General features: G+C 38.0%; 56 protein-coding genes and 1 riboswitch. Of the genes, 40 read left to right on the top strand and 16 right to left on the bottom strand.

Annotated features, from left to right (window positions below):
• The first annotated feature begins 117 nt into the window (after window positions 1–117).
• Both MLOOGBEN_RS27250 and MLOOGBEN_RS27255 read left to right on the top strand, forming a co-directional pair.
• Window positions 118–2259 (top strand): EAL domain-containing protein, encoded by a 2142-nt coding sequence (locus MLOOGBEN_RS27250; protein WP_179161395.1) that lies wholly within the window; start codon window positions 118–120, stop codon window positions 2257–2259.
• A 6-nt stretch (window positions 2260–2265) separates the two neighbouring features.
• Window positions 2266–2790, top strand: a complete 525-nt coding sequence (locus tag MLOOGBEN_RS27255) for a PAS domain-containing protein (protein WP_218781353.1) — start codon at window positions 2266–2268, stop codon at window positions 2788–2790.
• 101 nt (window positions 2791–2891) lie between these two features.
• Here MLOOGBEN_RS27255 and MLOOGBEN_RS27260 read toward each other — a convergent pair whose 3' ends face one another.
• The gene (locus tag MLOOGBEN_RS27260; protein ID WP_179161397.1) at window positions 2892–3479 is read right to left on the bottom strand and encodes a YdcF family protein; all 588 of its coding nucleotides are present in this window, start codon (window positions 3477–3479) and stop codon (window positions 2892–2894) included.
• Between the two features lie 146 nt (window positions 3480–3625).
• On the opposite strand from MLOOGBEN_RS27260, the gene MLOOGBEN_RS27265 reads away from it, so the two are divergent.
• The 6 genes from MLOOGBEN_RS27265 to MLOOGBEN_RS27290 are packed head-to-tail and all read left to right on the top strand — an operon-like array spanning window position 3626 to window position 8512.
• Window positions 3626–4729 (top strand): MFS transporter, encoded by a 1104-nt coding sequence (locus MLOOGBEN_RS27265; protein ID WP_179161398.1) that lies wholly within the window; start codon window positions 3626–3628, stop codon window positions 4727–4729.
• On the top strand, window positions 4730–6892 hold the full coding sequence (gene fdhF, locus MLOOGBEN_RS27270) for a formate dehydrogenase subunit alpha (protein ID WP_179161399.1): 2163 nt from the start codon (window positions 4730–4732) through the stop codon (window positions 6890–6892).
• Window positions 6885–7454 carry a 4Fe-4S dicluster domain-containing protein gene (locus tag MLOOGBEN_RS27275; protein WP_179161400.1) on the top strand — a complete coding sequence of 190 codons (570 nt, stop codon included), beginning with the start codon at window positions 6885–6887 and terminating at the stop codon, window positions 7452–7454. Before fdhF ends, MLOOGBEN_RS27275 begins: the two co-directional genes overlap by 8 nt.
• Window positions 7451–7954: a QcrA and Rieske domain-containing protein gene (locus MLOOGBEN_RS27280; RefSeq protein ID WP_179161401.1), complete on the top strand. Its 504-nt coding sequence runs from the start codon at window positions 7451–7453 to the stop codon at window positions 7952–7954. The genes MLOOGBEN_RS27275 and MLOOGBEN_RS27280 overlap by 4 nt, the downstream gene beginning before the upstream one ends.
• Window positions 7955–7966: 12 nt before the next feature.
• A complete protein-coding gene (locus MLOOGBEN_RS27285; protein ID WP_179161402.1) occupies window positions 7967–8161 on the top strand; it encodes a hypothetical protein in 195 nt (64 codons plus the stop codon).
• Window positions 8162–8182: 21 nt separating this feature from the next.
• A complete protein-coding gene (locus tag MLOOGBEN_RS27290; RefSeq protein WP_256989296.1) occupies window positions 8183–8512 on the top strand; it encodes a group I truncated hemoglobin in 330 nt (109 codons plus the stop codon).
• 37 nt (window positions 8513–8549) lie between these two features.
• On the opposite strand, the gene MLOOGBEN_RS27295 is transcribed toward MLOOGBEN_RS27290, so the two are convergent.
• Entirely contained in the window at window positions 8550–9287 is a 738-nt protein-coding gene (locus tag MLOOGBEN_RS27295; RefSeq protein ID WP_179161404.1) for an Mrp/NBP35 family ATP-binding protein, read from the bottom strand.
• Between the two features lie 208 nt (window positions 9288–9495).
• A complete protein-coding gene (locus tag MLOOGBEN_RS27300; RefSeq protein ID WP_179161405.1) occupies window positions 9496–9876 on the bottom strand; it encodes a hypothetical protein in 381 nt (126 codons plus the stop codon).
• 234 nt (window positions 9877–10110) lie between these two features.
• On the opposite strand from MLOOGBEN_RS27300, the gene argC reads away from it, so the two are divergent.
• The 13 genes from argC to MLOOGBEN_RS27365 all read left to right on the top strand — a co-directional run bounded on the left by argC (window position 10111) and on the right by MLOOGBEN_RS27365 (window position 26288).
• Window positions 10111–11148 carry an N-acetyl-gamma-glutamyl-phosphate reductase gene (gene argC / locus MLOOGBEN_RS27305; protein WP_179161406.1) on the top strand — a complete coding sequence of 346 codons (1038 nt, stop codon included), beginning with the start codon at window positions 10111–10113 and terminating at the stop codon, window positions 11146–11148.
• 88 nt (window positions 11149–11236) lie between these two features.
• Window positions 11237–12463, top strand: a complete 1227-nt coding sequence (gene argJ, locus MLOOGBEN_RS27310; RefSeq protein ID WP_179161442.1) for a bifunctional ornithine acetyltransferase/N-acetylglutamate synthase — start codon at window positions 11237–11239, stop codon at window positions 12461–12463.
• A gap of 14 nt (window positions 12464–12477) precedes the next feature.
• Window positions 12478–13272, top strand: coding sequence for an acetylglutamate kinase (argB, locus tag MLOOGBEN_RS27315; protein WP_179161407.1), 795 nt, complete (start codon window positions 12478–12480; stop codon window positions 13270–13272).
• The gene (locus MLOOGBEN_RS27320; RefSeq protein ID WP_179161408.1) at window positions 13272–14471 is read left to right on the top strand and encodes an acetylornithine transaminase; all 1200 of its coding nucleotides are present in this window, start codon (window positions 13272–13274) and stop codon (window positions 14469–14471) included. The genes argB and MLOOGBEN_RS27320 overlap by 1 nt, the downstream gene beginning before the upstream one ends.
• 5 nt (window positions 14472–14476) lie before the next feature.
• Window positions 14477–15553, top strand: coding sequence for a carbamoyl phosphate synthase small subunit (locus MLOOGBEN_RS27325; protein ID WP_179161443.1), 1077 nt, complete (start codon window positions 14477–14479; stop codon window positions 15551–15553).
• Window positions 15540–18776 (top strand): carbamoyl-phosphate synthase (glutamine-hydrolyzing) large subunit, encoded by a 3237-nt coding sequence (gene carB / locus MLOOGBEN_RS27330; protein WP_179161409.1) that lies wholly within the window; start codon window positions 15540–15542, stop codon window positions 18774–18776. Before MLOOGBEN_RS27325 ends, carB begins: the two co-directional genes overlap by 14 nt.
• Window positions 18760–19737, top strand: coding sequence for an ornithine carbamoyltransferase (gene argF, locus MLOOGBEN_RS27335; protein ID WP_179161410.1), 978 nt, complete (start codon window positions 18760–18762; stop codon window positions 19735–19737). Before carB ends, argF begins: the two co-directional genes overlap by 17 nt.
• 77 nt (window positions 19738–19814) lie before the next feature.
• On the top strand, window positions 19815–21026 hold the full coding sequence (locus MLOOGBEN_RS27340) for an argininosuccinate synthase (protein ID WP_179161411.1): 1212 nt from the start codon (window positions 19815–19817) through the stop codon (window positions 21024–21026).
• Window positions 21027–21089: 63 nt separating this feature from the next.
• Window positions 21090–22466 carry an argininosuccinate lyase gene (gene argH, locus MLOOGBEN_RS27345; protein WP_179161412.1) on the top strand — a complete coding sequence of 459 codons (1377 nt, stop codon included), beginning with the start codon at window positions 21090–21092 and terminating at the stop codon, window positions 22464–22466.
• Window positions 22467–22559: 93 nt separating this feature from the next.
• Window positions 22560–23417, top strand: coding sequence for a carbon-nitrogen hydrolase family protein (locus MLOOGBEN_RS27350; RefSeq protein WP_179161413.1), 858 nt, complete (start codon window positions 22560–22562; stop codon window positions 23415–23417).
• A 12-nt stretch (window positions 23418–23429) separates the two neighbouring features.
• Window positions 23430–24098 carry a GNAT family N-acetyltransferase gene (locus MLOOGBEN_RS27355; RefSeq protein ID WP_179161414.1) on the top strand — a complete coding sequence of 223 codons (669 nt, stop codon included), beginning with the start codon at window positions 23430–23432 and terminating at the stop codon, window positions 24096–24098.
• 15 nt (window positions 24099–24113) lie between these two features.
• Complete coding sequence (locus tag MLOOGBEN_RS27360; RefSeq protein WP_179161415.1) at window positions 24114–24785, top strand: GNAT family N-acetyltransferase; 672 nt, start codon at window positions 24114–24116, stop codon at window positions 24783–24785.
• Window positions 24786–24873: 88 nt separating this feature from the next.
• A riboswitch (SAM riboswitch) is annotated at window positions 24874–24984 on the top strand.
• Window positions 24985–25061: 77 nt separating this feature from the next.
• Window positions 25062–26288, top strand: coding sequence for a homoserine dehydrogenase (locus tag MLOOGBEN_RS27365; protein WP_179161416.1), 1227 nt, complete (start codon window positions 25062–25064; stop codon window positions 26286–26288).
• A 77-nt stretch (window positions 26289–26365) separates the two neighbouring features.
• On the opposite strand, the gene MLOOGBEN_RS27370 is transcribed toward MLOOGBEN_RS27365, so the two are convergent.
• The gene (locus MLOOGBEN_RS27370) at window positions 26366–26554 is read right to left on the bottom strand and encodes a YfhD family protein (RefSeq protein ID WP_095249181.1); all 189 of its coding nucleotides are present in this window, start codon (window positions 26552–26554) and stop codon (window positions 26366–26368) included.
• A gap of 219 nt (window positions 26555–26773) precedes the next feature.
• A complete protein-coding gene (locus tag MLOOGBEN_RS27375; protein WP_081825373.1) occupies window positions 26774–26908 on the bottom strand; it encodes a YfhE family protein in 135 nt (44 codons plus the stop codon).
• Between the two features lie 148 nt (window positions 26909–27056).
• On the opposite strand from MLOOGBEN_RS27375, the gene recX reads away from it, so the two are divergent.
• Entirely contained in the window at window positions 27057–27866 is an 810-nt protein-coding gene (recX, locus tag MLOOGBEN_RS27380) for a recombination regulator RecX (protein ID WP_179161417.1), read from the top strand.
• Between the two features lie 10 nt (window positions 27867–27876).
• Here recX and MLOOGBEN_RS27385 read toward each other — a convergent pair whose 3' ends face one another.
• Window positions 27877–28554: an SDR family NAD(P)-dependent oxidoreductase gene (locus MLOOGBEN_RS27385; RefSeq protein ID WP_179161418.1), complete on the bottom strand. Its 678-nt coding sequence runs from the start codon at window positions 28552–28554 to the stop codon at window positions 27877–27879.
• Window positions 28555–28639: 85 nt separating this feature from the next.
• Between MLOOGBEN_RS27385 and MLOOGBEN_RS27390 the strand changes: the two genes are divergently transcribed.
• Window positions 28640–28963 carry a YfhH family protein gene (locus MLOOGBEN_RS27390; protein ID WP_179161419.1) on the top strand — a complete coding sequence of 108 codons (324 nt, stop codon included), beginning with the start codon at window positions 28640–28642 and terminating at the stop codon, window positions 28961–28963.
• Between the two features lie 50 nt (window positions 28964–29013).
• On the opposite strand, the gene MLOOGBEN_RS27395 is transcribed toward MLOOGBEN_RS27390, so the two are convergent.
• Together MLOOGBEN_RS27395 and MLOOGBEN_RS27400 are read right to left on the bottom strand one after the other, a co-directional pair.
• Window positions 29014–29157, bottom strand: coding sequence for a YpzG family protein (locus MLOOGBEN_RS27395; protein ID WP_179161420.1), 144 nt, complete (start codon window positions 29155–29157; stop codon window positions 29014–29016).
• 19 nt (window positions 29158–29176) lie between these two features.
• Window positions 29177–29350 carry a small, acid-soluble spore protein K gene (locus tag MLOOGBEN_RS27400; RefSeq protein WP_179161444.1) on the bottom strand — a complete coding sequence of 58 codons (174 nt, stop codon included), beginning with the start codon at window positions 29348–29350 and terminating at the stop codon, window positions 29177–29179.
• A 137-nt stretch (window positions 29351–29487) separates the two neighbouring features.
• Between MLOOGBEN_RS27400 and MLOOGBEN_RS27405 the strand changes: the two genes are divergently transcribed.
• A complete protein-coding gene (locus MLOOGBEN_RS27405) occupies window positions 29488–29757 on the top strand; it encodes a YfhJ family protein (RefSeq protein ID WP_179161421.1) in 270 nt (89 codons plus the stop codon).
• A 36-nt stretch (window positions 29758–29793) separates the two neighbouring features.
• Here the strand turns inward: MLOOGBEN_RS27405 and MLOOGBEN_RS27410 are convergent, their stop codons facing one another.
• Window positions 29794–30774 carry a metal-dependent hydrolase gene (locus MLOOGBEN_RS27410; protein WP_179161422.1) on the bottom strand — a complete coding sequence of 327 codons (981 nt, stop codon included), beginning with the start codon at window positions 30772–30774 and terminating at the stop codon, window positions 29794–29796.
• 121 nt (window positions 30775–30895) lie between these two features.
• On the opposite strand from MLOOGBEN_RS27410, the gene mutY reads away from it, so the two are divergent.
• Complete coding sequence (mutY, locus tag MLOOGBEN_RS27415; protein ID WP_179161423.1) at window positions 30896–32005, top strand: A/G-specific adenine glycosylase; 1110 nt, start codon at window positions 30896–30898, stop codon at window positions 32003–32005.
• A 19-nt stretch (window positions 32006–32024) separates the two neighbouring features.
• On the opposite strand, the gene MLOOGBEN_RS27420 is transcribed toward mutY, so the two are convergent.
• Window positions 32025–32207 carry a hypothetical protein gene (locus MLOOGBEN_RS27420; RefSeq protein ID WP_179161424.1) on the bottom strand — a complete coding sequence of 61 codons (183 nt, stop codon included), beginning with the start codon at window positions 32205–32207 and terminating at the stop codon, window positions 32025–32027.
• A gap of 114 nt (window positions 32208–32321) precedes the next feature.
• Here MLOOGBEN_RS27420 and fabL point away from each other — a divergent pair, with 114 nt between their 5' ends.
• The 5 genes from fabL to MLOOGBEN_RS27445 all read left to right on the top strand — a co-directional run bounded on the left by fabL (window position 32322) and on the right by MLOOGBEN_RS27445 (window position 36479).
• Complete coding sequence (fabL, locus tag MLOOGBEN_RS27425) at window positions 32322–33071, top strand: enoyl-[acyl-carrier-protein] reductase FabL (RefSeq protein WP_179161425.1); 750 nt, start codon at window positions 32322–32324, stop codon at window positions 33069–33071.
• Between the two features lie 73 nt (window positions 33072–33144).
• Complete coding sequence (locus MLOOGBEN_RS27430; protein ID WP_179161426.1) at window positions 33145–33468, top strand: gamma-type small acid-soluble spore protein; 324 nt, start codon at window positions 33145–33147, stop codon at window positions 33466–33468.
• Between the two features lie 146 nt (window positions 33469–33614).
• Window positions 33615–33872: a YgaB family protein gene (locus MLOOGBEN_RS27435; RefSeq protein ID WP_090760403.1), complete on the top strand. Its 258-nt coding sequence runs from the start codon at window positions 33615–33617 to the stop codon at window positions 33870–33872.
• A 194-nt stretch (window positions 33873–34066) separates the two neighbouring features.
• Window positions 34067–34597 carry a nucleoside tri-diphosphate phosphatase gene (gene ntdP / locus MLOOGBEN_RS27440; RefSeq protein WP_179161427.1) on the top strand — a complete coding sequence of 177 codons (531 nt, stop codon included), beginning with the start codon at window positions 34067–34069 and terminating at the stop codon, window positions 34595–34597.
• Window positions 34598–34703: 106 nt separating this feature from the next.
• Window positions 34704–36479: an ABC transporter ATP-binding protein gene (locus tag MLOOGBEN_RS27445; RefSeq protein ID WP_179161428.1), complete on the top strand. Its 1776-nt coding sequence runs from the start codon at window positions 34704–34706 to the stop codon at window positions 36477–36479.
• A 427-nt stretch (window positions 36480–36906) separates the two neighbouring features.
• On the opposite strand, the gene MLOOGBEN_RS27450 is transcribed toward MLOOGBEN_RS27445, so the two are convergent.
• Window positions 36907–37065 (bottom strand): hypothetical protein, encoded by a 159-nt coding sequence (locus tag MLOOGBEN_RS27450; protein WP_179161429.1) that lies wholly within the window; start codon window positions 37063–37065, stop codon window positions 36907–36909.
• Between the two features lie 533 nt (window positions 37066–37598).
• Here MLOOGBEN_RS27450 and MLOOGBEN_RS27455 point away from each other — a divergent pair.
• From MLOOGBEN_RS27455 to MLOOGBEN_RS29525, 5 genes are all read left to right on the top strand, one after another.
• The gene (locus MLOOGBEN_RS27455; protein ID WP_179161430.1) at window positions 37599–38006 is read left to right on the top strand and encodes an acyltransferase family protein; all 408 of its coding nucleotides are present in this window, start codon (window positions 37599–37601) and stop codon (window positions 38004–38006) included.
• 688 nt (window positions 38007–38694) lie between these two features.
• Window positions 38695–39981, top strand: a complete 1287-nt coding sequence (locus MLOOGBEN_RS27460) for a hypothetical protein (RefSeq protein ID WP_218781355.1) — start codon at window positions 38695–38697, stop codon at window positions 39979–39981.
• Window positions 39982–40159: 178 nt separating this feature from the next.
• Entirely contained in the window at window positions 40160–41683 is a 1524-nt protein-coding gene (locus tag MLOOGBEN_RS27465) for a Na+/H+ antiporter NhaC family protein (RefSeq protein WP_179161432.1), read from the top strand.
• Window positions 41684–43012 (top strand): argininosuccinate lyase, encoded by a 1329-nt coding sequence (gene argH, locus MLOOGBEN_RS27470; RefSeq protein WP_179161433.1) that lies wholly within the window; start codon window positions 41684–41686, stop codon window positions 43010–43012. It begins immediately after the preceding gene.
• A gap of 320 nt (window positions 43013–43332) precedes the next feature.
• Window positions 43333–43461 (top strand): hypothetical protein, encoded by a 129-nt coding sequence (locus MLOOGBEN_RS29525; RefSeq protein ID WP_256989295.1) that lies wholly within the window; start codon window positions 43333–43335, stop codon window positions 43459–43461.
• Between the two features lie 191 nt (window positions 43462–43652).
• On the opposite strand, the gene MLOOGBEN_RS27475 is transcribed toward MLOOGBEN_RS29525, so the two are convergent.
• The 3 genes from MLOOGBEN_RS27475 to MLOOGBEN_RS27485 all read right to left on the bottom strand — a co-directional run bounded on the left by MLOOGBEN_RS27475 (window position 43653) and on the right by MLOOGBEN_RS27485 (window position 50980).
• On the bottom strand, window positions 43653–44726 hold the full coding sequence (locus MLOOGBEN_RS27475; protein ID WP_179161434.1) for an FUSC family protein: 1074 nt from the start codon (window positions 44724–44726) through the stop codon (window positions 43653–43655).
• Between the two features lie 188 nt (window positions 44727–44914).
• Window positions 44915–49384 carry a glutamate synthase-related protein gene (locus tag MLOOGBEN_RS27480; RefSeq protein ID WP_179161435.1) on the bottom strand — a complete coding sequence of 1490 codons (4470 nt, stop codon included), beginning with the start codon at window positions 49382–49384 and terminating at the stop codon, window positions 44915–44917.
• A 300-nt stretch (window positions 49385–49684) separates the two neighbouring features.
• Window positions 49685–50980, bottom strand: coding sequence for a glutamate-1-semialdehyde 2,1-aminomutase (locus tag MLOOGBEN_RS27485; RefSeq protein WP_179161436.1), 1296 nt, complete (start codon window positions 50978–50980; stop codon window positions 49685–49687).
• Between the two features lie 177 nt (window positions 50981–51157).
• On the opposite strand from MLOOGBEN_RS27485, the gene MLOOGBEN_RS27490 reads away from it, so the two are divergent.
• Window positions 51158–51559 (top strand): ion channel, encoded by a 402-nt coding sequence (locus MLOOGBEN_RS27490; protein WP_368737832.1) that lies wholly within the window; start codon window positions 51158–51160, stop codon window positions 51557–51559.
• Window positions 51560–51636: 77 nt separating this feature from the next.
• Complete coding sequence (gene bcp, locus MLOOGBEN_RS27495) at window positions 51637–52107, top strand: thioredoxin-dependent thiol peroxidase (RefSeq protein ID WP_179161437.1); 471 nt, start codon at window positions 51637–51639, stop codon at window positions 52105–52107.
• Window positions 52108–52196: 89 nt separating this feature from the next.
• Here bcp and MLOOGBEN_RS27500 read toward each other — a convergent pair whose 3' ends face one another.
• Complete coding sequence (locus MLOOGBEN_RS27500) at window positions 52197–52955, bottom strand: IclR family transcriptional regulator (RefSeq protein ID WP_179161438.1); 759 nt, start codon at window positions 52953–52955, stop codon at window positions 52197–52199.
• Window positions 52956–53338: 383 nt separating this feature from the next.
• Between MLOOGBEN_RS27500 and MLOOGBEN_RS27505 the strand changes: the two genes are divergently transcribed.
• Window positions 53339–53896 (top strand): cob(I)yrinic acid a,c-diamide adenosyltransferase, encoded by a 558-nt coding sequence (locus MLOOGBEN_RS27505; protein WP_179161439.1) that lies wholly within the window; start codon window positions 53339–53341, stop codon window positions 53894–53896.
• Between the two features lie 103 nt (window positions 53897–53999).
• The gene (gene perR / locus MLOOGBEN_RS27510; RefSeq protein WP_179161440.1) at window positions 54000–54437 is read left to right on the top strand and encodes a peroxide-responsive transcriptional repressor PerR; all 438 of its coding nucleotides are present in this window, start codon (window positions 54000–54002) and stop codon (window positions 54435–54437) included.
• A gap of 35 nt (window positions 54438–54472) precedes the next feature.
• Here the strand turns inward: perR and MLOOGBEN_RS27515 are convergent, their stop codons facing one another.
• On the bottom strand, window positions 54473–54826 hold the full coding sequence (locus MLOOGBEN_RS27515; protein WP_179161446.1) for a YgzB family protein: 354 nt from the start codon (window positions 54824–54826) through the stop codon (window positions 54473–54475).
• Window positions 54827–54973: 147 nt separating this feature from the next.
• On the opposite strand from MLOOGBEN_RS27515, the gene MLOOGBEN_RS27520 reads away from it, so the two are divergent.
• The gene (locus MLOOGBEN_RS27520) at window positions 54974–55849 is read left to right on the top strand and encodes a nucleotidyltransferase-like protein (protein WP_179161441.1); all 876 of its coding nucleotides are present in this window, start codon (window positions 54974–54976) and stop codon (window positions 55847–55849) included.
• The last annotated feature ends 254 nt before the right edge of the window (window positions 55850–56103 follow it).

The raw sequence follows: 56103 nt of genomic DNA on the forward strand, positions 1-56103 counted from the left end.
GATTAGTATGAATTGACCAATCAATTTTGTACATCTTTATTCAAGCATGATTGTACATATTTAAATTAGCATTTCTAGGATGGACATTATGTAGACCTACAGATTACCAATATTCCGATGTTCTCAAATGGGAAAATAGTAGGAGTCTACGGGATTGCGAAGGATATTACTGAATTAAAACTTACTGAGGCTAGGCTAAAGGAAAATGAAGTACAATTTCATCATATTTTTAATAGTCTCGATGTTGGTGTTTGGTCGTGGGACATTCGGCAGCATAAATTGCTTTACGTATCAAAAGCCATCGAAACGATTTCGGGTATGAATCCTCTAGATTTTAAAAAAGGGTTTCGAAATTGGAAAGAACTTATCCATCCTGAGGATAGAGCAGAGTTTAAGATGAACCAAATTGAGCTTAGAAATGGGATTCCATGTCAATATCAGTACAGGATAATGGATGTAATGGGGAATGTGAAGTGGATTGATGCAAGGACTTTCCCAGTCTTAAATTCTGAAGGGGAATTGGTGCGACTAGATGGATTAATTACTGATATAAGTAAAAAGAAACTAGAGGATGAAAAAATAAATTTTTACGCTTATCACGATTATTTAACGGGATTACCTAACAGGCGCAAGTTCGAGGAAGAATTGGAAAAAACAATCATTAACAAAAAAGAAAAAGCAGAAAAATTCGCTTTGCTATATTTAGACTTGGATCGCTTTAAGTTTGTTAATGATACTTTAGGGCATTCGGTGGGGGACGAGCTCCTTAAGAAAGTTTCAAATAGATTGAGCAAACGTCTTAGACCACATGACCATTTAGCGAGACTTGGCGGAGATGAATTTGCGATCATTCTAAACCAGCTCGGTGACGCTAATGAAACCATCACCATAGCCTCAAGCATTATAATAGATATTGAAAGATATTTTAAGGTAAATGAGTATGACCTGCATATTACAACCAGTATAGGAATAGGAATCTATCCGCAGGATGGTCAAACTGTTTCTGAATTATTAGCCAATACCGATGTGGCGCTTTATCGAGCAAAAGTGATGGGGAAGAACAATTCACAGTTGTACAGCCCATCTATGAATATTGAATCCTATAAACAATTTGTTTTGGAAAATGATTTACGGAGCGCCGTTTTTGATAAGGAGTTCATCCTCCATTATCAACCTAAGGTTGATCCCAAGACAAGACAAACCATTGGGGCAGAAGCCCTTATTCGTTGGAATCATCCAGAGTGGGGGATGCTTAGCCCAGCTGAATTTATACCTTTAGCAGAAGAAACAAATATAATATTTGAATTAGGAGATTGGGTTCTATCTACAGTGTGTAAGCAGATTAATCAGTGGAAAATAGAGGGGAAACCAATTGTTCCTGTTTCCATTAATATTAGTGCTAAGCGTTTCTTAAAGGATGATCTAGTTACAAAATTAGTAAAGATTCTTGATGAAACTAACGTAGAGACCAAATGGTTAGAATTTGAAATCACGGAGACATCTATCATTCAAAATGAGGAAAAGTCTTTGGCAATGATTAATTTATTGAAAGAAATAGGGATTACTATTTCTCTAGATGACTTCGGTACAGGATATTCTTCGATAAGTTATTTGAAAAAATTTAAAGTGGACTTCTTGAAAATTGATCGGTCGTTTATTAATGGCATCCAATCATGTTCAGACGATGAAGCCATAGTAAAATCAATTCTTCATTTAGCACACGATTTAAATATGAAGGTAGTAGCTGAAGGAGTAGAAACTGAAGAACAGCTCGCCTTTTTATTACAACATCAATGTGATGTTATTCAAGGGTTTTTGTTTAGCAAGCCTTTGGAAGCGGAAGGCTTTATGGAACTTCTCTCAAATGATCACATGCAAATAATAAGAAATATTGAAAAGCATAATAAAGTTCCGGAAAAAATGGAGACTTATAGGATTGATATACCAAAACCTATTAAAGCAAAAATGGTCATAACTCAAATTGATGGAGTTCCCATTCTTTTAGGAGATACATGTGTTGTAATTGAAAATATCGGAATTGGGGGTTTGCGGTTTTCGACTAAACTTCAACTTCCTGTATTAAAAAATCTAAAACTTACAATTGAAACGAATGCATTTCATCAGCCATTAAGTGTAGAAGGTAGAATTTTATGGAAAGATGAACTTAATGCTAATCGGTACCAGTATAGCTTAGAATTTGATCTCGATGAGGGAGAAAAAGCTTTGCTTACAACAGAGATAAGCGAATTGAAAGTATAATTGATTATGAAAGGGTTTAGTTTAATGGTTGAAAAATTCAATTTAGAGATGTTAAATAGGCTAGACCTGTTCTTTCAGTTGTTTAATAATATGACTGATCTAGTTTATTTGACAAAAGTAAATAGTGATAAAACGTTTAGCTACGTTCTTTTAAATAAACCCGCTAAAGATCTTTACGGATTAACAAATGAATCGTTTGGAAAGCCTATAGAAGTGGTTCTGCCAATAAATGCTTATCAAATTATTAAGGGAAAATATGAAGAGGCAATGGAGAAGAAAAAGCCAATCGTATATGAAGACAGGGTTAGTGTTTCAACACAATCCCAAAACGGTTCCGAAAATAAGGAAATCATTTATTGTGAATCGACGATAACACCAGTGTTCAATCATGACGGTGAGTGTACCCATTTGTTAGCAATTGTTCGTAATCTAACAGAACAAAGAGAGAAAGAAAAAGAAATACAAAGAATGAAAGGCACCGCAATTTCATTTTACAACCAATTTGACATAAAAGAAAAAAACACTATTTAAAAACACTGACCTTGCTTTATATGAAGCAAAGGAAAAGGGAAGAAATAAATTATCAAATTTATAATGACTAAAAAACCGGCTAATGTTGTATTGGCCGGTTTCTATTTTTTGAAGAATGTTACTAGATAATATTTAGTTATCGCGAGATACTCCCTAGCGTATGATTTTGGAATGGCTACGGTCGGAGTTTCAGCAGGAATCCCTTGTAAGCTCAATCCTTGGTCTTTTGCTATGGACTTGGAACGATAAAGATGAAAATCGTTGGTCACGAGCAATCCAGTTTCGAGATGATCCGGAATAAGCTTTTTTGAAAAAGTGATGTTTTCAACTGTGTCAGTTGATTTATCTTCTAGTAATATTCTATTACCATCTACCCCATGTTGAAGTAATCCTCTTTTAATCGCTTCTGCCTCTGTAATATCCTCTCCTGGTCCTTGTCCTCCCGATGCAATCGCAATGGTTTCTTTATTTTTCTTCATGTATTTTGCTGCAGCATCAATCCGATATTGAAGTGCCAGTGAAGGAATTTCACCTTTAACACGCGCCCCAAGAATAATGATATAGTCAGCATCCAAAGGTACATCACTATTTATGTGGTCCCTAATCTTAAAATGTAAGATAGCGAAGTAAAGTAATACACTGAGTGTAAGCACACCTATAACCATAAAAATTTTCTTTCTTTTCCCCATCTAATCCACGTCCCTCTATGTATAATCTTTTTACTTTTTATTCTACCATAGTCGAATTACCTTTCCCTTTATATGTTAAATTACTGGGAATTTTTTTACATACCCTTGGCATACTAAACAAGATAAAGAGTAAAGGAGTTTAGCATATGAACTTTTATCCATATGAAGAAGATTCACTGCTTTTTTCAAAGAAATCAGCACGAAATGTTTTTATTGTGTTAGTGATTGTATTTTTTTCTGTCTATATTGGATCAGAACAATTTGGATATTTCGATATGGCCTTATACGGATATTTATGGGCAACTGTTTTGTGCTTCGTGCTGCTGACAATCAGAATCACCTCGTGGACCTTACGTCCTCCAACTAGAAGGCTGTGGAAGCAAGGCTTCAAAATGATGTTTAGTGCTAAAGGGCTTGCATTTGTCTTTAAGACTTTGTACACCAATATCGGAGAACAAAGGTTTATAAGAAATCGGTCTGTCTATCGCTGGGCACAGCACATGTTCATTTCTTGGGGAGTCATATTCTCATTTGCGATTACCTTTTCCCTTGTACTTAATTGGCTTCATTTTGAATTAGTTGAGCCTAAAACCTATGCGGCAGTGGTTTTTGGGATTCCAATGTTTCGAATGGGGGTTGACTCACTTCTCGCTATTGCCATTTACCACGGTTTAAATTGGACAGGAATTGCTGTCATTATTGGCTGCGGTATGGCGCTGTATCGAAGAGTTACAGACGAGAAAAAGATCGTTGAACAATCAAAAGAATATGATTTCTTTCCACTCTTTCTACTAATAGCAATCTCAATAACTGGCTCTTTATTAACCGTGTCAGCCTTGTGGATGGAGGGGGCTTTCTACTTAGGAATTGCGATTGCGCACCAAGTTACCGTCATCGTTTTTCTTTTATATTTTCCTTTCAGCAAGTTCTGGCATTTACCACTTCGATTCTTAGCGGTAATGGTACCGATGTACCATGCGATGGGAGAACAAAAACAATGTGCTAGATGTGGAATAGAATATGCGACGGCTACACAAATCAAGGATGTTCAATTAGCTTTGGAAAAAAGACATTTGTCTGTTCCGATTGATCATACAACGCTTCATTTTTCAGACTTATGTTCACAGTGCCGGAGAGTTAGTCATAGATTGAGTGCCTATGGTGCTAAAGTTCATTTCCGTAAAGCGAACATCGTGTTAGAAAGTAATGAGAAAAACGGACTTCAATTAAAGAAGGGAGGAGATCAATAGATGGGTCATGCACAAAATAAAGACTACGCGCAAAGAGATTACGATGCGATTTTACGAGACGGCGAGGAACTGATTTCTACACATTGCTGCTTCTGCGGGATGCAATGCGGGATGAATATTCGCGTCAACAAAGAGGATCAATCGGTCCTCGGTGTGGAGCCTAGATATGATTTTCCAATGAATGGGGGCAGGCTTTGTCCAAAGGGAGTAAGTGCTTACCGGCAGGCAGAGCATGTGGAACGTCTTAAGCACCCGCTTATTCGAAAAAATGGAAAGCTAGAACAAGCTACATGGGATGAAGCAATGGATTTGATTGTATCGAAAATCCAAGAAATTCAAGGCAAGTATGGAAAAGATGCCTTTGGAATTTATAGCGGCTCCTCGATGACAAATGAAAAATGTTACTTAATGGGTAAGTTCGCACGGATTGGACTTGGAACAAAGAATATTGATTATAACGGACGCTATTGTATGTCATCGGCATCTGTCGGCTTCAACCAAAGTATCGGCATTGATAGAGGATCAACCAATCCTTGGTCTGACATAAAGTTTGCAGATGTATTGTTGATTGCAGGCTCTAACACAGCTGAGTGTCACCCGTTATCGATGCCATATATATGGGGTGCTAGAGACCGCGGAGCAAAATTAATTGTCGTCGACCCTAGACAAACGAAAACAGCACTTGTAGCAGATGTCCATCTAGATATTCGGCCAGGAACCGATGTGGCGATAGCGAATGGCTTACTGCATGTCATGATTGAAGAAGATTTAGTTGACCATGACTTTATTCAAAACCACACAACTGGTTATGAAGAATTAAAGGAACTAGTTAAGAAATATACACCTGCCCATGTTTCTCAGATTACAGGTGTTGCGGTTGACAAAATCATAACAGCTGCTCGACTATTCGGTCAGGCAAAAACCGGGATGACCATGTTCGCACGCGGGGTTGAGCAGCATGCAACAGGTACAGATTCCGTTTCAAACTATGTGAATCTTTGTTTAGTAACAGGGAAAATGGGTAAAAAGGGTTCTGGGGTTGCAACCTTCACAGGTCAGGGGAATGGACAAGGCGGCAGGGAACACGGACAAAAAACAGACCAGCTGCCTGGGTTCCGAAAAATCACCGACCCGAAAGCACGAGAATATATTTCTGGTGTGTGGGGTGTCGATGAATCCGAAATTCCAGGACCGGGATTATCGGCCTTTGAAATGCTTCAAGCACTAGGAAAAGAAATTAAGGGATTGTTATTAATCTGCAGCAATCCGATTGTATCCTCCCCAACAGTGGGTGATGTGGGTGAGTATCTAAAGAGTTTAGACTTTTTTGTTTGCATGGATTTCTTTTTATCGGAATCGGCAGAGCTAGCGGATGTTGTTCTTCCTTCGACCGTTTGGATTGAAGACAATGGAACCATGACGAATGTTGAAGGACGGGTATTACGAGTGAAAGGTATTGATCGTACACCTGGTGAAACAAAACGGGACTGGAAGGTAATTTGTGAAATTGCGGAACGACTTGGCAGGGGGCAATACTTCCAATTTAATTCACCAGAGGATATCTTTAATGAGCTTCGGGTTGCAAGTAAAGGCGGGACCGCAGATTATTACGGAATCACCTATGAAAAGCTTGATAAAATGCAGGGGGTTTTCTGGCCTTGTCCAACAGTGGAATCGGAAGGGTTACCAAGATTATTTGAGGATTTGAAATTTAATTTCCCTGATGGAAAAGCAAGAATCCTAGCATTTGAACATAAAGGTCCAAATGAGAAAACGAGTAAAGAATACCCAATCATTTTATCGACTGGACGAGTTGTATTTCACTATTTAAGTGGGAATCAAACAAGGAGGATTGAGGCTCTGCGTAATTTATGTCCAGATCCATATGTGGAAATTCACCCTAACTTAGCGAAAAAATATAACATCGAACATGGAGAACCCGTAAAGGTATCAAGCCCAAGGGGAAGTATCGAACTCCCAGCAAGAGTTACAAAAATAACGAGAGAGGACATGGTATTCGTTCCCTATCACTGGGGTAAATCCTTGGCAATCAATCATTTGACAAACCCCGCATTAGAACCGAAATCGAAAATACCAGAATTCAAGGTTTGCGCAGTCAAATTAGAAAAGATTGCACAGCAGGCAGGTGAAAAGCTTGGCTAAGGTTTTATATATTGATTACGAAAGATGTATTGGCTGCCGAGCTTGTGTCATTGGATGTGAAGAATGCAGCGGGCATGACCATTTATCGAGGATGTTTGTTGATGAGTTGAATCCAGGAGAAACGGTGGCAGCCTCGCCAACTCCCTGTATGCACTGTGTAACACCAGCATGCGCGGAATCTTGCCCTGTTCAAGCCATTGCAATTGCAGATGATGGAACGGTATTATCTGCCTCATTAGAAAAATGCATTGGCTGTAAAAACTGTACATACGCTTGTCCATTTGGAATTCCAAGAGTGGATGATGTGAAAAAAGTAATGTACAAGTGTGATATGTGTTATGACCGGACTTCTAAAGGAAGACCGCCAATGTGTGCCAGTGTTTGTCCGACAGATACGATTCGTTTTGTGGATGAACACGAAATTAAAGCAGAACCACCTAAGGAAGTTCAGTTTAAGTGGGATTTTGGCGGTACAGTGATTGAAACAAGGACTGTAATTGGAATGCCGGATACGGAAACAAATAGATATGGATTCAGAGAAGGCGATGGTGTTCAATCATGAAGAAAATAGAGGGATTTCTTCGAAAGTTGTCTTTTAATATCAGAAGAGATAAAGAATTAGAATTAAATAGAAGAGGTTTTATCGCCTCTTCCTTATCGTTTATGGGCGTATTATTTGTAAGTTCAACCCCTTTAATGGCATTATCGAAAAATCGCGAAGAAGAAGCCCATGATTCTGAGGTGTTTATTGTAAATGAAAAAGATATCGCTGTTGGACAGAGTGTTTCATTCTATTATCCTGATGAGAATGATTCTGCGATACTGGTTAGAATCTCTGAAAAGGAATATAGGGCATATAACAGTAAATGTACACATTTGATGTGTCCGGTTTATTGGGAAAAGGATACTGGGAAGTTAACCTGCCCGTGCCATAATGGCTTCTTTAATGTGGAGGATGGGTCCGTTCTAGCAGGACCGCCGCCGAGGGCGCTTCCGTCCATTAAGTTGAAATTTAAAGGTAAAAAAATCTACGCTGTTGGAATCACTCAGGCTCAGCATTAGGAGGCGGGTTTTATGAAAATGGCATGGTGGGTTTTTATGAGTCTGCTGACCGTGCAAATTATCCTTATTCAATACATGGTAGAGGAGTATCTAGCAGGTCATTACGACAATCTTTTCTATTATGTATTGGCCTTAGGCTTTATGTTTGTTTTGACACTGATAACGTATCTATTCTTTAGAAGAGTGGACAAAGTAATGGATCATTAAAGGAGGACGAAAGGGTTGCAAATGAATGATGAAAAAATAACATCTGTCGTAAAAGATTTCTTTCATAAAATTCATGCAGATGATTTGATGAGCAAATTTTTTAAGGATCATGATCAGGAGAGAATTCAGCATCACCCGCAGACATTTTTACAGCATGGATTGGGCGAAGGAAAATATAGCAATGAACAGATAGCAAACGCACATAAAGATATCCCAATCAATGATGAACATTTTGAAGCAATGGTCGGGAATTTCATCGCTACACTAGATGAGAATGGGTTTAGTGCAGATGACAAACAAAAGATACATGGAATATTACAAGGATATAAAGGCGATATTTTAGGTAAATAAAATAGTGGTGCCCCGTTATCGGGACACCACTATTTTTTTAGGCAATTGAATTCTGTACTGTATCAGCTAATTCGTTGTATTTATCAAATAGCAAGGAACCTCGTTTATAGATAGAAGGTTCATAATCATCTTCTTTTGGAGCTAATATGGGCAGCTGGGCAATGAGATTTGTCCCTAATTTTGATGCTAGCTGCTCCGAACCGCCTTTACCGAAAAGATAATACTTTTGTTCGAGATCTGGCGGCTGAAAATATGCCATATTTTCGACGATACCTAAGATATTATGATTATTGATTGCCGCCATTTTACCTGCACGTTCTGCAACATGTGAGGCTGTTGGATGTGGAGTTGTGACAACAATCTGATTGGAGCTTGGAATCAGGCGGTTCACGTCCATGGCAACATCACCTGTCCCAGGAGGCATATCGATTATGCAGTAATCCAGAGGACCCCAAATCACTTCATTAATAAATTGGTTGATGACTTTTCCGAGCATAGGACCACGCCAAACTACTGGATCATTATTTTTAACGATAAAACCCATTGACATGATTTTTACACCATGGGATTCAACAGGAATGATTTTATTATTCATCGATTTCGGACCAAAACTAATATTCATCATGTTCGGAATGCTGCTTCCATATATATCAAAATCAATTAATCCTACCGCTTTTCCCTGTCTTGCTAGGGATACTGCAAGATTCGTAGATACAGTAGACTTACCGACCCCGCCTTTACCCGAGATCACCGAAATAACTTTTCCAGATAACATACTCCCACCTCTATTTGTTTAATGCTGTTTTCGTAAAAATTGTTGTTAAAATCTTAAAGCCGATTTTAACGTGGAATAAGCTGTTTTGAGCTATAGAACTAAGTTTGAAGGCTCTTTTCTCAATAATTTAGGCTATTCACAATGAAATTCGGCCAAATAAATCGTTTTTACTTTTATAAAGCAACAACATTTGAGAAAAGAGCCTTGTTTAAAGACAATTTTTCATCGAGCTCTGAAGGTACTCGATCCAAGGCTCCCAATTTTTTATCATATATGCAGGTTCTCCATCAGACAAATAACCTAAAAAGCTCTTCGAATCATCGACGACCACATCATTTCCTTCTCGCAGTCGAGAGATTAAGTCATGAATAATGATATATTCCTCTAACAATAATTCACTTGAATACTCAAGCTTAACCCCGTTCTTGGCGATATGGACATCGCCTAGTGCCTTATCAGAATTGTCAAGATAGATTTCATAGTGGCTATCCGACCTCTTCTTTAGAAAAGGCAAGTCATATTTGGCAAAATCAACTTCTATATGAAAAGTTAATGTTGTAGTTAACAGTCGACATACCTCCTTACTCATCTCTAACAGTATTTACCATTAACTCTCATAAAAAACATCTTTTTCAAAGAAGTTGCGACATGAATAAACTATGCATAATATTTGTATATTCATACACAGTTGAATGAAAGCGTTTCCAAATATAAAAGTAAAAAAAGTTCAATAAAAACTGAAAATTAGGCAATTTATTTCTTGAATAAATATTACTAAGTATGTATAATAATTCATTATATAAGAGACTTAGGAGTGGGGAAAATGAGGGCTGCAATTATCGGTGGAACGGGATATGGGGCAATAGAGTTAATAAGGCTTATAAACAAGCATCCACATTTGACAGTTGGTTCAGTTGTTTCCAACTCTCAGGCTGGGAACGAAATTAGCGAATCCTACCCACACCTTACTGAAATAATAAATCAACCATTTGAAAGCTATGATCCGGTTAGATTAGCAAAAGAGAATGATATTGTATTTTTAGCTACACCGTCAGGCGTCAGTAGTAAGATGGCGCCGCAGCTTGTAGATAAGGGTATTAAAGTAATCGACCTTTCAGGAGATTTCCGGCTAAGGTCCCAAAATGAATATGAAACCTGGTATAAGCATTCAGCACCAGATGAGGAATACTTAAGTAAGGCAGTTTATGGATTGAGTGAGATTTATGAAGAAGAAATTAAACGTGCCACTTTCATTGCTAATCCGGGCTGCTACCCAACGGCAACCAGCCTCGGTTTGCTGCCAATTTTGAAAGCAAATCTTGCAGACTCAAATTCTATTATTATAGATGCAAAATCAGGGGTATCTGGTGCCGGCAGAGGTCTTTCTTTAACAGCACACTACGCTGAAATAAATGAAAATCTAAAAGCATATAAGCTCGGAGCACACCAACATATACCGGAAATTGAACAAGTTCTTAAAGATGAAAGTGACAGACTGGTAACGATTTCGTTTACAACTCATTTAGTTCCGATGTCTAGAGGAATTATGATAACAGCCTATGTTAATTTACTTGGGAAAATATCAACGAGTGAAGTGAATGCGTTGTATAAAGAGTTTTATGAAAATCATCCATTTGTCAGGATTAGGCCAGAGGGAATCTATCCTTCAACCAAAGAGGTTAGTGGCAGTAATTATTGTGACATCGGATTACATGTTGACCAGCGAACGAATCGTCTAACCGTGATTTCAGTAATTGACAATTTAGTTAAAGGTGCAGCAGGGCAGGCGATACAGAATGCAAATTTAATGAATGGCTGGGCTGTAAGTACAGGGCTTGAAGACATATCATTATATCCTTAATAAATTTATTGATTGAATAATAGATGGAAAGTTATATAGAGACTTGGGTTGACAAACAATGAAGACATTCAAGGGGGAAATTAAATTGATGCCAGCCATTTCAAATAAAGAGATTGTAGTTTTAGAAGAAGGAAGTGTCACTCTGCCGAAGGGGTTTGTGGCTGGGGGTATGCATTGCGGGATAAAAAGAAAACGTCTTGACCTTGGTTATATTGTATCAGAAGTTCCAGCAGCAGTTGCTGGCGTGTATACAACAAACATTTTCCAAGCAGCTCCCCTTTCGGTTACTCAAGAGAGTATAGCAAAAGAGAATAAAATTCAGGCTATCATCGTCAATTCCGGTAATGCCAACGCCTGCACAGGGGAACAGGGATTGTTAGACGCTTTTGAAATGCAAAAAGGATTTGCCAACGAGTTAGGCATCGAGGAACACCTTGTTGCAGTTACTTCAACCGGAGTTATTGGTGAACTATTACCGATGGATAAAGTAAATACAGGGATAAATCAAATTCTTCAGACAAAATATGCAACAGAAGAAAATTTCAAGAATGCAATATTAACAACTGACACGTGCATTAAGCAGGTTGCTGTCCAAATGAAAATAGACGGAAAGACAGTAAGCATTGGCGGTGCGGCTAAAGGATCTGGGATGATTCATCCAAATATGGCAACCATGCTCGGTTTCGTCACATCAGACGCCAATATAGCGCATGAGGATTTGCTTTCTGCCCTTAAAGAAATAACAAATCAGACCTTCAACATGATTACGGTTGATGGAGATACAAGTACGAATGACATGGTTTTAGTCATGGCAAACGGGTTAGCAGGGAATGACCAGCTAACAAAAGATCACCCAGATTGGGATTTATTCAAAGCAGGCTTAAAGCTCGTAAGTGAAGAGCTTGCGAAAAAAATTGCAAGAGATGGTGAAGGGGCTACTAAGCTTGTTGAAGTTCAGGTAAATGGTGCATACAGCCATGAAGCAGCAAGAGCTGTAGGGAAATCAATTATCTCTTCTAACCTTGTAAAAACAGCTATTTACGGCACTGACCCGAACTGGGGAAGAATTGTTACAGCCATAGGATATTCAGGAATTCCGGTTGAGCCTAATGCATTGAAAGTGGCAATTGGCCCTTACAAGGTATTTGAAAATGGCTTGCCTTGTTCATTTGTAGAAGAAGAAGTAAAAGAGTACTTAGAACTGGAAACCGTTAAAATTCTTGTTGAACTAAATCAAGGTGATGAAAGTGCAACAGCGTGGGGCTGCGATTTAACGTATGATTATGTGAAAATCAATGCTTCCTACCGCACCTAGTGGGAGGGTCTATGATGAACTATATAGTCATTAAGTGCGGCGGAAGTGTGTTAGAAAATCTCCCAAGGTCCTTTTATGAAGATGTGATTTCGCTTCATCAAATAGGGAAATGGACTCCGATTATTGTTCATGGCGGCGGTCCACTTATCAATAAATTATTAAAAAACTTAAACGTTGAAACCTCCTTTGTAAATGGACTTAGAGTAACCAATAATGAAGTGTTGGATATAGTAGAAATGGTGTTAAGCGGAACTGTGAATAAACAAGTTGTACGGAACATCATTGAAACAGGCGGAAGTTCATTCGGTGTCAGCGGGGTGGATGGGAGTTTATTAAAAGCCATTCCGACTTCAGATGAAAGTTTAGGTTTTGTAGGAGAAGTCGTTGAAGTGAATACTTCAGTTATCGAAGGTATCGTAAACCAAGGACATATACCTGTTGTTTCACCAATCGGGATTGGTGCAGATGGACAGCGTTATAATATAAACGGCGACGTTGCAGCAAGTGCGGTCGCCAAAGCACTGGGAGCGAATCTCTGTTTTATAAGTGATATTCCTGGTATCTTAGTCGAAAAAAATGGAGAAAAGTCTAAACTTGATAAGGTTACCAAAACAAAGGTGGAAGAACTGATTGAAGATAAAACTATCTACGGCGGGATGATCCCTAAGGTCAAAGCCGCAATCGATGGGTTAGTTCATAAAATTCCGATGGTCGGTATTATAGATGGATTTGAAAAAAATAGCCTGATAGATTACGTGAACGGCAAAAATATTGGAACAAAAATTGTTTTAGAAGAGGAGATTGAATAATGACCATTAACACTTCCGTTTCCCCTATTTCGTCAGTAATGGCTACGTATAGCCGCTTTCCTATTACGTTGGTTAAGGGGAAAGGAAGCTATGTATGGGACGATCAAGGGAAAAAGTATTTAGATTTTACTTCAGGCATTGCGACTTGCAACTTAGGCCATGTGCCGGATGTGGTTAAAGCAAAGCTTGAGGAGCAGCTGCAAAATCTTTGGCACTGTTCAAACCTTTACAACATTCCAAATCAGCAGGAGCTGGCGGCGCTGCTTACAGCCAATAGCTGTGGAGATCAGGTTTTCTTTTGCAATAGCGGAGCGGAAGCAAACGAGGCGGCCATTAAGCTGGCAAGAAGATACGCACAGAAAGTAAAGGAAACAGATTCTTTCGAAGTCATTACCTTTCAGCAATCCTTTCACGGCAGAACATTGGCAACATTATCGGCCACAGGGCAGGAAAAAATCCAACAGGGATTTTCTCCATTAGTCAAAGGCTTTAGTTATCTGCCATTTAATGATATAGAAGCACTTGATCAGTTAAAAACGCTCCAGCCTGCAGCCATTTTACTAGAACTTGTCCAAGGTGAAGGCGGAGTCATTCCGGCAAATCCGGAATGGGTAAAGAAAATTGCAGAAATCTGTAAGGAGAAAGACATCCTTTTAATGGTTGATGAAATTCAAACAGGGATCGGCAGGACCGGCACACTGTTTGCATACGAACAATACGGTATTGAGCCGGATGTAATTAGCGTAGCAAAAGGTCTTGGATCAGGATTTCCGATTGGGGCAATCATTGCGAAAGAAAAGGCTGCAAAAGCATTCGAACCTGGTACTCACGGAAGTACCTTTGGCGGCAACCCATTAGCTACAGCAGCAGGAGTCGCAACTCTTTCCCATATCATTGAAAGTAATTTACTAAATCATGTTAATGAAATTTCAGAGTACTTTGATGAACTCTTAATGAAGTTTAAAGAAAAGTACAATTATATAGAAGAAATTAGGGGAAAAGGTCTCCTAAAAGGAATCGTTGTCGGAAACAAGGCTCCGCAAATTGTTCAAAAAGCAATTGAAAATCAACTGTTGATCCTAACAGCGGGACCAAATGTAGTAAGATTGCTACCGCCATTAACGGCAACTAAAGAAGAAATGAATGAATTCACCCATGCATTGGAAAAAACATTCCAAGGTATAGAGAAAGGCGAGTGAGTGTTTTGGAACAAGGTTATCTTACTTTGGAAACAGGGGAAGTTTTTGAAGGAGTACTAATAGGTGCAAATAAGGATTCTATCGGAGAAGTTGTATTTAATACAAGTATGACTGGCTACCAGGAGATCATTACAGATCCTTCTTATGCAGGACAGCTCATAACATTCTGCTATCCAATTATCGGAAACTATGGAATCAATGCGATGGACGATGAATGTATTTCCCCTTCCTTAGCAGGAGTGGTGATTGGAGATTTATGTGAAACACCAAGCCATTACCAATCCATTAATAAATTCTCTGAAAAACTAGTGCAGGCAGGTGTTCCAGGGATTGCAGGCGTGGACACAAGATTACTTGTCAAAACGATCCGAAGCCGCGGAACGGTAAAAGGATATTTAAGTAAGTCTAAACAAGAAAATTTTGATGAAAACAAAACCATACCATTTTGGGTAGAGAAAGTTTCAACTGTAAACATGCAATTTTTCAAAAATGAAGGACCACACGTTGTCTTAATCGATTTTGGATATAAAAAGTCGATACTGAATGCATTGCTCGATGAAAATTGTTCCGTTACCATCGTCCCTTTTAATACCTCTTTTGAAAAAATCAATGCCTTACAGCCAGACGGTGTGTTATTAAGTAACGGGCCTGGAGATCCAATGGCCTTGAAACAATGGTTTCCAGAAATCAAAAAGATTACACAGCACTATCCAACTCTAGGTATCTGCCTAGGTCATCAGTTAATTGCTCTAGCTTATGGAGCAAAAACGGAAAAACTTGCCTACGGACATCGAGGCGGCAATCATCCAGTAAAAGAATTAGCAACGGGTAAGGTGAAAATTACAGCACAAAATCATGGGTATGTCGTCGTTGATGAGAGCATTGACGCTCAGGTTTTCCAAGTCACATACCGTAACGTTAATGACAAATCGATTGAAGGGTTAAAGCACCGACGCTTTCCGATTCAAACCGTTCAATTTCACCCGGAAGCACACCCAGGACCAAGTGACACCCAATACATTCTAGAAGAATTTGTTTATCAGATAAATTCCGTGGGAGATAAACGTTATGCCATTAAATAAAAACCTAAAAAAAGTATTAGTAATTGGATCAGGACCGATTGTAATCGGGCAGGCAGCAGAATTTGATTATGCGGGAACACAAGCCTGTATCGCTCTTAAAGAAGAGGGAATACAGGTAGTATTAATCAATAATAATCCAGCAACGATTATGACGGACGAAAGTGTTGCCGATAAAGTATATATCGAACCATTAAATGTAGAAACCATTGAAAAAATTATTCAAAAAGAAAAGCCTGATGGAATTATTGGAACTTTAGGCGGTCAAACGGGTTTAAATCTAACGGTAGAACTCTTTGAAAAAGGTATTCTTCAAAAATACAATGTAGAGTTGTTAGGAACCTCTGTAGAATCGATAAAAAATGGCGAGGACCGTGATCGGTTCCGCAGTTTAATGATAAAGATTGACGAACCAATCCCTGAATCTGCGATTATTCATACGTACGAAGAGGGCGTATCGTTCGTCAACGAAATAGGTTTTCCTGTTATTATCCGACCGGCTTATACACTTGGCGGACACGGCGGCGGCTTTGCTCATAATGAAGAAGAGCTTGAAAATGTTCTAAAAAAGGGTTTAGCAGCTAGCCCGATTCATCAAGTTCTTGTTGAGAGAAGCATTAAAGGCTGGAAGGAAATTGAATACGAAGTCATAAGAGACGCCAATGACACATGTATCATTGTTTGCAATATGGAAAATATGGACCCTGTTGGCGTTCATACAGGTGACTCCATTGTTGTTGCTCCATCGCAAACCTTGACGGATGTCCAGTACCAAATGTTACGGAATTCTTCTTTAAAAGTAATACGAGAATTAGAGATTATCGGCGGCTGCAATATCCAGTTTGCTCTTAATCCAGAGTCCAATCAATATTGCATTATTGAAGTAAATCCAAGGGTAAGCCGTTCATCTGCATTAGCGTCAAAGGCTACCGGTTATCCGATTGCTAGGATGGCAGCTAAATGTGCGGTTGGTTATCATTTAGATGAGATTGTGAACCCTATAACAGGAAACACCTTTGCATCCTTTGAACCAGCGATTGATTATATTGTTGTGAAGCTTCCACGTTTTCCATTTGATAAATTTCCAGAAGCAGACCGTACTTTAGGAACACAAATGAAGGCAACTGGAGAAGTAATGGCAATTGACCGTACCTTTGAAGGGGCACTAAATAAAGCAATCCGTTCAATGGAATTAAATATATATGGACTTTGTCTGGAATCAAATAAAAATGTAGACACTGAGGTCTTATTTGAAAAGCTTGAAAGACCAAATGACCAAAGATTATTTATGATAGCTGAAGCATTCAGAAGAGGTATTTCCCTAGAGGAAATTAAACAGGTAACAGAGATCGATTCATGGTTTTTAAATAAAATCAATTCGGTCGTTGACTTAGAAGTGGAATTAGCAGCTTATGCATGGAGTGAAGTACCACTTCCATTATTAAAAACAGCGAAGCGTCATAATATTTCTGATAAGTTACTTTCACAAATATACAGCATCGAGGAAAAGCAAATAAGAAGTAAATGGAAAGAACTTAACTGGAAACCTGGCTACAAGATGGTTGATACTTGCTCTGCAGAATTTGATGCGGTTACCCCTTATTACTACTCGACATGGCTCGGGGCGGATGAAGTAGAAGAAACAAACAGTAAGAAGATTCTTGTTCTTGGTTCAGGACCAATACGGATTGGTCAAGGAATTGAATTCGATTACTGCTCTGTCCATGCTGCAAAAGCAATTAAGAAGATGGGCTATGAGGCAGTCGTAATCAACAATAACCCTGAAACAGTTAGTACAGATTACTCAGTCGCTGACCGCCTTTACTTTGAACCATTAACCGCTGAAGATGTACTTACGGTTATTGAAAAAGAGAAGATTGAAGGCGTGTTAATCCAGTTTGGCGGGCAAACGGCAATTAATTTGGCTCATGACCTCGAAGAAGAGGGAGTAAAGATTTTAGGCACAACGGTAGAAAATGTCGACACTTTCGAGGATCGGAAAGAATTTTATCAGTTACTTGAAGGTCTAAACATCCCACATATTGTAGGTGAGACCGTATCACATAAAGATGAATTGCTAGCAGCTGCGGCAAGGCTTGGTTATCCAGTATTGGTTCGTCCATCCTATGTAATCGGCGGCCAATCGATGTTTACTATTTTTACAGAAGAAGAATTAAACTATTATATCACTCAGCTTGAAGAAAACTCTTCGCAGGATAAAATGTGGCCATTATTAGTAGACCGATATATTCCTGGATTAGAATGTGAAGTGGATGTCATTAGTGATGGAAAGAATGTAATCGTCCCAGGTATCTTTGAACATATCGAAAGAGCTGGCGTACATTCTGGAGATAGTATTAGTGTTTTCCCACCGATTTCACTAGCGAATGAGGTTAAAGAAACATTAATTGATTATGCCGAAAAAATTGCCAAAAATTCACCGATTGTTGGCATTATGAATATCCAATTTGTGATTTATCAGAATCAAGTTCTTGTCTTAGAAGTAAATCCGCGTTCTTCACGTACGGTACCTATCATGAGCAAGGTTACAGGCATTCCAATGATTGAGTGGGCAGTAATGGCTCAATTAGGAATATCGTTGGATTCTCTATCGAATGAAACTGGTTTATTAACTGAGCCTAATTACTATTCGGTTAAGGCACCTATTTTTTCAAGAAGTAAATTAAAGGGAGTCGACCACGTACTAGGGCCGGAAATGAAATCAACAGGTGAAGTGTTAGGTTTAGGAGCAACCTTCCATGAAGCGCTCGAAAAGGCTTTCCCTGCAACAAGTGGTGAAACAGAGAACTATCTATTCTGTTCGATATCTGACCGGGAAAAACCAGCCAGCCTTCCGATTCTCCAGCAGTTTGTCAATGAGAATTACAAGCTAATTGCAACAGAAGGAACAGCAAGATTCCTTAAAGAAAAAGGATTTACAATTGAAAAGGTTATTAAGGATAACGAAGATGTAAATGAACTTTTCAAAAACAATACGATTCAAGCAGTCATTAATATACCGAACCAAGGAAGAAATAAAATTAAATTTGGTTTTTACATTCGTGAACAAGCGACTCGCTACAATGTACCGGTATTTACTCATCTTGATACAGTTGAGGCAATGATTAGCCTTCAGGCCCAATTGATTACACAATCAGAGGTAAGGACAGTTACGGAATATTACAATATTAAAGAGAGTGGTGTGGAACATGTCAAATGTGATTAAATGGAACGCAAAGGGAGTATTACAGAAGCCACAATTTAAAGGCAAGGATTTCTTAGCCTTGACCGATTTACAGACTGATGAAATTCTCTATCTTTTAGAGGAAGCGAAGGAATTAAAAAGTCTTCAAAAACAAGGAAAACCACATCCTTATTTGAGCGGAAAGGTTCTAGGGATGATTTTTGAGAAGGCTTCTACCCGTACTAGAGTTTCCTTTGAGGTAGGGATGCTTCAATTAGGAGGCCATGCGATTTTTATGAGTTCAAAGGATCTCCAGCTTGGCAGAGGGGAAAGTATTTCGGATACAGCAAAAGTTTTATCACGTTATATTGATTGCATGATGATTAGGACATTTTCACACAGCACCGTTGAAGAACTAGCTGAGCATGCCACGGTACCGGTTGTTAACGGCCTAACAGATTTACATCATCCAGTACAAGTAATGGCCGACCTACTAACGATTCAAGAGCACAAAGGGAAATTGGCAGGATTAAAAATGTGTTATTTAGGGGATGGTAAGAATAATGTCACTCACTCATTAATAGAAGGTGCAGCAAAGGTTGGAATGCATATTTCGGTTGCCAGCCCGCCTGGATACTTACCTGATGGAAAGATAACAGAGAAAGCAATTGAATCTGCCAAATTAACGGGGAGCAAAATAACGTTTACACATAATCCGGTAGAAGCTATCACGGATGCCGACATTGTCGTTACAGATGTTTGGACCAGTATGGGTCTGGAAGCAGAAACGGAAAAAAGATTGAAGGACTTTGCAGCATATCAAGTAAATGCGGAAATTTGTCAGCACGCTAAACCAGATTATATCTTTTTGCATTGCTTACCTGCACACAGAGGAGAAGAGGTAACAGCAGAAATTATTGATGGTCCTCATTCAGTCGTGTTTGATGAAGCCGAGAATAGACTTCATGCTCAAAAGGCAATTTTAAAACTTTTACTAGAATAGTAGATTTTTTTGAAATTTGATGTATAATAATCCTATTGGTTGAATAATAATACAAGCGAACAAGAGGAGAATATAAAATGGCTAAGGAAAAAATTGTTTTAGCATACTCAGGTGGACTCGATACTTCAGTTTCAGTTAAATGGATTCAGGAAAAATACGGATATGATGTCATTGCACTAGGTCTAGATGTTGGGGAAGGTAAAGACTTAGAAGCAATTAAACAAAAGGCATTGAATGTAGGAGCTGTTAAAGCTTACATGATCGATGCGAAAGAATTACTAGCTAAAGAATATATTTTGCCAGCTTTAAAGGCGAATTGTTTATATGAAGGTAAATACCCACTGTCATCAGCGTTATCTCGTCCATTAATTTCAAAATTATTGGTTGAAGTGGCTGAAAAAGAAGGGGCTGCAGCTGTTGCGCATGGCTGTACTGGTAAAGGAAATGACCAGGTTCGCTTTGAGGTTTCCATTCAAGCGTTAAATCCAAACCTAAAGGTTGTTGCACCAGTTCGTGAGTGGGGAATGACTCGTGATGAAGAAATTAAGTATGCAGAGGAAAATGGTATTCCAATTCCAGTAGATTTAGACAATCCATTCTCGATTGATGCTAATATCTGGGGACGTGCTTGTGAGGCAGGAGTCCTTGAAGATCCTTGGGCAGAGGCACCTGAAGCAGCATTTGATTGGACAGCACCAATCGAATTAACACCAGATCAACCTGAATACCTTGAAATTGAATTTGAGCAAGGTGTTCCTGTTGCCCTAAATGGTGAGAAGCTGCCATTGGTGAAATTAATTGAAACCTTGAACGAACTTGGCGGCAAGCATGGCGTCGGTCGTATTGATCATATTGAAAATCGACTAGTAGGAATCAAATCTAGAGAAGTTTATGAAAATCCAGCAGCCTTAATTTTAATTAATGCTCATAAAGAATTAGAATTCTTAACACTAACGCGTGAAGTAACACAGTTCAAAACCCAAGTAGAACAGCAAATGGCAAAAATCATCTACGAAGGCCTTTGGTATTCACCAATAAAACCAGCTCTCGATGCCTTTATTGAAGAAACGCAAAAGGTTGTATCTGGGACTATCCGAGTGAAACTTCATAAAGGCAACCACACCGTTGTTGGTCGTAAGTCACCAAACAGCCTTTATAATGAAGAATTGGCAACTTATTCAAAAGGCGATGCCTTCGATCATAATGCGGCTGTTGGATTCATCAAAATTTGGGGACTGCCTACAAAGGTAAATGCTCAGGTAAATAATAAAGAAAAGATAATGAAATAATAATCGGGTGCCCTCGAAACCTCTTCGAGGGCAAACTTGTTAGTTTTTAAGGAGGAGCAATCAATGTCCAAATTATGGGGCGGGCGTTTTACAAAAGAAACAAATAAATTAGTGGAAGAATTTACTGCTTCCATTTCCTTTGACCAAAAACTTGCAAAAGAAGATATTGCCGGCAGTCTGGCACATGTTCAAATGCTCGGTGAATGCGGTATTATTCCAGCTGAGGATGCGGAAAAAATAAAAGCAGGACTTCTTGAAATAAAAAAACTCGTAGATAATAATGAGGTTGAGTTTTTAGTTGAAGATGAAGATATTCATATGAATATTGAAAAATTATTGATTGAAAAAATTGGTTCTGTTGGCGGTAAGCTGCATACTGGCCGCAGCCGAAATGACCAAGTTGCAACGGATATGCATCTCTACTTACGAACAAAGACAACGGAGTTAATCAAACTGCTTGAGGATGTTCAAGGTTCACTGCTTGCGCAGGCAAAAGAGAATGTTCATACGTTAATACCAGGTTATACACATCTCCAGCGTGCTCAGCCGGTTTCATTTGCCCATCATTTAATGGCTTACTTCTGGATGTTTGAACGTGATAAAGAGAGACTGATTGATAGTTTGAAGCGCGTGAATTGGCTGCCACTAGGTTCTGGTGCCTTAGCAGGGACAACCTTCCCTATCAACCGTGAACGTGTTGCGGAGATTCTCGGGTTTGAAACTGTGTATCCAAACAGTATGGATGCCGTTAGTGACCGTGATTTTATTTTAGAATTCCTATCAATCGGTGCCATCATCATGACGCATATTTCAAGATTATCTGAAGAGCTTGTGATTTGGTCAAGCCAAGAATTTCAATTTGTGGAACTTGATGATTCTTTCTGCACCGGGTCTAGCATTATGCCGCAAAAGAAGAATCCAGACGTTCCTGAATTGTTAAGAGGCAAGACTGGTCGTACGTATGGGAACTTGATTGGTTTGCTGACTGTCCTTAAGGGCTTGCCACTTGCTTACAATAAGGATCTCCAAGAGGACAAAGAGGGTATGTTCGATACTGTGGAGACCCTAGAAGGATCCCTTATGCTGTTAGCACCTATGATTGAAACAATGACTGTGAATAAAGATATTATGCGAAAAGCAATTAATAATGACTTCTCAAATGCAACGGATATTGCTGACTATTTGGTGAGAAAAGGTCTGCCATTTAGGGATGCACACGAAGTCATTGGGAAAATTGTTTTGTATTCGATTCAGCAGGGTAAATTCTTGCTCGATTTGAGTTTTGAAGAATATCAAGAGTTTAGTTTGTTATTTGAAGAAGATATTTATGAGGTTCTAGCACCAGAGCATGTTGTTGCCGTTCGTAATAGCTTCGGAGGAACATCACCAGAACAGGTAATAAAACAAATTGAGCTTGCAATAGGAACACTAGGGAAATAATCGAAAACCACCTAAGGGTGGTTTTTTATTTGTATTAATATCAAAAATATTAGATAATTCCCTCATGAAGATTTTTTTAGAAGGAGGAAAACAATGAAATTACGCGTCTCAGTTGTACAGTATCATTTACATACTATTAGTTCCTTTGAAGAATTTGCCGCACAATGTGAGCATTATATAAAAACCGCTGAGGAATTTGGAGCAGAGTTCGTTCTTTTCCCTGAGTTCTTCACCACACAGCTGCTATCGATAGGAAATGGCCAAGGGCAGAGTCTGACTATCAATGACTTGCCAGGTTTCACAGACCAATACCGAGAATTATTTTCAAATTTTGCTAAACAAACCAACATGCACATAATTGCTGGTACACATGTGATCGAAAAGGGAAGCAAGCTATATAATACGGCTCATTTATTTTATCCCGATGGCAGGATTGGTGAACAGGCAAAGCTCCATATTACCCCTACAGAAGTGAACGAGTGGAACATGGAGAAAGGTGATAGCTTTCAAATTTTTGAAACGGACAAAGGGAAAATTGCCCTGCTCACCTGCTATGACATTGAGTTCCCAGAAATTGTCCGGATGGCAAAAGCGAAAGGAGCGGATGTTATTTTCTGTCCTTCATGTACCGACGACCGCCACGGCTTTCACCGGGTTCGCTACACTAGCCATGCACGAGCTGTTGAAAATCAAGTTTATGTTGTCTTAACAGGCACTGTTGGTGCATTGCCAACGGTTGATTTCATGCGTGCTAATTTTGGTCAGGCCGTTATTATTACGCCTAATGATATTCCATTTCCGCCAAAAGGGATCCTGGTGGAAGGGGAGTTGAATAACGATATGATTGTTACAGCTGACCTTGACTTAGATCTATTATATGAAGTAAGGGAACGCGGCTCTGTGACAACCTGGAGAGACCGGAGAATTGATTTATATCCCGATTGGAATTAGGGAGGGGCCACTTTGTATCATAGTGAATTTTACGTTTTTGACCAAGAAAGACCAATTCCAGTGGTCATTCGCAATTACACTCAAAAAGATTTTGACCAGCTCATTCAAATTCAATCAGAGTGCTTTCCACCTCCATTTCCATCAGAGCTATGGTGGAATAAGGAGCAATTATCCAATCATGTTATGCGATTTCCAGAGGGTGCACTATGTATTGAAGTGGATGGTACATTAGCAGGTTCCCTTACAGGTCTTTGTGTCAATTTTAATCCAAACCATATGGAACATACATGGGAAGAAATTACGGACCATGGATATATTAAGAACCATGATGCAAGCGGTGACACACTCTATATTGTGGATATTAGTGTTCGTCCAAAATACCGAAAGCTTGGTCTTGGAAAGCTGATGATGCAGACTATGTATCATGTTGTGATTCAGAACAAGCTGGTGCGTTTGCTTGGCGGCGGCAGAATGCCAGGTTATCATAAGGTGGCGGATACGATATCACCTAATCAATATTTAAGTGAAGTAATAAAAGGGAAGATGAAAGATCCTGTTATTACCTTTCTACTTCGGTGCGGAAGAGTACCTATTGGCATTGTAGAGAATTACCTTGATGATGAAGAATCATGCAATTATGCTGCATTAATGGAATGGAAAAATCCATTTATTACAAAATAGGGGGAGACTTAGATAATGGAATATCAACGTATAACAAGGATTACAGATCCAAACTTTAAAAAGCTGCACGATTTAATGAGAGAAATATTCCCGCCAGAGGAAGTCTTAGAGTATGACTTATGGAAGGAGCCTTTAGAGGACCCTGGTATTCGTGTATTTGTTGCCGTTAATGGTGATGAAGTTGTAGGGGCAACTGAGTACCGTTACTATCCTGATTGGAATATCGCAATGACGGATTTCACGATTATTAGTAAACCCGGTCTTAGCCTAGGACGCTTTCTAGCACAAAACCGCTTAAAGGACTTGCAAAAGCTTGCAGGTGAAAACGGGAAAGAGCTTTTCGGAATGTTTGCTGAAATTTATGATCCTTACCGTGTTGCTCATCATGAATTTGGCGGTGTTAAGGTTATGGATCCGTATGTTCGCCGTGAAGTGCTATCCCATTTGGGCTATAAACGAATTGATTTAGATTATGTACATCCTTCTTGGGAGAATAATGGTGAGGCGGTTAAAGAACTTGATTTTTGCTTTATGCCAATGGACGATGAGCTTAGCACATTACCTGCTTTGCTTGTATCGGATTTTCTTACTGCCTATTACTCCATTCTATCGAACAAACCACAGGAATGGCTTAATATGATTGAAAAAGTAAAAGCAAAAGAAACGATATCCTTATTACCACTATAAAAATTGTTAGAATATATTGACACCTCTAAGAGATTCATTTAAAATTCATTATTAATATGGAAATGAATTCTAAAAATTAAATATATAACTCTTATCCAGAGTGGCGGAGGGACATGGCCCGATGAAGCCCGGCAACCTTCAAGGTAATCCTTGAAAAGGTGCTAATTCCTGCAGGTTACTTTTAACCTGAAGATAAGTGGAGGAAGCTAGCCCTCTTCTTATGAAGAGGGTTTTTCTATTTTTAAAGATATTATTTTTTTCAAAGGGGTGTTGTAAATGTCGGTAATTAAAGTGGCTATATTGGGGTTTGGGACAGTTGGAGAAGGAGTTTATAGAACGATTCATTCTCATGCGGAAGAGCTTCAGACTGTTTTAGGTAAAAAAGTGGAGGTTGCGGCTATCCTAATTCAAAATAAGCAAAAAGAAAGGGATATTGCTGAAGATGTTTTGATTACAAGTGATTTTGATGAAATACTAAAACTACAAGAGCTTGATGTTGTGGTAGAAGCGATTGTCGGTAAAGAGCCCGCCTTTTCATTTTTGAAAAAGGCAATAGAAAAAGGCTGCCACATTGTTACCGCGAATAAAGAGATGTTTGCACACCATGGAAAAGAACTCCAGATACTCGCGGAAGAGCATAATGTTTCAATTGGTTTTGAAGCGACAGTTGCAGGGGGAATTCCGATTATCCAAACGATCAGGCAATTACTAAAAATAAATCGGGTGCACCAAATCCAAGGAATCCTTAATGGGACGTCGAATTTTATCCTGACAGAAATGCGAGAGAAGAAGCAGTCCTTTGCAGAAGCTCTATTATTAGCCCAAGTGAATGGCTTTGCTGAAGCAGATCCAACCAATGATGTCGAAGGCTTTGATGCATTTTTTAAAACAATGATTCTCAGCCGGATTGCCTTCGGAGATGAGCCAGTTTGGAATGATGTCGAACTTGAAGGTATTACGTCTATATCTAATGAACTGATTGAGGCAGCAGAGAATTACGGTTTACGTTTTAAGCATATCGCTCGAATTAGTAAAGAAGATGGGCAAATAAAAGCTATCATAAAACCAGCATTAGTCGACCAATCTCATCCTTTTTACCATGTTGAGGGAGTACAAAATGCTGTAAATGTTCACTCTAATATCGTAGGAGATATTACTTTACAAGGGCCGGGTGCAGGAATGTTTCCTACCGCGAGTGCTGCAATCGAGGATCTAGTCTATGTTTGTCAAAATGCTCCGAGTCAAAAAAGTCTCGATAAATCATCAGCTTTCAAAATTGAGGAGAAAAAGAAGGAAGTAAAGGAATATTGGTTGGTGCATGGGGTGAAAGATAAACTTTTGCATCCTGGAATTACATGGATTGATCAAACCTCTTCAGGGACATATATCATTAAAGCTGAAAAGAAGGATGTCGAGCATCTGGCACTCCAGCAAAAGCCCCTTTGTTATTTTTCTATACTTGGAAATTCTGAAATGATTAATAAACAATCTTTAGCAATTTGAGCTCCACAGACTTATACACATTACCCGCATGGGTTATTTATTAAAGAAGCAGGGCGTCCCTGCTTCTTTATAAAGGGTTACTTTCTTCTTTTGTTTGTAACGCGCTGGTTAGCGGCATTTGCCCGTGCCATTGCTTCAAGGTCTGCATGATCAGCAAATTCAGCTGAATACTCCACATCGTTTCCATCCGATTTCATGTTTTTTGGAACCTGAGGAAGTGAAGCTTTGTTCTTATCACGAGAATTATGTCCACGCGAACGACCCATTACAAAAACCCCTCTCAATGTTGGCGTTAAGGAACAAAAAATGTTCCCTTCTATAGCCTTTACTATTTAAAAGAGTTCATGAATGGTAAAAAATTTCATCTAGCTCCAGTCGCCATCGGCTCGGGGTCATAAGTCAATCCGTCAAAAAGGTTAAAGAGCAACCTTTCTGCCAGCTCGCCATATGTCTGTCGCCGACAAGCAGGCGCCTTCCGCTTTTTCTTATAAACGAGTTTTTTTGTCGTGGAAGCCGCCAGCACGGTCTGCCATTTTAAACTCACGCTGGTATGATACTTCCTGCATACTTGTAAGTGAATATTTTCCTCTATCCTTATCTTTTTTCTTCTTTTCTGCCATATTGCTCAGTCCTTTCAACATTTAATTTTGTTAATCGTTAAAAAGCTTATGGAAAAAATTAAGCACATTCTCCATTTTTACCTTTTCAGAATGGAATGATACTCCATTGTGGAAAAAATATGATAAAGTATTTGGAGAGGTGAATCATATGGCTGTTATAACAAAAATCACCACACAGCAGAAAAATAAAGATCGCTTTAATATTTTTATGGACTATGGAAAAGGCGAGGAATATGCCTTTAGTGTCGATAGTGCTGTATTGATTCGATTTGAATTAAAAAAAGGGATGGAGATTGATGAATTTTCCATCTTAGAGATACAATTTCAAGACGATATCAGGAAGGCCTATAATCGTGCAGTTAATTATTTGGCAAGAAGAATGAGATCTGAAAAAGAGATAAAGGACTATCTTGAACAAAAAGAAATAGAAGAACCTATTATTAAAGAAGTTATTCATAAATTGGCTGCTCAAAAATATATTAATGATGAGGAATATGCCCTTTCATTTGTAAGAACCCAGATGAATACGACAGATAAAGGTCCAGACTTAATCCGTATGGAGTTAAAAGAGAGAGGCATCAATGAGGGGATAATCAAACATGCAATAACGGAATACGCTGTAGAAGATCAAGTTGAAAAAGCCATTAAGGTGGCAGAAAAGTTAATCAAAAAGAGTTCAAAGGAATCTCAACGAATCGTTAAGCAAAAAGCAGAGCAATTCCTATTAAGGAAGGGCTACCCCTTCGACGTGATTCATCTGGCGCTAACTGAAGCAAATACGGATAAGGAACAAGATGAGGAAATGGAAGCCATAAGGTATCAAGGCGAAAAAACACATCGAAAATATAGTAATTTTACCGGTTTTGAATACAGCCAAAAAATGAAACAAGCTCTTTTCCGTAAAGGATTTTCAATGGATTTAATTGAAAAATATTTAGAAGAAGTCGAAAAATCATGACACAGTTCCGTCATGATTTTTTACTTTCGATGATAATCTCATCTTGATCGAGTTGATTCATTATTATTTCGGCAACTTCTTTAGGTGAACGAAAACGGGAAGTGTCGGCAACGTGATTGCTCCCTGCCCAAAATGGGGTATCCATTCCGCCCATATAAATGGCTTTAATTTTGATCGAACTATTTTCGTACTCCTTTTGCAGGCTTTCCGTAAAGCCCCTAACAGCAAATTTACTTGCCACATAAACAGCTTCATTAACTTTTCCTCTTAAACCCGCTGTTGAAATGATATTTATCAACAGACCTTCACCTTGTTCTTGCAGTAAAGGTAATACAGCTTTTGTCATTAGTATCGTTCCGAGAACATTCGTGTTAAGCATTTCGCTGATTTCGTTCTCCATTATGTTAACAAAAGGTCCGAAATGACCAACACCGGCATTATTAACCAAACCAACAATTCTGTGATTTTTGCTTATTTCTTTTATCTTTATAAAAATATCTGTTTCTTTTTGAACATCAAGAACAATGTAATCCGCTGCACCGCCGGCTCGTTCGATTTCCGTTTTTACAGCTGAAAGTTTATCCACAGCCCTTCCCGTCATTAAGACATGATAACCCTGCTGCGAAAATAATATGGATAATTCCTTCCCCAATCCAGAACCTGCTCCAGTAACAATGATCGTTTTCACTGAAATGTCTCCTTTTATCTTTATTAATTTTATAAAAATAACTATACTAAAATAAGAGGAAAAACGAAAATGGGAGTGGACTTTTATGCAACAGGAGAAACGATATAGCACGATGACCGAGCATGAATTAAAGCAGGAAATTGCCCAATTATTAGAAAAGGGGAGAAAAGCAGAGCAAATGGGAATGGTCAGTGAGTATGCTGTATTAGAAAGAAAAGCAGCGATGGCTCGGGCCTATTTATTAGATCCTACTGCATTTAAACCTGGTGAAATTTATGAGCTTGAAGGCGACCCAGGGGAATATTTTAAGATAGACTATATGAATGGTGTATTTGCCTGGGGATACCGTTTAAAGGGAGATGGCAAAGAAGAAGCACTGCCAATATCGATGTTAAAATGGTTAAAATAGAAAAAAGACAAACCAGAGAGTAATATCTCTGGTTTATCTTTGTTAAGCATTTAGGCTTGCTTCCGGGTTTGGCGCTTTAAAATGATTAGGTCTTGGGATTGTTGGGTTTCACCATTTATTTGTGAATGAGCATGCTTTGATTTAGCCCAAGGGGTTGTAAATGGCTTGCCTTCATGATTTTTCTGGTTTCCCATAGTTAAAACCTCCCAAATTTTAGAAATACTCAGGTGTATCATTTTCACGCTCACCAGAAGCACGCATACGCTCCTGTGGATGGGTGTTGATCGTTCCGTCGGCCCGTCTTGAAGCATATTCTGCTTTCGCTCGTGGCTCTCCCTCTAACTTGTTGTTATTTTGGTTCGGGAAATTCCTTGCTTTATTTCTCACCATGTTGGTACCTCCATCAAAAGGAATGAGAAACCGTGAAAAGCAAAGTGTCGTCACACCAGTGCTTACCACGTGATAATAGTATTCGATAATTAGCTTAAGGTTATGTTATAAGAAATTGGCAATGAGGTGAATGTATGAACGATTACCATGAAAGATTAGCAAAGCTGTTGTTAGAAAAAAACAAATTGCTCTCCTACAATCAAGCCCGGACTTGGGTTGAGTTAATGTGGGAGGACTTTGAAACCACCGCTGCGAAGGCAGGAAGAGATTACCTTGGCAGTGAAATGACGGAAAGAATTGTTACGCAATGGATCAAGAATTACGGAGGGAGACTTCATGATTTTGTTGCCAAAAATCCAAAATATAAAGACTTCCTCATTCAAGACAAGAATTCATTGAATTAAAAAGGCGAGTGACTATTAGTCACTCGCCTTTAATAATTAACTTGGAATAATACTGAGCTTTTTCCGTAATTTACTTTCGCTGAACACCCAGCCGGTATAGGAACTAATTGGATTTAACTCAAGATCTAACTGCACGACTGCAACGAACGGATAATGCCCATTACTGCGGTACCTCAAGTCAATAAATCGAACCTCGTAATAGTCATCGTACTCATCTAATTCCCATCGATAAACAGGCGAGAATGACAGGAAGGCAGCTAGGTTTTTATCCTTTTTTGCGGCTTCGAGTACAGGTGTTTCAGGTACCGGAACTCGCTTAAAACGGTCTAATATCTCAACATTTGTTCCTACCGCCCTGCCAACAAAGAACTCACCTTCATTCATCGCGGCAATTCTCCAAAGATGATACTTCATAGTTGGTGCAATAATGATTTCCGTTGCGTCTGGAATTAATTTCTTAACCTCTGCCTTTACTTTACCCTGAGCATAAAACCGGAGGAGGTAATATCCAAATAACACGACAAACATCGTTAAGAATGTATAACCAGGATCTGCACCAAAAACCCAAATAATAATGGCGACTATGTGTATGCCAAAAATAATCGGGTCAAAGGTATTGATTACTCCAAGCGCAACCCATTTTGATGTGAATGGTCTAAGAGCCTGCGTACCATAGGCGTTAAAAATGTCTACAAACACATGGATAAATACCGCGGCAAATGTCCATCCCCAAAGGTGAAGTAGATTTGCATTAGGGAAAAAAGGATAAATCACTGCTAAAAGAATAAGAGGCCATAATAGTACAGCTGGAATTGAGTGGGTAACACCTCGATGATTACGAATATAGATGGCATTATTTCTTAACTTTAAAACGGTATCAATATCAGGTATTTGTGAGCCCGCAATTGTAGCAATTAATACACTTGTTGCCGTTACAGAGCTGCCAGCTACTACAGGATCAAGAGTCGCAAGACCGCCAAGTGCAATTCCCATTACAACATGAGTTCCAGTATCCAAAAGGAAAATTCCTCCTTTAATAAAATCTTGTCAAATTGAACAATTTCGCTTATGGTTAAAAAATGCTTATTATTATATTCCCTTATTTCTTTTTGTTTAACAGGCTGGAGGCATTTTAGTAATGGTAAATGAGTTGAAAAATATAAAAAAAATCTCAATAGAAAATTTTCAAGAGGATTTAATCTCCTGGTTTAAAGCCGAACAACGCGATTTGCCATGGAGAAAAGACCAAGACCCATATAAAGTATGGGTTTCGGAAATCATGCTGCAGCAAACAAGAGTCGATACGGTTATTCCTTATTTTAATCGATTTATTGAATGGTTTCCAACAATAGAAGACCTTGCGAAAGCAAATGATGATAAAGTTCTTAAAGCATGGGAAGGGCTAGGTTATTATTCGCGAGTAAGGAATTTACATTCAGCTGTAAAAGAAGTAAACGAAAAATACAATGGTCAGGTACCAGATACTCCAAAAGAAATTTCAAACCTTAAGGGGGTTGGTCCCTACACGGCTGGCGCAATTTTAAGTATTGCCTATGGTATACCTGAACCCGCGGTAGATGGTAATGTCATGAGGGTTTTATCACGTATCCTCTCGATTTGGGAGGATATTGCAAAGCCATCTACTAGGAAGGTATTTGAAAATGCTGTTAGACAGCTAATCTCCCATGATGATCCTTCTGCGTTTAATCAGGCATTAATGGAACTAGGCGCATTAATTTGCACTCCAACATCACCTTCATGTTTACTCTGCCCTGTTCGTGATCATTGTCAGGGATTTCATGAAGGAGTAGAATCCGAACTTCCTATTAAGACGAAAAAGAATTCACAAAAAAATGTTGAACTTGCAGCAATTATTGTGAAAAATGAAATGGGAAAAGTTTTAATTCATAAACGTCCTGAAACTGGACTATTAGCAAATTTATGGGAGTTTCCAAATGTTGAAATTCATCAACCGTTACTGATGAATCGTACCCAAATCAATATTCTTTTCAAAGATGCCTTTGATATGAATATTATGCTTGAAAAGGGTATTGGTCAAATAGAACACATTTTTTCCCATTTAATCTGGAATATCCGTGTATTTACAGGAACAATTAGTTCCGATTTTTCAGAAGGTAATGGATGGAAATTTATTTCATTAGATGAAATGGAAGACTATGCCTTTCCGGTTTCATATCATAAAATTCTAAAGCTATATAATGAATATACAAAAAAAAGAACGCCATAAGGTTCCTGGCGTTCTTTTTTTATCCTTTTATTCCGCCGCGACTTTCAATTTCTTCAATAATTTCTCGATGAATGGTAACTCCTTCACTGTTTAAATAAGGAGCGATTTGCTGTAGTGAATGATGGAAAAAGGCAAGTTCATTGTCATTCCAATCAGCTTTAGCCATCATTGAAAGCTCTGTCATGTCCCGTCCTGTGTACATAATCGACTTCCTTTCGAATGGAATTCATCCAACTTATTGTTTTGTAATTAATTGTCTTCTATTCATAGAAAAGATAAAATGAAAAGAACATGAAAATAAAAGGGGTAAAGGTATATGACACAAAAAGTAGCACTTATAACAGGCAGCAGCAGGGGAATAGGGAAGGCAACAGCCTTAAGGCTTGCTCAAGCAGGTTACGATATTGTCATCAACTATGCAAGAAGTAAAAGCTCTGCACTTCAAGTAGCTGAAGAAATTGAAGCACTGGGAAGAAAAGTTTTAGTGGTAAAAGCGAATGTTGGCGATGTAAGTAAAATTAAGGTGATGTTTAATCAAATTGAGGAAGAATTCGGCAGATTAGATATTTTTGTAAATAATGCTGCCTCTGGAGTTCAGCGCCCAATAATGGAACTAGAAGAAAGTCACTGGGATTGGACATTAAATATTAACAGTAAGGCATTATTATTCTGTGCTCAGGAAGCAGCAAAGTTAATGGAGAAAAATGGCGGCGGCAAGATTGTCAGCATCAGTTCTTTAGGATCTATTCGTTATTTAGAAAATTACACCGTAGTAGGTGTTTCTAAAGCCGCATTAGAAGCCTTAACGAGGTATTTAGCAGTTGAGTTAGCATCTAAAAATATTGTTGTAAATGCGGTCTCTGGAGGAGCTGTCGATACAGAAGCGTTAACGCATTTTCCAAACCGCGAGGAGCTTCTTCAGGAGGCAAAGGAGAAAACTCCAGCAGGGCGCATGGTGGAAATTGAGGACATGGTTAATTGCGTTATGTTCCTATTATCAGAAGAATCCAGCATGATTAGAGGACAAACGATAATTGTTGATGGCGGAATTTCCTTACTCGTTTAATTATTTTTTTAAAAAATTTTTTTAGGATAATCTCCACGAAGCGGGACATATTAATTTCGTGGAGGTGATTAACATGGCAAACAATCAACAACCAAACAAAACTTCTGCTGGAACGAACATCCAAGAGGTTAGACAACAAAACGCTCAATCTCAAGGCGGTGCAGGTTCAGCAGGTCAATTTGGAACTGAATTCGCTAGCCAAACAGATGCTGCAGAAGTAAGAAGACAAAATCAGCAATCTCAAGCTGGTCAAGGTTCTGCTGGAGCTGCTGGTTCAGCAGGCCAATTTGGAACTGAATTCGCTAGTCAAACAGATGCTGCACAAGTGAGAAAGCAAAACCAACAATCTCAAGCTAATAAAGGCCAAGGAAACTCTGGTCAATTTGGTCAAAGCTAAAGTAGTAAGCAGAAGGCACCCTAAGTCGAAGGGTGCCTTCTTTTTGTTTTCGACAAAACTTCTCTTTAGTCTACATAAGTAGTCAAAGGATAAATCTGTTTATTAAAGAATACATATTAGGAAGTAAAAATAAGGCGGTGTGGTAAATGGATCATTTTAACCGTTTAGTATCTGAGCAGATGATGACAATGGAAAAATTACTATACCTTCAAGGTGAGCTTGAGCGGTGTCAAGAAATTGAAGAACAACTACAGACCCTGCAAAATGAAACGGAGTTAGAGAGTGTCCAATTTGATATTAATCAAATGAAAAAAGAGTTAAAAGAGATTCAGGAAATCTTTGAAAAACAAACGGAGGAAGTCATCCAATCCTATCGTGAAACTGATTTGGAGCCATCAATTTAGGTCAAAAATCAAAAAAAGATTGAAAAATATGCAAATTTTTTCAAAGAGTCATTGAATTCAATGGCTCTTTTGTTTTAAATTCTTTACTCAACCGTTATAATAATAAGAAATAGTAAATGAACTTTGTTGCCATTTGTCGTTTAATTGCAGGAAGAAAGGTTACAAAGCGTTTAGGAAGGAAGTAGGGGAGAATCATGGGCGTACCCATCGAAGGTGAACCAATACAAATACATAGCTATAAACACAATGGGCACATCCATCGCGTCTGGGATGAAACTACCGTTTTAAAGGGATCGCAAAATCTGGTAATTGGCGGGAATGATCGCACAATTGTAACGGAATCAGATGGAAGAACATGGATTACAAGAGAACCAGCGATTTGTTATTTTCATTCACAGTATTGGTTTAACATTATTGGAATGATTCGTGAAGATGGTATTTATTACTATTGTAATCTCAGCTCACCATTTATTTTTGATGGTGAAGCAGTTAAATATATTGATTATGATCTTGATATTAAGGTATTCCCTGATATGACGTTTAATTTGTTAGACGAAGATGAGTATGAACGCCACCGTCGTGAGATGAAGTATCCTGAGGTTATTGACCAAATCCTGAAAAGAAATGTAGAAAAGCTAATTCACTGGATTCGGCAGCGTAAGGGACCTTTTGCGCCAGATTTTATTGATATCTGGTATGAGCGTTATTTAACATACAGACGATAATGGAAGAATGTTCGGAAAGATGATGAAGGCATCTACACGTATAGTAGCTGTCTTCATCATCTTTCCCTGTTCTTATTAATGTGACAGCAGGAAAGAGGGGCCAATCTTGAGCAGTGTTCGCAGATATCTCGAATTTGTTAAGCCATATCGCCTTCAAATTATAGGGACGATTATTATCGGGGTTTTAAAATTCGCCATCCCGCTTATGATACCCATGCTCATTAAGTATGTAGTGGATGATATTATTGGGGCAAGTGGTCTAACAAATGATGAGAAATTAAATAAATTACTAATCATAATGGGAATTATGATTGTTGTTTTTGTCGTCGTAAGGCCGCCGATTGAGTATTATCGTCAATATTTCGCGCAATGGACTTCAAGTAAAATTCTATACGATATCCGTGATCGGATGTATACACATATCCAGAAACTCAGCTTTAAGTATTATGCCAATACACGGTCAGGAGAAGTTATTTCACGCGTTATTAATGATGTTGAGCAGACGAAAACATTTGTTATTACTGGTCTTATGAATCTTTGGCTAGATATCGCAACGATTATTATTGCAATCATTATTATGTTTTATATGAATGTGAGTCTTACATTTGTATCGATATTGCTGTTCCCGCTATATGCTATTTCTATAAAATATTTTTTTGGTAATCTTCGTAAGCTTACCCGATCGCGCTCCCAAGCACTTGCAGAGGTACAAAGTTATTTACATGAACGGGTTCAAGGGATGCCAGTGATTAAAAGCTTTGCGATTGAAGAGTTTGAACAAAAACAGTTTGACAAGCAAAATAAGAACTTTTTAGATAAGGCATTAGAGCACACAAGCTGGAATGCAAAGGCATTTGCGGCTGTTAATACGATTACTGATATTGCACCGCTACTGGTAATCGGCTACTCAGCTTACCTGGTTATCCAGGGAAGTTTGACGCTAGGCACAATGATTGCGTTTTTTGCTTATATTGATAAATTGTATAATCCGTTAAGAAGGCTTGTTAATTCTTCCACAACCCTGACACAGTCATTCGCCTCGATGGACCGGGTATTTGAGTTCCTTGATGTAAAATATGATATTGTCGATGCTCCCAATGCGGTTGAGTGTAAGGATGTGAAGGGGGACATTAGGTTTGATCATGTTCAATTTACATACAATGAATCAGAGGAAATGATTCTGAAGAATATCAACCTTGATGTGAAAAAAGGTGAGACGATTGCCCTCGTTGGGATGAGCGGTGGAGGCAAGTCGACACTTGTCAGCCTGATTCCTCGTTTCTACGATGTCACGGAAGGGAAAATTCTCTTAGATGGTGTAGATATCCGTCATTTCAATGTTCAGTCCTTACGGGACAAAATTGGCGTAGTTTTTCAAGACAATATCTTATTTAGTGAGTCTGTAAAGAACAATATCTTATTGGGTAGACCTTGCGCAACGGATGAAGAGGTTTATGAAGCTGCCAAAGCTGCCAATGCGCATGATTTTATCGTGAATCTAGCAAATGGGTATGACACAAAGGTCGGCGAAAGAGGCGTTAAGCTTTCAGGCGGTCAAAAGCAAAGAGTTGCCATCGCCCGCGTATTTTTAAGAAACCCGCCGATTTTGATATTAGATGAGGCAACTTCAGCTCTTGATTTAGAGAGTGAACACCTCATCCAAGAAGCACTTGATAAGCTGGCAAAGGATCGGACGACATTTGTTGTAGCCCACCGTTTATCCACCATCACCCACGCTGATCGCATTGTCTTAATCGAACACGGGAAAATTGTCGAAGTGGGCAAACATGATGAATTAATGGCTAAACAGGGCAATTATTATAAATTATTCCAAGTGCAGCAGCTTGAACAGCATAAAGAAAAAACACCGCTGCAGGCATAGAAAAGAGCAGAAGGAAATGACGTATGAATTCGCATACGTCATTTTTTATGATTTGTGTCAAGGATACGAAAGTGGACCAAATCCCGTTTTTATTGCTTTACTTGTAAAATTGGAAGATGAGAGCCCTTGAATTTAAAATAGAAGAAAGAGCGGTCACTCATAATAAGTCCATTGCTTACATCCAATAACTTGATATTATTCCTGCAGGAATCTCCGAATCGTCTTTCTAGAACCTATCATAACCGGTTATGCAAACCTCAATATCTTGGCGAAGTAAAGCTAAGATATTCTTTTTCGCAAAACGTATATTATGATTAGATATAGTGATGAGAACATACCTTTGTTATAACATAGAAGAAACTAGAAATAACTTCCGGTTTATTTTTTAACTAATTGTCCCTATGTATCTTCAACCACAAGTGATTTTTTAATCGCGCATTGCTCCAGCCTCTCGGGAAGTCATTGCACCTTGTCCTTCGCTTACATCTTTTTGAATTTCTTGTTTTACTTTTTGTGCATCAGTGCCGGCAAATTCTGGCTTCATAAAAGTACCCAAATTCTCTTTAACTTGTTGATCCGGTTGCATATAATTCCTCCTCAATTTACTCTTCAACAAACTTATTATTTACAAAAAAATACTCGATATATCAATACTTAAGTTATTAAGACCAGCTGCCCGTCTTTGGCGGCTTTTTCTCATTTAGCTAAAAGTAGCAGAATGGTTTAACGTATAGAGATAGAAAGGGAGGGTTAGTATAAATTTAAAAATACATAATGATTTTTCTATGGCAAATCTGGATGAGATGCAAGAAATATATGATTCTGTCGGTTGGACAAAACATACAATTGAGATTATAAAGCAAGTATTCGAAGCTAGTAATGTCTTTGCGTTTCAGGAATGGCTAGGTACTTAAACCCTACTTTAACTAATGAGTATCTAGAGTAACAATTTTTCTAATTTTGCTAATGAATTGCGGTTGTTTAATAGAGCAGTCGCTTTTTCACTAATAATTAAGGACAACGAGGAAGTTGACTGTGTTATTAATGAAATCGTTCATATTGCTGAATGTTTATGATTATACTCAGTTCGTTGTATAATTGTCTCAAAGGGGAGAATTTATGGAAAATGGTAATCAATTTGCAAGACATTACGATTTAGACTGGATAAAGGTATTGGCTACGTTTATGGTGTTCCTTTATCATTGTTCAATGTTCTTTAATTCATTTGATGGGCATATTAAAAACGACATTATAAATAAAACATATATAGAGATTTTTTCTCTTTCAGTGGGAAATTGGATAATGCCTATATTTTTTGTAATCTCAGGAATTGCTACATTTCACGCTCTTAAAAAAAGAAAGGCTCAAAGTTTTATGAAAGAAAGGCTTTTACGACTAGGACTGCCTTTACTTCTAGGAATCTTTCTATTGTCACCGCCTCAAGTGTATATTGAAAGAATAACGAACAATCAATTTGAATGTTCATTACTACAATTCTTTCCTCATTATTTGATGGATTATATTTAGAAATGGGTGGAACAGGTAACTTGAATTTTTCGGACATCATCTTTGGTATCTATTGGAGTTATTACTTTTTTCGATTATCACACTTCCTTTTTTCCTGAAGATGAGAAATAATGCGGGACGGAAAGTTTTTGGATACTTTCATTACCTACTAATGCCTATCCCTTTAGGGTATTCTTGAGGGAATTTGTTCGCAGAGTAGGTGTCTTAGCTGGAGTATTAAGTGTACTTAGTACAGCCGCATATATATTCTGGGCTATGTATATTGGGTTTCCGATGAATGTCTCGTTAAATTGGGCTATATTTATGATTCTTCGGGTAATTCTCGTATGGAACACACTCTTCTTTATCCTATTTCTAGGTGACAAATACTTTAACTTCTCGAATGCGGCATTAAAATATACAAGCGAAGCATCGTACCTGGTAAAGTTATATTTTTAGTACCAATAGCATTTACCATAATTTTGATTTCCTATCACTTTATTATTCGAAGAGTTAACTTTTTGAGAGTATTGTTCGGTTTAAGAGTGGTTAAAAAAATCAGTCCTATTTCCGGGCAGAGCTTCTATAAATCTAAGTAATTTGAATCTAATTCACGAATTATACTTAAAAATTTTCACAATAATGTGTATGATTAAGACTGAATCATGGTTATAAGTTCTTATAAAGGAGTGCTTTGTACATGCTTAGAGTGGGGGTCGTTGGTCCACAATCCACTGTAGAGAGAATATTGCATATTGGACAAGGCTTACATTTAGATGTGATTTTTCTAACATATCCATATGAAAAAGTTAGAGAAACAGAAGATCTAATAAAGAATAATCATAACAAGGTTGATTTTTGGATTTTCTCTGGAAGAATATCCTATAATATAGCATGCAAAGAGGTTAAAAATAAAGAACACCTTATTTTTATCGATCATACTGAAGCCGGTATTTTCAAAGGATTGATAGAGTTTGAGTACCAAACAAGTTCTTGTTTTGATCATTTTAGTATAGACGAGATATCCAAAAGCCATTTGGAGACGGCTTTTAACCAATTGTCTATAAAGCCTGAAAATATATTTCTCAAAACCTTTTCTGAGGATACTTCAACAAAAGAATTAATCCGTTTTCATCACCACTATTGGAAAAATGGTGAAACGAAAGGAGCCATCACTTGCTATGAAGAAGTATATTTACAGCTAAAAAAAATGGGTATCCCTTCATTTAGGATCTCAACAAGTGATATCGAAATCATGCATACTTTAAATATTCTTTCTGAAAAAATAAAGACTTTCTACTTTAGGGACTCCCAAGTAGCCGTCCAAGTATTTGAAATGGTTAATTTAGAAAGTCATTTCAAAGGTTCAAAACAAACTTATCAACTGCAGTCTATGGAATTGAAGTTGAAAGAAATATTACTCCATTTAAGTGAACACTTAAATGGTTCACTTATTGAAAAAGGACTTGGACGATACTTAATTTTTAGCTCACGCGGTGACAGTGAAAGAGAAATTCAAAAAATTGAAGAAACAGTAAACAAACTTATATTAGAATCTGGATTAAAAGTGGGTGTTGGAATCGGTTATGGCGAAACGGTTTTCTCTGCTGAATTAAATGCAAACAATGCGCTAATTCAATCCAAGGAAAGAGTTGGTTCCATAATCATTGTTCAGGAAAATGGCGAAATCGTTGAAGCAGAAAGTGAAAATACTGAAACGATTGATTTTCCATACTTTAACGATAAAAACTTCAGGAATAAACTCAAAAAAGCAAAAATTAACATAAAACATTATATCGAAATATTTGCTTTCATAAAAAAGTCAGGAGTAAAGGATTTTACTGTCAAAGATATTTCCATTCAACTTTCTAAAGATGAAAGAAATACAAGACGTTTAATTGAAAACCTATGTGATGCTGGGTTAGCTGATTGCATCGGTTTGGAACCATATCCAACAAGAGGAAGACCAAGACGCATATATAAATTGATATATTAATCTAATAAAGATATTAGAAACTGTTGAGAATATTACTCAACAGTTTTTTTATAAAAAAAACAAAACCTAGGAACGATAAAAAAGTGATTGCAATTAATAAGGACGTTAAATATAATCAATTTAGGGTAAATTCTAAATATTTACCCTTTTATTTAATAAGGTTAAGGGGAGATTTTTTATGGATCATTTAGGTTGGGTGTCATTAATTCCACCAATCATTGCAGTCATTCTCGCAATCGTTACAAAAAATGTTATCGTTTCCCTATTCTCCGGTGCGTATATTGGAGTACTCATTCTTATGGGAGGGCATCCTATTGATGCAACAATGGAAACAATCGGAAATTACTTTTTTCCTTTAGTAGCAGATGGATACAATGCTGCAGTATTAGTTTTACTATTCTTCATTGGTGGATTTGTAGCATTAATGGAGAAATCAGGTGGTGGAACCGCACTTGCCTCTAGCGTTACAAAGTACATTAACACCAAAACAAAAACACAAATTTCCGCATGGATTGGCGGAATCATTATTTTCTTCTCCGATTTAGGTACACCTCTAATCGTCGGACCCGTTTTTGAAAAGATATTTGATAAAGCAAAGGTATCACGTGAAAAGCTCGCCTGGATTATCGATTCTACTTCATCCCCTGTTGCCGTTTTAATCCCTTTTATCGGATGGGGCGTATACATCATGGGGCTTATTAAAACAGAATTCGATGCGCTAAAAATCACTACTTCTGAATTTACTACACTTATTCAAGTAATTCCATTTCAGTTTTATGCGATATTAGCCGTTTCTATGGTACCACTTGTTGCGCTATTTAAATTAGATTTTGGACCGATGGCGAGAGCGGAAAGAAGGATCCAACAAACAGGAGAACTGTATTGGCCGGAGTCTAAGCCGCTTAGAAGAGCTGAAAATGTGGAGGAAGGTTCCAAAGGTGGAAGAGCAGTATTAATTTGGCTTCCGTTATTGGTATTATTCATTACGTTATTTGGATTATTAATCTCGTTCGGCTTCCCGTTCAAGCCTGTGCCAGGAAACGACTTCAGGGTTTCTTTAAGCGCAGCATATTTATTCGCGGCTGTGTCGATTGTCGTATTAATGCTTATCTATAAAGTGAAAAAATTCAGTGAAATCTTTGACATTTATACAACGGGAATGCAGAAAATGGTTTACGTTGCAGTCACCCTCGTTCTAGCATGGTCGCTTGGTAAAGTAATAAAAGAAATGGGTACAGCTTCCTTCATCGTCGAAATCATGAAAGGAAACGTTCCAGCTTACATCATCCCTGCTATCTTATTTCTTGTTGGAGTTGTGATATCTCTTGCATCCGGAACGTCTTGGGGAACATTTGCAATTATGCTCCCAATTGCCATTCCAATGGCAATTGGACTTGATGCACATTTGTTAGTTTGTATTGGGGCTGTACTATCTGGTGGAATCTTCGGGGATCACTGTTCTCCCATATCCGATACAACCATTCTATCGTCTACAGGGGCTGGCGCAGATCATATCGATCATGTGAAAACGCAGTTGCCATACGCATTCCTTAATGCAACAATTGCATTCATTGGTTTTATTGTAGCTGGAATTACAGGAAGTGCCTACACGTTAATCTTGACGTTAGTTCTGCTCATTGCAGTGGTCTTTATATTATCAAGAATTCAAGAAATAAAGAATAGAAAAGAGGTTGAAGTGTAAGTGAAACTTTGGGGCGGACGGTTCACTAAACGGGAAGATGAAATCATGGAGAAATTCAATACTTCTCTACCCGTAGACCATCGATTATATCATGAGGATATAACTGGAAGCATTGCACATGTATCCATGCTTATAAAATGTGAATTATTGACTGTGTCTGAAGGAAATTTACTAATTAACGGGCTTAAATCGATTTTAAAAGATATCGAGTTAGGATTATTGAAAGTGGAAGGGGAATATGAAGATATCCATTCTTTTGTGGAAATGAATTTGACGCAAAGAATTGGTGAGACAGGGAAAAAGCTTCATACTGCAAGAAGCCGGAATGACCAAGTCGCCGTTGACATGAGACTTTACGCAAAAAATACAGCTCAAGAAGTACTCATTTCTTTACAGCAGCTTATTCATTCATTAAATGAGAAGGCTGCAAATAATAATGTCATTATGCCTGGGTACACCCATTTGCAGCGTGCGCAAGTCGTTACATTCAGTCACCATCTTGGTGCGTACGCTCAAATGTTTAGCCGTGACAAAAAGAGGATCGAGAATGCCATTGAAATTTTAGATGAAAACCCACTTGGATGTGGTGCATTGGCAGGGACGACACATAATATCGACCGGGGAATAACGACTAACCTATTAGGTTTTTCTAAACCAGTAGATAACTTTTTAGATGGAGTAAGTGATCGTGATTACTTACTTGAGCTTATGTCCAGCTTTTCGATCATTATGATGCACTTGAGCCGATTAAGTGAAGAGCTAATTCTTTGGAGCAGCCAAGAATTCAAATTCATCGAAATGGATGATGCCTATTCAACTGGCAGCAGCATCATGCCTCAAAAGAAAAATCCGGATGCTGCTGAATTAATCAGAGGGAAAACAGGCAGAGTATATGGCTCACTTTTCTCACTACTGACGACATTGAAGGGATTGCCGCTCACCTATAACAAAGATATGCAGGAAGATAAAGAACAGTTTTTCGATGCACTTGATACAGTGATGGATTGCCTAGAAATCATGGCAAAAATGATTGATACCCTGCATGTAAAGGAAGAAAACATGAAGGCTGCCATAAAAGCAGGATTTTTAAATGCCACTGAAGTCGCCGATTACTTAGTAGGCAAAGGGACACCCTTTAGGGATGCCCACGAGATCGTCGGCAAAATCATCATTTATTGCGAGGATCAAAAGAAAGCCATTGAAGAATTAACAATCGAAGAATTAGCGAAATTCAGCAAAAGCATTGCGGATGACATTTACGAATACATCAACTATGAAAACATACTGAACAAAGGGAATAAAAAACTAATTAAGCAGAATTCTAAATAAATTTTTTCAGATAGGGCTAATCGAATGATTGGCCCTATTTTATTTTCTGGATGAAACAGTCCTTACTCTTAGCATCGCAGTAATCCCAATGGGAACGAAAACACATAAGGGCACAATATCAGCGTAATAGTGAACATTAGGGACATCGTTTGTTTGTGGCCTTGACTAACATATTTTAAACTATAATGTGAATTTTGAAGTATCCAGCCAGAACTATTCGCCAAATGAAGTAAAAAAATTCCTTGAATCCTTCGACTTAATTTCCAAGAAACTTTTGATGTTATTGAACTAAATGGTAGGCAGGTCCAGATGACCGTACCATGTCAATTGATACGGCTTTAATCTTTGGAAGAGATGATGGGCCTTCTGTTACGATTCATATGCGATTGAATAATACAAAAATAAAAGAAATAAAAGTATTAGGAGAGTCAGTAAAAAAAGATACGTAGAACATTTCACAGATGATTTTTCTAAGCAATATATGTATTGGATTGCATACACAAATGAAGAACCTACAGCCGATGACATTGAGGTTATAATGGAATGATGGATTTAAAAGAGCAGGCTTCTTTAATAAACGGGAGCTCTACCTGAATATGTATAAGCAAAAAAACTTACCAAACTCCGGTAAGTTTTTTTGTTATTCGATCTCCTTCTGTTCAATGGATACCTCATTGTGATGAAAGGAATGAAAGCTTGTTATCAAAGTATCAAGATGTTCGACCTGCTCCCCGTAATCAATGATGGAAGAGATTATCTGCATGGTATGATATAAATGCGGGTCGTCTTGATCACTGTAGAGCTTTTGATGAGTCAAGAATAACTCAAATAGTTCCTTTTTATTAATACAGGTATTCGTTTCACTATCCAAGGGTGTTGGCACTTTGCCAATAAACCGGAGCATTAACTGCTCATGATGGTAAATGACGCTGTCGAGCTGTTCCTGTATGGACTGTTGAAAGTCCTCAGGAAGATGAAGCATTTCATTTTCAAATCTATGGAGCTTCTTTAATGTATCAAGTGCTCTTTTGGCAGCGGAAGTCATTTGCCTGAAAATCACCAGTTTTCTAGATTTCTCAAAACTAGTTTTTTTGAAATAGCTTCTTTCTTCTTTATACATTAAATAAAACTGACTCATTTTTATCAAATTATCTTTTAATTTTTCAATATCAGCTTTCAACAAATTGTGGTCGAAGTCATGCCGAGTACTTAATCGTATCCAGCGAATAATTTCCTCTGTTGTTCCTGAAATCTTAAAATAAAGTTTATTTTCATATTTTGGCGGCAGGAAGACAAGGTTTACTACGAACGCGGAAAAGACACCAATCATAATCGTTGAGAATCGGATTCCGGCAAACGGAATAAAGTCAGTGCCAGGGGTTTCCATAATTGAAACTAGCGTAACAAGAGAAAGTCCAATAGTATTTTCAATTTTTAATTTAAGGTTGATAATAATTACAATTACAGCGGCTAAACCAATGATGATAATGTGATTTCCTAGTAGAAGGACAAAAATGACTGCAAGAATTGCCCCAATGAAATTTCCTTGTATTTGTTCAACAATCGTTAAATAAGAACGATAAATGGTTGGCTGAATCGCAAAGATTGCAGCAATACCTGCCAATACAGGAGTGGGTGAGTGTAGCAGCTGTGCTAAATAAAGGGATAAAACAATTGCAATTCCCGTTTTAAAGATGCGGGCACCTAACTTCATTCTATATAATTTCCTTTCAAATTTAAGTGGTGTGTACTTAGTTTACTTCATAATGAACATTTACGTACTATACATGGATTAAAACATTTAATCAAGAGATATTATATGAATTTATCAAGTAATAGTTAAGATATTTTTCAAACCACAAAAAAGAACGTCCGCTGTAAAAAGCGAACGTTCTTTTTATATCATTCTGTAGATACAGCAGGGTCAGCTTGTTCTTTTACTGGAACAATTTGAATAAAGTGATCTTCAGGGTTAGAAAGAAGTGCTCGAAGCTGATTAGCTTCTTCTGTCTGACCATCATTAGCAAGTACTTCGGTATATTTTCCAAGAAGCTCATTTACATCTTTTTTTCCATTTTCGGTTAAGCTCATGACTGAAACCTTAGCACCTTTCGCAATCCTTCTCATAATTGCTTGGGCTGTTAAACCAACCTCAGGCTGTTGGCGAACATAAACGACTCCACCAGTCATTCCGGCACAAATCCATGGACCTGGATCTCCTAACACTAAGCCGCGGCCGTTTGTCATGTATTCAAATGCAAAGCCTTTAATATTTGCATTGGCTCCAATATTTCCAGCTTCATTTTCAGGAAGTGGCTGCTTAACAGAGCCGCCAATAATCAAATCTGCACCTGAGAGACGAATACCTGCACGAGCATCAGCATTACCTTGAGCGACTAACAGACCTTTTTGTGCGCCATATCCAAAACCTTTTCCGACAGAACCGTTGTAATAGTTTCCATTTTTTCCTTTTGATTTAAGGATAAAGATATTGCCGCCAAAAGATGTTTTTCCAACACCATCTTGACCGCCGCCGTTAACAGTGATTTCAATTCCGCCGCTATTATAAGCTCCTAAGCCGTTTCCAGGAATGGAACCATTCTTGTACTTAAGCTGAACAGGAGGGAGCTGCTGGTATGAACCATCAAGTCTTCCGCGAACACGGTGACATGAAACTCTGCTTCCTAAGACGCGTTGTTCAGAAGTAACACTGTCAAATTCACGAGAAGAATGTAATTGGTCAACACTTGCGTCTAAATACTCGGCACCAACTGCCACTTGCATTTGGACTTCTTGGATAGCCTTTGTTTCTTCTGATTTTGAGAATTGGCTAATTTCTAGCGGTTTAAGTAGATAAGACAGGCTAAGCTGATTCTTTCCTTTCACCTGTTCTAATAAATCAGACCGTCCAACTGCATCCTGCAAGTTTGTAATCCCAACAGAGGCAGCAAGTGCTTTTAATTCACTTCCAAAGGATGAAAATAGATTCATGATTCCATTCACAGCTAAGTCCAACTGACGTGGAACAAAGCGGCGAAGTCCATGTTCCTTAGCTTGAACTTCAGATTCAATTTGGGTAGCAATACCAACGTGACAAGTATCTAAATGACATCCACGGCAAGTGGTACAGCCGATTGCCAGCATGGAAAGAGTTCCAAAACCAACGCGGTTTGCACCAAGGAGCATAACCTTCATGACGTCCATGGCACTCTTCATACCGCCATCTGCCCAAATTTCTACTTTATTACGAAGTCCGCTTTCAAGCAGGGCATTATGGGCTGCTTTTACACCGATTTCGACAGGAAGTCCAACGTGCTGAAGCGCATGGATTCTGGCAGCACCTGTACCACCGTCAAATCCGCTTAAGGTGATGATATCAGCACCTGCTTTCGCAATACCAACAGCTATGGTACCGATATTTGGGACAACAGGTACTTTTACTGCAATTCTCGCTTGGTCATTACCTGTTTTTAATTCTAGGATCATTTGGGCTAAATCTTCTATTGAATAGATATCATGGTTGTTTGATGGTGAAATTAAATCTGATCCGAGTGTAGCGTTACGTGCAGCAGCAACCTTAGCTGTTACCTTTGAACCAGGTAAGTGCCCGCCTTCACCTGGCTTTGCACCCTGCCCAATTTTAATTTCTAATAGATTAGAAGAGTTTAAAAGCTCAGCGTTGACTCCAAATCGTCCAGAGGCAATCTGCTGTCCTCTTGTTTTTGGATATTTACCAAGCATATCCTTGATTTCTCCGCCCTCACCATTTAGACTGACCATGTTTAGACGGTCAGCACCTTCAGCGTAAGCTCTAAAGGCAGTCTCATTTTGTGAGCCAAACGACATGGAAGAAATAATAAACGGCAAATCATGCTCGCCGACTGTAATATCAACGTCCGTTGGAGAAATGGCTTGATTGCTCTTCTTTAATTGAACTAAATGGCGAATCGTTGTTGGATTCTGCTCTTCTTGTTCACTAATTTTATCGCGGTAAGCACTATAATCACCTGTTGCTGCAACTTCACCAATAGCCTTCCAAATACGTGGGAAAAGGTGGAAGGTTTTTCCGACTCTTTCCTTCTCATTATGATAATCCTCAGCTCTTTGAAAAGCATCATTCTTCATTGCTTCATAATTATTCTCGATATCAGCAGAGCCGAAGAAGTTAACGATATTTAATACATTTGCAATCTCTTCGTGTAGACCAATACTTGAGAACAGTCTGCCATAGCCGCGTAATTCGTGAATACCAATGGTTGAAATTACTTTTTCAAGCCCCTTAGATAATGCATTATAAAGGTTAATTAAAGGTTTATTGGATTCATCCAGCACTGTCATGAACATGTAATAGGGGCTGATTAAATCTGCACCTAATCCAAAAACCGTTATCATGTCGTGCAGCGAACGAATGGACGCAGAGCGCAGCACGATAGAACAATTTCTTCTTACTTCTGCCTTTACCAATGCCTGATCAATAGCAGATGTAACTAAATGTGGATCAATCCAATAAAAATCCTCCTGATGTGCGTTCGCATCGTCAAGAACGATTAAACTCTTTCCAGAAACGGCTGCTTGAACGGCTTCTTCAGAAATTCTTGTTAAAGCAGTGTCGATATTCTCATCTTTTCTAAAGGTTGTTGAAATAAATGCAACCAGCTTTTCTTTTTGGAAATGCTGAATGACTTGGTCGAAGCTAGGTTGACCAATGGCTTCCGAGCAGCTATAACCTGCTTTTCCTTCTAATAGAAGGGGAGTTGTTAACTCTAGAACAGTTTCTGTCTTTTCATTTTTAAATAAATCAGGACGTTTCCCAATAATTACTCGAGTTGAAAAATGCTCCGTTTCTCGGTCGCGGTCAATCGCAGGATTCGTAACAACGGCTACACTTTCTTTAAAATAATCTGCAAGGTTTTTACGCTCAGGATTAAGAGCTGCAAGTGGTGCATCATGTCCAAGGGAACGAATCGGCTCGACACCTTTTTCAGCCATTTGCTCGATTAATTGAATGTGGTCTCTTTCCCAGCCAAAGGCCTTATATTGCCCATTGTGTATTTTATCTGGATAATTCATCGTAATTGTTTTTTCTAAAGCAGGTGCTTGTAAACGAACTCTTGAACCCTGGAGATTCAAGCGATTTGAATAGCGGTTATAAACTTCTCTTTGAAATTTGTCCTGCTCGTAAACTTCTAATCTACTATTGCTCCACTTAAAGCCGACTTTTTCACCAGGAGCTAGTGGCTTAGGGTCATTGACATACTCACTTGAAGGAATGATGCCTGGTTCGGATGAGAATAAATAAGAAGTTTCAGTTTCCAGCATCCAAAGTGGACGTAGACCAAGTGCATCGACACTAAAAACAGCTTCATCCCCATACCTAGAAATAATGCCAGCAGGACCCTGGGCAAAATGGCCCCATGCTTCGCGAATATAAGTATATAAGTCTTGTAAATCTTCTGAGTAGGCTTTTATTTCATTAATAATTGGCGGGAATAAAAGGTCGATTGCCTCGAATAACGTATATCCTTCACGGCAAATTAATGTTTCCATTGTCCTGCTTAAATCTTGTGAGTCACTTCCATCTTTAACGAGTGGAACACCAATCATCCTAGCTTCATCACGAAGCTTTGCAATGGTATTAATTTCTCCATTGTGTCCAAGAACACTAAATGGCTGAACTCGAAAAAAGCTTGAAAGTGTATTGGTGGAATAGCGGTTATGGCCAAGTGTTACGGTTGAGGCAACAATGGGACTAGCTAAATCCATATAGTAGCGAGGAAGAATATCTCCGGCACCCATAACTTTATAAACAGCATGATTTTGGCTTAGGGATGCAACATGAACAAATTCATTGGTTTCAAAATCTATAATTGCATCGAATAATACCTTGGTTAACTCTTGCCCTGCCTTTTTGGAGATACATGCAAACTGCCAGAAAACTGGATTTTCTTGAATGGCGATTGGGCCAAGAGCACTAGAGTCGGTAACCTGATTTGTTTCAAAGATAATTTCTAAATCGTAGTTTTTTAGTTTTTGAAGTAATTCTTGTTTAGTAGAGGCCCAGTTGGCTTTTTGGCTGATAAAAACATGCCCAATAGCAAAGCTATCTGCATCAGCTAGAGAGGGATCTACATTTGCATTTTGTAACTTTTCTTTCCATAGTGCCTTAGGAATATCAACATGTATTCCAACACCATCGCCCTCACCGTTTATAAAGCCAGCACGATGATTCATCGTAACAAGGGCATCTATGCAATCAAAAATGTTTTTTCTAGTAGGCTGCTTGTTCTTTTCAAGACAAGCTACAATTCCGCAGGCATCATGTTCATGCTTATGAAAATCTTTAAAAAGGGAAGGATTCCATCTTTCTGTCATATAAATTGGCTTTAGCGGAATTTCCTCTAAAGCCGCTTCACCTCCTATTTATCTTTTTAATGTGAGAAATTTTGACATATAAAGCACGGTTCAATAGAAAAATTTGTTTTAAGAATAATAAATTAATATTATCATAAGAATTTTCAGAAATCAAATAAATATACAAAAATGTGGATAGAAAAATCAGGAAAAAATATGGTTATAAAGTAAAGAAAAGTGATAATGTAAACGTTTTCAAGGGGAGATAACAAAATAAAGAGAGTGTTAACCACTCTCTTTTAGTGCATGAAAAATGTATATTTATTCACCTTTTAGTAGAGAAAATGCATTATTTACTGCATGAATAGTAGCTTCAATGTCCTCTTCTGTATGAGCAATGGTTAAGAACCAGGCTTCATATTTAGATGGCGCAAGGTTTATTCCTTGTTTTAACATTAACTTGAAGAATTTTCCAAAGATTTCACCGTCTGTATTTTCTGCTTGCTCATAGTTTTCAATTTTTTCATTTGTAAAATAAACGGTAAAAGCACCCTTTAAACGATTAATCGTAATTTGGATACCGTGCTCTTTTGCAGCTTCTAGAATTCCTTCCTCAAGCATTGCCCCTAAACGATCAAGGTAGTCATAAACCCCTTCTTGCTTTAATACTTCGAGACATGCGATTCCAGAAAGAATGGAGGCTGGATTTCCTGCCATCGTTCCTGCTTGATAGGCAGGTCCAAGTGGTGCCACTTTTTCCATAATTTCCTTGCGTCCACCATATGCTCCAATTGGCAGACCTCCGCCTATAATTTTTCCAAGAGCTGTTAAATCAGGCTGAATACCTAATAAGTCCTGTGCACCTCCATACATAAAGCGGAAAGCGGTAATGACTTCATCATAGATAACAAGTGCCCCTGCGGCATGGGTAAGATCGTTCACCTGCTGTAAAAACCCAGGTTTTGGTTCCACAATTCCAAAGTTCCCGACAATGGGTTCCACTAAAACAGCTGCAATTTGGTCGCCCCATTTTTCTAATGCTTCTTTAAAAGGTTCAATATCATTAAATGGAACCGTAATCACTTCTTGGGCAATACTCCTTGGAACACCAGCAGAATCAGGGGTTCCGAGCGTAGCTGGTCCTGACCCGGCAGCAACGAGAACAAGATCCGAGTGACCATGATAACATCCAGCAAACTTGATAATCTTATCTCTTCCTGTATAGGCACGGGCAACACGAATCGTCGTCATGACAGCTTCAGTACCTGAATTCACAAATCGAACCTTTTCTAAAAAGGGCATGGCTTCCTTCAGCATTTTTGCATACTTTACCTCATGTGGGGTTGGAGTACCATAAAGAACTCCGCTCTCTGCCGCCTTTTTAATCGCTTCTGTAATATGAGGGTGAGCATGACCTGTGATAATTGGTCCGTAAGCAGCAAGATAATCGATATATTGGTTTCCATCGACATCATAAAAATAAGCTCCTTGAGCCCGCTCCATCACCACTGGGGCACCGCCGCCTACAGCTTTGTAAGAACGAGATGGGCTGTTTACGCCGCCAACAATATGCTCTAACGCTTCATTATGTATACGTTCAGAATTTGTAAATTGCATTATTTTTCCTCCTTGAATTGGATTCCTTCCTAATAATAGCACTTTTTTAATCAACTTTTATTTGTTTTACTTTTGAAAAATTTTAGGGTCCCGCCACTTTAGCAAGGATTGTTGATATTTTATCGTCCAAGCCTGCATAGTTATAGATTAAATGAGGTCAAGTTGAGGTGGCGGCAGGTGTTCTATTTCTTACTACCAATTGTTATCTTCTGTATTTTTATGAGTATAAGAACGTTGTTTATTCCAAACACAATAAAAGGGAAGTTTGTATCGATTGAAAATGCACTTTTTTTAGGGTCCATCTATTTAACTGTTATTCTTGGGTTTGGGCTCATCTATTTATTGTTCGAATTAAAGGGTGTGTCATTGCTAGTAGAAACAAACCATGAAAATAACTATAACTTGTTTGAAACAAGCTTTTATTTCAGCGCTATGACATTATTTTCTGTTGGTAATGGAGATGTTGTTCCGCACGGGTTGGGCAGAATGGTTGCAGTTGTCGAGGCTTTAATCGGCTACACACTGCCTGCAGCCTTTGTTGCCCGTGCATTAATGGACCGAGAAGTTAAAATTGACTAAGAACTTAATAGTTGTGTTGTTGGGGAAGTTTGGTTAGGCTATGGAGGAGAAATATTTTCCATAGGGAGATGTATATCATGACTGTTGAGTTAGGGAAGCAAGCACCTGATTTTGAATTATTAGCTACTAATGGTGAAAAAGTAAAACTATCAGATTTTAATGGTGAAAATGTTGTATTATATTTTTATCCAAAGGATATGACACCTGGTTGTACCACTCAAGCATGTGACTTTAGAGATTTTCACAATGACTTTGCTCAGTTAAATTGCACGATTATTGGAATCAGTCCAGACCCTATAGCAAAGCATGAAAAGTTTATTGAAAAGTATAACTTACCCTTTTTACTATTATTTGATGAAGACCACCATGTTTCTGAATTGTATGAGGTTTGGAAATTAAAAAAGAATTTTGGTAACGAGTATATGGGTATTGAAAGATCTACCTTTGTCATTGATAAAGAAGGTAAAATAGCGAAAGAATGGCGAAAAGTGAAAGTAAAAGGGCATGTCGAAGAAGCGCTGCAGTATGTAAAAGAGAATCTAGTATAGTTTCCTGTGGCAAACACGAAAGAGCTTTACTTCAATTAGAAGTGAGCCCTTTTTTGTATGAAAAAAAAGGCGGGGAAATTCCCCGCATGTCATCGATAACCGAAACTACCTGAAATTTCTTTGCTGATATCTATCAAATAACGAGATAGTTCGTGATGTTCATTTTGAGGAATAACCTCTGAAAATCCTACAACGGTAACGGACCCAAGAAGTTTTTTCTTATAGTTTAATACCGGAATGGAAACGGATGACACCGATGGTACCAACGGTTCCCTTGCGAAGGAAACTTCTTTCTCTCTTATGGTTTTACATTCCTCTTCAAGCAAACCTACCTTTTCTGGAGGAATTTGCATAATTTCTTTCTCTTTCCATTCCCGAATCATTTGCTCATCCATGAAGGCCATGAACACTTTGCCTGATGCAGAGCGTAAGGGAAGTAAGGTTCCTATTTGGGCGCCAATATTTAACCCGCGATTTTTGTTCAATTCTTTAACAATCATAGGACCATTATGAGTCCAGCTTGAAAATAGAACGGTATTCGAAAACTTCTCGTTAATTTCATGCATAAAAGGTGTAATCCGGTCGATAACATTTTCTTGATCTACAGCAGCCATCCCATATTCAATCAACTTGCTCCCCAATACATATTCTCCCGTATCCTTGTAACGATACAGGATGCCTAATAGTGTGAAGGTATTCAAATATTTATAAAGATTACTTTTAGTAATCTGTGTTAACTCTTGAATATCGGAAAATTTTAGCGGACTGCCCTGTTGGGCGATTGCTTCAATAATACTCATCCCTACTTCTAATGATTGAATAGTCGTTCCTTTTTTAATGACTTCCATATTTAACCCCCTATAGACTTTAATTTCAATATTACCATAGCAGGGCGGCATTCTCGAATTAGAAATCGTCTTCTTCACAATCAGATTCGTATTCTTTGACCGTTTAGTAATTAAACAGCACCTGCTAAAGTGCATTCATCTCCGAATGTTGATGCCAGTGTCCGAGTATAGTTTTAATTTATAAGTACTATATAGCCTATTTTCTATAGAAAAGGCATTTGTCCAATGCAAACAACTGTAGATTGAATATCATTTTATTAGGGCATACCTCCTCAGATAAAACTTGTTGGGTCGATTATCGACCCTTTTTTTATTAAATTAATACCATTGGTTATGTACATATATTAGTATTAAGATATATGAACGATAATGGGGGAAATATAATGAAGATTTATACAAAAACCGGTGATAAAGGAACGACATCTTTAATTTATGGGCAAAGGGTTGCAAAAAATGACTTGCGGGTAGAAGCATATGGTACCTGCGATGAAACGAACACAATGATTGGACTTGCATTAAGTTATTTGAATGGTGAATCTTTTCAAAAGAAAGAATTAATAGAGAATGTGTATCATAAAATACAAACAAATCTGTTTCATGTTGGTGCAGAGCTGGCTACACCAAAGGGAAAGGAAGTAAAGTGGTCACTTAATCCTAGTGATATTGAGGAAATGGAAAAACATATTGATGAATTAAATGAATCACTTCCAGCCTTGACTAATTTTATCTTGCCTGGAGGACATTCAGCTGGTGCTGCATTTCATGTTGCTCGGACGACGGCGAGAAGAGCAGAAAGATGTGCCGTTTCTCTGGGGGAAGATGTTAATCCTCTTGTTTTGGCATATTTAAACAGGCTATCTGACCTGCTATTTGTAACGGCTCGTTTTGTAAATCATGTATTAGGGATTACCGAGCAAACGTTACACAATGAAAAAGAATAAACATTTACTTCATTATGATATAACAATATTGACAAAAGTATTAATTCCTTAGTAAACTAATTATAACAATTATAATTTAAGAATATTTTTGGAATAGAGGTGCATGACGATGAATCAGTTAAAAGAAGCGTTGGAAACTTTGAAGGAAACGGGAGTGCGTATAACTCCACAACGTCATGCGATACTTGAATTTTTAATAAACTCGATGTCACATCCTACAGCAGATGATATTTATAAAGCCTTAGAAGGGAAATTCCCTAATATGAGTGTGGCAACAGTTTACAATAATTTACGAGTATTTCGTGAAGTAGGTTTAGTAAAAGAATTAACATATGGTGATGCTTCAGCTCGCTTTGATTTTGTAACATCTCACCATTACCATGTGATTTGTGAGAGCTGTGGAAAAATTGTTGATTTTCATTACCCAGGACTAAATGAAGTAGAACAACTTGCTTCACATGTTACAGGCTTTAAAGTGAATAACCATCGAATGGAAGTTTACGGAACATGTCCTGAATGTACGAGTAAAGAAGTACATTAATACAGCAAAAAAAGCCGATTAAGAAAATCGGCTTTTTATTTTTTTGATTTTTTATTGTAAGATTCATCGAACTCTTTACCTACAAGGTTAGGATCAAGGGTTATAGGTTCTCGACAATGCATACACATATCTACTCTTCCAAGCATTTTTGTGTGTTTTCCGCAGGTTGGACATTTTACTTGTATTGTTTTAGTTGATAACATCCCAATCCAAAAATAAACAACAGTACTAGCAATAATGAATAAAAGTCCAATTAGCATGAAAATGGTCATAATAAGTGGAGAGTTACGAAAATAAATTCCACCATACATAACAATAAAACCAATAAAGATTAAGGATAATGCAAAACTACGGATTTTATTTATTTTACTTGAATATTTAGCCATAATTACTCCCTCCTAGACAAACTATACCATATTTACAACTCGTGAAAAAATGTTATGGTAAAGAATGTCGAAATTTGTCTTCTTAATAAGAAGGAGATTTATTATTACTGTCGAACATATAGTTTATCGAAAATTATGGAGGAATGATGAATGAAAGACATTCTTCGGCCCATTTATCAGGAACGGGCTAGTCAATCCAATACACTTGGAGTATTGATGGTAGAAAAAAGACATAAATCAAGCCATACCACAGACACTTTTGATGTAATACTTTTAATTATTGTAAAAGAGGGAGAGCAGCCACTATTAATAAAGCACTATACGTATAATGACAGCAAGGCGGCAATGCACATCGTCACAGAAGGACAATTAAATGATTGGCTACTATTAGGTACAAATCGAAAAATATTTGAATGGCTTCAAAATGCAAAGATATTGTTTGATCGAAATGAGTATATAGAAAATCTAAAAACAGAATTACGTGAATTTCCTTTTAATGGCCGTAAGGTAAAAATGGGCTTAGAATTTGCAAAATTGATAAGACGGTATATCGATGGAAAGGCACTCTTTGAAAACAAACAATATCTGGACGCATATAATTATGTTGTTCATTCTTTACACCACTTAGCAAGACTTGCTGTGATTGAAAATGGTCTTCATCCGGAATTAACAGTTTGGCTGCAGGTAAAACAAATTGAACCGGAAATTGTAAAATTATATGAAGAGCTTGTTAATAGTGAAGAGGCGATTGAAAAAAGGCTGGAGTTATTATTTTTAGCTAGTGAGTTTATGATTCACTCTCGAACGAAAGTTGGCTGTGCTCATCTTTTAGAGGTTCTAAGTACAAAGGAATATTGGACTTTCAACGAGATTCAAAATGAAAAAGAGTTAATTCCTTATTCTGTAGATTTAGCCGTTCTGGTTGAGTTTCTAATTGAAAAAGGATTAATAGATGTTGTTAGTCTTGATACAAAGGGACATGGGATATTTCATCGATGTTATCAGGTGAGTAAAAAATTATCGTAAAAAAACAATAAAAACTATTGACCTTTTGTGAGATACTTGATATATTAATAACCGTCGCTGCGAACGAATGATGCAAAGTTATTCGCGAGTGACGGTTTTCTTTTTTTAAAAATAATGTTGACACTGTGAAAAGAATTGTGTTATATTATGAAAGTCGCTTACGAGCGAAGAAAGAATTTGTTCTTTGAAAACTAAACAAACAAGAACGTCAACAAACAATTTTTTAGCTTTTTATAAAAGCTAAGCCAACGTAA

Source organism: Bacillus sp. EB106-08-02-XG196, from assembly GCF_013396335.1.
In the GTDB taxonomy this organism is placed as follows: domain Bacteria; phylum Bacillota; class Bacilli; order Bacillales; family Cytobacillaceae; genus Neobacillus.

Coding starts and splice junctions, on each gene's coding strand:
- MLOOGBEN_RS27250 (WP_179161395.1), top strand. CDS start 118: ATGTTCTCAAATGGGAAAATAGTAGGAGTCTACGGGATTGCGAAGGAT.
- MLOOGBEN_RS27255 (WP_218781353.1), top strand. CDS start 2,266: ATGAAAGGGTTTAGTTTAATGGTTGAAAAATTCAATTTAGAGATGTTA.
- MLOOGBEN_RS27260 (WP_179161397.1), bottom strand. CDS start 3,479: ATGGGGAAAAGAAAGAAAATTTTTATGGTTATAGGTGTGCTTACACTC.
- MLOOGBEN_RS27265 (WP_179161398.1), top strand. CDS start 3,626: ATGAACTTTTATCCATATGAAGAAGATTCACTGCTTTTTTCAAAGAAA.
- fdhF (WP_179161399.1), top strand. CDS start 4,730: ATGGGTCATGCACAAAATAAAGACTACGCGCAAAGAGATTACGATGCG.
- MLOOGBEN_RS27280 (WP_179161401.1), top strand. CDS start 7,451: ATGAAGAAAATAGAGGGATTTCTTCGAAAGTTGTCTTTTAATATCAGA.
- MLOOGBEN_RS27285 (WP_179161402.1), top strand. CDS start 7,967: ATGAAAATGGCATGGTGGGTTTTTATGAGTCTGCTGACCGTGCAAATT.
- MLOOGBEN_RS27290 (WP_256989296.1), top strand. CDS start 8,183: ATGAATGATGAAAAAATAACATCTGTCGTAAAAGATTTCTTTCATAAA.
- MLOOGBEN_RS27295 (WP_179161404.1), bottom strand. CDS start 9,287: ATGTTATCTGGAAAAGTTATTTCGGTGATCTCGGGTAAAGGCGGGGTC.
- MLOOGBEN_RS27300 (WP_179161405.1), bottom strand. CDS start 9,876: ATGAGTAAGGAGGTATGTCGACTGTTAACTACAACATTAACTTTTCAT.
- argC (WP_179161406.1), top strand. CDS start 10,111: ATGAGGGCTGCAATTATCGGTGGAACGGGATATGGGGCAATAGAGTTA.
- argJ (WP_179161442.1), top strand. CDS start 11,237: ATGCCAGCCATTTCAAATAAAGAGATTGTAGTTTTAGAAGAAGGAAGT.
- argB (WP_179161407.1), top strand. CDS start 12,478: ATGAACTATATAGTCATTAAGTGCGGCGGAAGTGTGTTAGAAAATCTC.
- MLOOGBEN_RS27320 (WP_179161408.1), top strand. CDS start 13,272: ATGACCATTAACACTTCCGTTTCCCCTATTTCGTCAGTAATGGCTACG.
- carB (WP_179161409.1), top strand. CDS start 15,540: ATGCCATTAAATAAAAACCTAAAAAAAGTATTAGTAATTGGATCAGGA.
- argF (WP_179161410.1), top strand. CDS start 18,760: ATGTCAAATGTGATTAAATGGAACGCAAAGGGAGTATTACAGAAGCCA.
- MLOOGBEN_RS27340 (WP_179161411.1), top strand. CDS start 19,815: ATGGCTAAGGAAAAAATTGTTTTAGCATACTCAGGTGGACTCGATACT.
- argH (WP_179161412.1), top strand. CDS start 21,090: ATGTCCAAATTATGGGGCGGGCGTTTTACAAAAGAAACAAATAAATTA.
- MLOOGBEN_RS27350 (WP_179161413.1), top strand. CDS start 22,560: ATGAAATTACGCGTCTCAGTTGTACAGTATCATTTACATACTATTAGT.
- MLOOGBEN_RS27360 (WP_179161415.1), top strand. CDS start 24,114: ATGGAATATCAACGTATAACAAGGATTACAGATCCAAACTTTAAAAAG.
- MLOOGBEN_RS27365 (WP_179161416.1), top strand. CDS start 25,062: ATGTCGGTAATTAAAGTGGCTATATTGGGGTTTGGGACAGTTGGAGAA.
- MLOOGBEN_RS27370 (WP_095249181.1), bottom strand. CDS start 26,554: ATGGGTCGTTCGCGTGGACATAATTCTCGTGATAAGAACAAAGCTTCA.
- MLOOGBEN_RS27375 (WP_081825373.1), bottom strand. CDS start 26,908: ATGGCAGAAAAGAAGAAAAAAGATAAGGATAGAGGAAAATATTCACTT.
- recX (WP_179161417.1), top strand. CDS start 27,057: ATGGCTGTTATAACAAAAATCACCACACAGCAGAAAAATAAAGATCGC.
- MLOOGBEN_RS27390 (WP_179161419.1), top strand. CDS start 28,640: ATGCAACAGGAGAAACGATATAGCACGATGACCGAGCATGAATTAAAG.
- MLOOGBEN_RS27395 (WP_179161420.1), bottom strand. CDS start 29,157: ATGGGAAACCAGAAAAATCATGAAGGCAAGCCATTTACAACCCCTTGG.
- MLOOGBEN_RS27405 (WP_179161421.1), top strand. CDS start 29,488: ATGAACGATTACCATGAAAGATTAGCAAAGCTGTTGTTAGAAAAAAAC.
- mutY (WP_179161423.1), top strand. CDS start 30,896: ATGGTAAATGAGTTGAAAAATATAAAAAAAATCTCAATAGAAAATTTT.
- MLOOGBEN_RS27420 (WP_179161424.1), bottom strand. CDS start 32,207: ATGTACACAGGACGGGACATGACAGAGCTTTCAATGATGGCTAAAGCT.
- fabL (WP_179161425.1), top strand. CDS start 32,322: ATGACACAAAAAGTAGCACTTATAACAGGCAGCAGCAGGGGAATAGGG.
- MLOOGBEN_RS27430 (WP_179161426.1), top strand. CDS start 33,145: ATGGCAAACAATCAACAACCAAACAAAACTTCTGCTGGAACGAACATC.
- MLOOGBEN_RS27435 (WP_090760403.1), top strand. CDS start 33,615: ATGGATCATTTTAACCGTTTAGTATCTGAGCAGATGATGACAATGGAA.
- ntdP (WP_179161427.1), top strand. CDS start 34,067: ATGGGCGTACCCATCGAAGGTGAACCAATACAAATACATAGCTATAAA.
- MLOOGBEN_RS27450 (WP_179161429.1), bottom strand. CDS start 37,065: ATGCAACCGGATCAACAAGTTAAAGAGAATTTGGGTACTTTTATGAAG.
- MLOOGBEN_RS27455 (WP_179161430.1), top strand. CDS start 37,599: ATGGAAAATGGTAATCAATTTGCAAGACATTACGATTTAGACTGGATA.
- MLOOGBEN_RS27465 (WP_179161432.1), top strand. CDS start 40,160: ATGGATCATTTAGGTTGGGTGTCATTAATTCCACCAATCATTGCAGTC.
- MLOOGBEN_RS29525 (WP_256989295.1), top strand. CDS start 43,333: ATGTCAATTGATACGGCTTTAATCTTTGGAAGAGATGATGGGCCTTCT.
- MLOOGBEN_RS27475 (WP_179161434.1), bottom strand. CDS start 44,726: ATGAAGTTAGGTGCCCGCATCTTTAAAACGGGAATTGCAATTGTTTTA.
- MLOOGBEN_RS27480 (WP_179161435.1), bottom strand. CDS start 49,384: ATGACAGAAAGATGGAATCCTTCCCTTTTTAAAGATTTTCATAAGCAT.
- MLOOGBEN_RS27485 (WP_179161436.1), bottom strand. CDS start 50,980: ATGCAATTTACAAATTCTGAACGTATACATAATGAAGCGTTAGAGCAT.
- bcp (WP_179161437.1), top strand. CDS start 51,637: ATGACTGTTGAGTTAGGGAAGCAAGCACCTGATTTTGAATTATTAGCT.
- MLOOGBEN_RS27500 (WP_179161438.1), bottom strand. CDS start 52,955: ATGGAAGTCATTAAAAAAGGAACGACTATTCAATCATTAGAAGTAGGG.
- MLOOGBEN_RS27505 (WP_179161439.1), top strand. CDS start 53,339: ATGAAGATTTATACAAAAACCGGTGATAAAGGAACGACATCTTTAATT.
- perR (WP_179161440.1), top strand. CDS start 54,000: ATGACGATGAATCAGTTAAAAGAAGCGTTGGAAACTTTGAAGGAAACG.
- MLOOGBEN_RS27520 (WP_179161441.1), top strand. CDS start 54,974: ATGAAAGACATTCTTCGGCCCATTTATCAGGAACGGGCTAGTCAATCC.